Source organism: Variovorax sp. 278MFTsu5.1 (genome assembly GCF_048305045.1).
In the GTDB taxonomy this organism is placed as follows: Bacteria; Pseudomonadota; Gammaproteobacteria; order Burkholderiales; family Burkholderiaceae_C; genus Variovorax; species Variovorax guangxiensis.
This window is the reverse complement of sequence record NZ_CP157622.1, coordinates 4,988,515-5,045,385: the sequence shown is the minus strand read 5'-3', so window position 1 is coordinate 5,045,385 and position 56,871 is coordinate 4,988,515. Positions and strand designations below refer to the sequence as shown.

49 protein-coding genes (2 of these 49 cut by a window edge) are annotated in these 56,871 nt (G+C 68.9%); 35 read left to right on the top strand and 14 right to left on the bottom strand.

From position 1 onward, the window contains the following. The 17 genes from ABL844_RS23400 to ABL844_RS23320 all read left to right on the top strand — a co-directional run. Nucleotides 1–266, top strand: partial view of a LysR family transcriptional regulator gene (locus tag ABL844_RS23400; RefSeq protein ID WP_418129129.1) — the 3' end only. 649 nt of this gene lie to the left of the window's left edge; only the last 266 of its 915 coding nucleotides appear in the window; its start codon lies off the left edge, out of view; it ends in the stop codon at nt 264–266. A 171-nt stretch (nt 267–437) separates the two neighbouring features. After that, the gene (locus ABL844_RS23395; protein WP_418129128.1) at nt 438–1,217 is read left to right on the top strand and encodes a TSUP family transporter; all 780 of its coding nucleotides are present in this window, start codon (nt 438–440) and stop codon (nt 1,215–1,217) included. 187 nt (nt 1,218–1,404) lie between these two features. After that, nucleotides 1,405–3,021: a xanthine dehydrogenase small subunit gene (gene xdhA / locus ABL844_RS23390; protein ID WP_418129127.1), complete on the top strand. Its 1,617-nt coding sequence runs from the start codon at nt 1,405–1,407 to the stop codon at nt 3,019–3,021. A 2-nt stretch (nt 3,022–3,023) separates the two neighbouring features. Further along, complete coding sequence (xdhB, locus tag ABL844_RS23385; protein ID WP_418129126.1) at nt 3,024–5,474, top strand: xanthine dehydrogenase molybdopterin binding subunit; 2,451 nt, start codon at nt 3,024–3,026, stop codon at nt 5,472–5,474. A 162-nt stretch (nt 5,475–5,636) separates the two neighbouring features. Further along, nucleotides 5,637–6,629, top strand: coding sequence for a LysR family transcriptional regulator (locus ABL844_RS23380; protein WP_418129125.1), 993 nt, complete (start codon nt 5,637–5,639; stop codon nt 6,627–6,629). A gap of 75 nt (nt 6,630–6,704) precedes the next feature. Then, nucleotides 6,705–8,105, top strand: a complete 1,401-nt coding sequence (locus ABL844_RS23375) for an NCS2 family permease (RefSeq protein ID WP_418129124.1) — start codon at nt 6,705–6,707, stop codon at nt 8,103–8,105. A gap of 113 nt (nt 8,106–8,218) precedes the next feature. Beyond that, a complete protein-coding gene (locus tag ABL844_RS23370; RefSeq protein WP_418129123.1) occupies nt 8,219–9,757 on the top strand; it encodes an ABC transporter ATP-binding protein in 1,539 nt (512 codons plus the stop codon). Continuing rightward, nucleotides 9,744–10,892, top strand: coding sequence for an ABC transporter permease (locus ABL844_RS23365; RefSeq protein ID WP_418129122.1), 1,149 nt, complete (start codon nt 9,744–9,746; stop codon nt 10,890–10,892). The genes ABL844_RS23370 and ABL844_RS23365 overlap by 14 nt, the downstream gene beginning before the upstream one ends. A gap of 2 nt (nt 10,893–10,894) precedes the next feature. Next, entirely contained in the window at nt 10,895–11,815 is a 921-nt protein-coding gene (locus ABL844_RS23360) for an ABC transporter permease (RefSeq protein ID WP_126024319.1), read from the top strand. 49 nt (nt 11,816–11,864) lie between these two features. Next, on the top strand, nt 11,865–13,037 hold the full coding sequence (locus ABL844_RS23355; RefSeq protein WP_418129121.1) for a BMP family ABC transporter substrate-binding protein: 1,173 nt from the start codon (nt 11,865–11,867) through the stop codon (nt 13,035–13,037). Nucleotides 13,038–13,356: 319 nt separating this feature from the next. Continuing rightward, on the top strand, nt 13,357–17,394 hold the full coding sequence (locus ABL844_RS23350) for a TOMM system kinase/cyclase fusion protein (protein ID WP_418129119.1): 4,038 nt from the start codon (nt 13,357–13,359) through the stop codon (nt 17,392–17,394). An 18-nt stretch (nt 17,395–17,412) separates the two neighbouring features. Further along, a complete protein-coding gene (locus ABL844_RS23345) occupies nt 17,413–18,195 on the top strand; it encodes a BMA_0021/BMA_0022 family TOMM bacteriocin (RefSeq protein WP_418129118.1) in 783 nt (260 codons plus the stop codon). A gap of 100 nt (nt 18,196–18,295) precedes the next feature. Next, nucleotides 18,296–19,051, top strand: a complete 756-nt coding sequence (locus ABL844_RS23340; protein WP_418129117.1) for a class I SAM-dependent methyltransferase — start codon at nt 18,296–18,298, stop codon at nt 19,049–19,051. Next, nucleotides 19,044–21,191, top strand: a complete 2,148-nt coding sequence (locus ABL844_RS23335; protein ID WP_418129116.1) for a TOMM precursor leader peptide-binding protein — start codon at nt 19,044–19,046, stop codon at nt 21,189–21,191. The genes ABL844_RS23340 and ABL844_RS23335 overlap by 8 nt, the downstream gene beginning before the upstream one ends. A 22-nt stretch (nt 21,192–21,213) precedes the next feature. Next, nucleotides 21,214–22,164 (top strand): FHA domain-containing protein, encoded by a 951-nt coding sequence (locus ABL844_RS23330; protein WP_126024325.1) that lies wholly within the window; start codon nt 21,214–21,216, stop codon nt 22,162–22,164. Between the two features lie 107 nt (nt 22,165–22,271). Further along, nucleotides 22,272–22,931 (top strand): hypothetical protein, encoded by a 660-nt coding sequence (locus ABL844_RS23325; protein WP_240650771.1) that lies wholly within the window; start codon nt 22,272–22,274, stop codon nt 22,929–22,931. A gap of 174 nt (nt 22,932–23,105) precedes the next feature. Beyond that, nucleotides 23,106–23,441: a hypothetical protein gene (locus ABL844_RS23320; RefSeq protein ID WP_126024326.1), complete on the top strand. Its 336-nt coding sequence runs from the start codon at nt 23,106–23,108 to the stop codon at nt 23,439–23,441. A gap of 170 nt (nt 23,442–23,611) precedes the next feature. Here ABL844_RS23320 and ABL844_RS23315 read toward each other — a convergent pair whose 3' ends face one another. From ABL844_RS23315 to ABL844_RS23295, 5 genes are all read right to left on the bottom strand, one after another. Next, entirely contained in the window at nt 23,612–24,004 is a 393-nt protein-coding gene (locus ABL844_RS23315; protein WP_418129115.1) for a nuclear transport factor 2 family protein, read from the bottom strand. Nucleotides 24,005–24,108: 104 nt separating this feature from the next. After that, entirely contained in the window at nt 24,109–25,389 is a 1,281-nt protein-coding gene (locus ABL844_RS23310) for an NAD(P)/FAD-dependent oxidoreductase (protein WP_418129114.1), read from the bottom strand. Then, nucleotides 25,386–26,147 carry an amino acid ABC transporter ATP-binding protein gene (locus ABL844_RS23305; protein WP_418129112.1) on the bottom strand — a complete coding sequence of 254 codons (762 nt, stop codon included), beginning with the start codon at nt 26,145–26,147 and terminating at the stop codon, nt 25,386–25,388. Before ABL844_RS23305 ends, ABL844_RS23310 begins: the two co-directional genes overlap by 4 nt. Continuing rightward, nucleotides 26,144–26,815 carry an ectoine/hydroxyectoine ABC transporter permease subunit EhuD gene (ehuD, locus tag ABL844_RS23300; protein WP_184641535.1) on the bottom strand — a complete coding sequence of 224 codons (672 nt, stop codon included), beginning with the start codon at nt 26,813–26,815 and terminating at the stop codon, nt 26,144–26,146. Before ehuD ends, ABL844_RS23305 begins: the two co-directional genes overlap by 4 nt. A gap of 14 nt (nt 26,816–26,829) precedes the next feature. Continuing rightward, nucleotides 26,830–27,597 carry an ABC transporter substrate-binding protein gene (locus ABL844_RS23295; RefSeq protein WP_184641536.1) on the bottom strand — a complete coding sequence of 256 codons (768 nt, stop codon included), beginning with the start codon at nt 27,595–27,597 and terminating at the stop codon, nt 26,830–26,832. Here ABL844_RS23295 and ABL844_RS23290 point away from each other — a divergent pair. The 3 genes from ABL844_RS23290 (at nt 27,596) to ABL844_RS23280 (ending at nt 29,753) form a co-directional block, all read left to right on the top strand. Further along, nucleotides 27,596–27,754 (top strand): hypothetical protein, encoded by a 159-nt coding sequence (locus tag ABL844_RS23290; protein WP_418129111.1) that lies wholly within the window; start codon nt 27,596–27,598, stop codon nt 27,752–27,754. The two genes, ABL844_RS23295 and ABL844_RS23290, sit on opposite strands and share 2 nt — an antisense overlap. Nucleotides 27,755–27,801: 47 nt before the next feature. Beyond that, nucleotides 27,802–28,605 (top strand): IclR family transcriptional regulator, encoded by an 804-nt coding sequence (locus tag ABL844_RS23285; protein ID WP_126024332.1) that lies wholly within the window; start codon nt 27,802–27,804, stop codon nt 28,603–28,605. Between the two features lie 86 nt (nt 28,606–28,691). Beyond that, nucleotides 28,692–29,753 carry an adenosine deaminase gene (locus ABL844_RS23280; protein ID WP_418129109.1) on the top strand — a complete coding sequence of 354 codons (1,062 nt, stop codon included), beginning with the start codon at nt 28,692–28,694 and terminating at the stop codon, nt 29,751–29,753. Here ABL844_RS23280 and ABL844_RS23275 read toward each other — a convergent pair. Next, nucleotides 29,714–31,021, bottom strand: coding sequence for an MFS transporter (locus tag ABL844_RS23275; protein ID WP_418129107.1), 1,308 nt, complete (start codon nt 31,019–31,021; stop codon nt 29,714–29,716). The two genes, ABL844_RS23280 and ABL844_RS23275, sit on opposite strands and share 40 nt — an antisense overlap. Nucleotides 31,022–31,126: 105 nt before the next feature. On the opposite strand from ABL844_RS23275, the gene ABL844_RS23270 reads away from it, so the two are divergent. The 4 genes from ABL844_RS23270 (at nt 31,127) to ABL844_RS23255 (ending at nt 38,198) form a co-directional block, all read left to right on the top strand. After that, nucleotides 31,127–32,158 (top strand): LysR substrate-binding domain-containing protein, encoded by a 1,032-nt coding sequence (locus ABL844_RS23270; protein WP_418129105.1) that lies wholly within the window; start codon nt 31,127–31,129, stop codon nt 32,156–32,158. Further along, nucleotides 32,124–32,930 carry a helix-turn-helix domain-containing protein gene (locus tag ABL844_RS23265; RefSeq protein WP_184641542.1) on the top strand — a complete coding sequence of 269 codons (807 nt, stop codon included), beginning with the start codon at nt 32,124–32,126 and terminating at the stop codon, nt 32,928–32,930. Before ABL844_RS23270 ends, ABL844_RS23265 begins: the two co-directional genes overlap by 35 nt. Before the next feature lie 121 nt (nt 32,931–33,051). Then, entirely contained in the window at nt 33,052–35,589 is a 2,538-nt protein-coding gene (locus tag ABL844_RS23260; protein WP_418129103.1) for a penicillin acylase family protein, read from the top strand. A 152-nt stretch (nt 35,590–35,741) separates the two neighbouring features. Beyond that, complete coding sequence (locus ABL844_RS23255; protein ID WP_418121953.1) at nt 35,742–38,198, top strand: penicillin acylase family protein; 2,457 nt, start codon at nt 35,742–35,744, stop codon at nt 38,196–38,198. 22 nt (nt 38,199–38,220) lie between these two features. On the opposite strand, the gene ABL844_RS23250 is transcribed toward ABL844_RS23255, so the two are convergent. Further along, nucleotides 38,221–39,468 (bottom strand): MFS transporter, encoded by a 1,248-nt coding sequence (locus ABL844_RS23250; RefSeq protein ID WP_418121952.1) that lies wholly within the window; start codon nt 39,466–39,468, stop codon nt 38,221–38,223. A gap of 171 nt (nt 39,469–39,639) precedes the next feature. Between ABL844_RS23250 and ABL844_RS23245 the strand changes: the two genes are divergently transcribed. Together ABL844_RS23245 and ABL844_RS23240 are read left to right on the top strand one after the other, a co-directional pair. Further along, entirely contained in the window at nt 39,640–40,587 is a 948-nt protein-coding gene (locus ABL844_RS23245; protein WP_418121951.1) for a GlxA family transcriptional regulator, read from the top strand. Between the two features lie 109 nt (nt 40,588–40,696). Further along, nucleotides 40,697–41,557 (top strand): SDR family NAD(P)-dependent oxidoreductase, encoded by an 861-nt coding sequence (locus tag ABL844_RS23240; RefSeq protein WP_418129102.1) that lies wholly within the window; start codon nt 40,697–40,699, stop codon nt 41,555–41,557. 95 nt (nt 41,558–41,652) lie between these two features. On the opposite strand, the gene ABL844_RS23235 is transcribed toward ABL844_RS23240, so the two are convergent. Continuing rightward, nucleotides 41,653–41,907, bottom strand: coding sequence for a hypothetical protein (locus ABL844_RS23235; protein ID WP_418129100.1), 255 nt, complete (start codon nt 41,905–41,907; stop codon nt 41,653–41,655). 225 nt (nt 41,908–42,132) lie between these two features. Between ABL844_RS23235 and ABL844_RS23230 the strand changes: the two genes are divergently transcribed. Continuing rightward, nucleotides 42,133–43,233: a BMP family ABC transporter substrate-binding protein gene (locus ABL844_RS23230; protein WP_418129098.1), complete on the top strand. Its 1,101-nt coding sequence runs from the start codon at nt 42,133–42,135 to the stop codon at nt 43,231–43,233. Here ABL844_RS23230 and ABL844_RS23225 read toward each other — a convergent pair. Further along, nucleotides 43,230–44,111, bottom strand: a complete 882-nt coding sequence (locus ABL844_RS23225; protein ID WP_418129096.1) for a LysR substrate-binding domain-containing protein — start codon at nt 44,109–44,111, stop codon at nt 43,230–43,232. The two genes, ABL844_RS23230 and ABL844_RS23225, sit on opposite strands and share 4 nt — an antisense overlap. 105 nt (nt 44,112–44,216) lie before the next feature. Between ABL844_RS23225 and ABL844_RS23220 the strand changes: the two genes are divergently transcribed. The 6 genes from ABL844_RS23220 to ABL844_RS23195 all read left to right on the top strand — a co-directional run bounded on the left by ABL844_RS23220 (nt 44,217) and on the right by ABL844_RS23195 (nt 50,580). Continuing rightward, a complete protein-coding gene (locus ABL844_RS23220) occupies nt 44,217–44,822 on the top strand; it encodes a short chain dehydrogenase (RefSeq protein ID WP_418121946.1) in 606 nt (201 codons plus the stop codon). Next, nucleotides 44,819–45,802 carry a hypothetical protein gene (locus ABL844_RS23215; RefSeq protein WP_418129094.1) on the top strand — a complete coding sequence of 328 codons (984 nt, stop codon included), beginning with the start codon at nt 44,819–44,821 and terminating at the stop codon, nt 45,800–45,802. Before ABL844_RS23220 ends, ABL844_RS23215 begins: the two co-directional genes overlap by 4 nt. 97 nt (nt 45,803–45,899) lie before the next feature. Beyond that, on the top strand, nt 45,900–47,186 hold the full coding sequence (guaD, locus tag ABL844_RS23210) for a guanine deaminase (RefSeq protein ID WP_418129092.1): 1,287 nt from the start codon (nt 45,900–45,902) through the stop codon (nt 47,184–47,186). Between the two features lie 163 nt (nt 47,187–47,349). Continuing rightward, the gene (gene dcd / locus ABL844_RS23205) at nt 47,350–47,916 is read left to right on the top strand and encodes a dCTP deaminase (RefSeq protein WP_184641554.1); all 567 of its coding nucleotides are present in this window, start codon (nt 47,350–47,352) and stop codon (nt 47,914–47,916) included. Nucleotides 47,917–48,100: 184 nt separating this feature from the next. Continuing rightward, entirely contained in the window at nt 48,101–48,982 is an 882-nt protein-coding gene (locus ABL844_RS23200) for a neutral zinc metallopeptidase (protein WP_418129090.1), read from the top strand. Between the two features lie 131 nt (nt 48,983–49,113). Next, nucleotides 49,114–50,580: a DEAD/DEAH box helicase gene (locus ABL844_RS23195; protein ID WP_418129089.1), complete on the top strand. Its 1,467-nt coding sequence runs from the start codon at nt 49,114–49,116 to the stop codon at nt 50,578–50,580. Nucleotides 50,581–50,716: 136 nt separating this feature from the next. On the opposite strand, the gene ABL844_RS23190 is transcribed toward ABL844_RS23195, so the two are convergent. The 5 genes from ABL844_RS23190 to ABL844_RS23170 form a co-directional block, all read right to left on the bottom strand. Continuing rightward, on the bottom strand, nt 50,717–50,950 hold the full coding sequence (locus tag ABL844_RS23190) for a hypothetical protein (RefSeq protein WP_126024346.1): 234 nt from the start codon (nt 50,948–50,950) through the stop codon (nt 50,717–50,719). Nucleotides 50,951–51,091: 141 nt separating this feature from the next. Further along, a complete protein-coding gene (locus tag ABL844_RS23185) occupies nt 51,092–52,723 on the bottom strand; it encodes a rhodanese-related sulfurtransferase (RefSeq protein WP_418129088.1) in 1,632 nt (543 codons plus the stop codon). Next, nucleotides 52,720–53,334 carry a cysteine dioxygenase gene (locus ABL844_RS23180; protein WP_418129086.1) on the bottom strand — a complete coding sequence of 205 codons (615 nt, stop codon included), beginning with the start codon at nt 53,332–53,334 and terminating at the stop codon, nt 52,720–52,722. The genes ABL844_RS23185 and ABL844_RS23180 overlap by 4 nt, the downstream gene beginning before the upstream one ends. Then, nucleotides 53,331–54,311, bottom strand: coding sequence for an ABC transporter substrate-binding protein (locus ABL844_RS23175; protein WP_418129084.1), 981 nt, complete (start codon nt 54,309–54,311; stop codon nt 53,331–53,333). The genes ABL844_RS23180 and ABL844_RS23175 overlap by 4 nt, the downstream gene beginning before the upstream one ends. Continuing rightward, the gene (locus ABL844_RS23170) at nt 54,308–55,528 is read right to left on the bottom strand and encodes an acyl-CoA dehydrogenase family protein (protein ID WP_418129083.1); all 1,221 of its coding nucleotides are present in this window, start codon (nt 55,526–55,528) and stop codon (nt 54,308–54,310) included. The genes ABL844_RS23175 and ABL844_RS23170 overlap by 4 nt, the downstream gene beginning before the upstream one ends. A 111-nt stretch (nt 55,529–55,639) precedes the next feature. Between ABL844_RS23170 and ABL844_RS23165 the strand changes: the two genes are divergently transcribed. Continuing rightward, nucleotides 55,640–56,641: an ABC transporter substrate-binding protein gene (locus ABL844_RS23165; protein WP_418121938.1), complete on the top strand. Its 1,002-nt coding sequence runs from the start codon at nt 55,640–55,642 to the stop codon at nt 56,639–56,641. 38 nt (nt 56,642–56,679) lie between these two features. Then, nucleotides 56,680–56,871, top strand: partial view of an LLM class flavin-dependent oxidoreductase gene (locus tag ABL844_RS23160; RefSeq protein WP_184641561.1) — the start only. 936 nt of this gene lie beyond the right edge of the window; the window shows 192 of its 1,128 coding nt (coding positions 1–192); the start codon lies at nt 56,680–56,682; the stop codon falls past the right edge of the window.

Here is a 56,871-nt window from a genome sequence, read left to right as displayed (position 1 = left end):
TGCTGAACCTGGAAGACCGGCTGCGCCTGACAACGGAGCATTTCATGGTGCTGCCGGCCATCGTGCGCGCGACCGACCTCGCGGTGGTGATGCCGCGCAACATCGCGCGCGGCTTCGCGCAGGAGGGCGGCTACGCCATCGTGGAACCGCCGTTTCCGCTGCGCGACTTCACCGTGTCGCTGCACTGGAGCAAGCGCTTCGAGGCCGATCCGGGCAACCGCTGGCTCAGGCAGGTCATCACGGAGCTCTTCTCCGAGAAACCGTGAGCGGGCCCCGGATCGGGGGCGCGGTTATTCTTGGGCAGGCGCCTTTCCTTGCTGCCCGCGCCTTCAGTTGCCCCCCGATTGCCTCCGAATGTCCGTTCCGTCTCCCGCTTTCTTCCCCCACGCCTCCCGTTTCCGTTCCGCGCCTGCCGCCGCACTCTGAGCGAGCAGCCCGTGCAAGCGATTCTTTCCCAGGCCGGCCCCGTGCTGGTCTTCATGGCCTGCGTGGCCCTTGCCACCTACGCGCAGAACCTCACCGGCTTCGCGTTCAGCCTGATCCTGCTCGGGCTGGTGTCGGTGCTGCACGTCGCCAGCGTGAGCGACACGGCCAACGCAGCCACCGTGCTGAGCCTGATCAATGCCTGGACCTACTTCCGCGCCCGGCCCGGCGTGGTGCCCTGGCAGCTGATGAAGCCGGCGCTCAACGGCAGCACCGTGGGCGTGATCGTCGGCCTGATGCTGCTGACCTGGCTCAGCGGCGGCGCGGTCGACTGGCTGCGCGGGCTGCTGGGCGTGTCGATCCTGGGCTGCGCGGTGCTGCTGGTGCTGCAGGCGAAGCCGCTGCCGGTGGTGTCGGGGCGCGCGAGCTTCGCCGTCATCGGCGGGCTGTCGGGCGTGCTGGGCGGGCTCTTCTCCAGTTCGGGGCCGCCCATCGTGTTCCACATGTACCGCCAGCCGCTGGATCGCGAGCTGGTGCGCCGCGCGCTCTTGCTGATGTTCGCCTTCAACTCGCTGGTGCGGCTGGTGATCGTGGTGCCCACGGGGCACTTCTCGTGGCATTCGGCGCTGCTGGCCGGCTGCGCGATGCCGGTGGTCTACGGCGTGACGCGGCTGCATCACCGCCTGCCCAACAAGCTGCAGCCGCGCACGCTCAAGTGGCTGGTCGGCGGGCTGCTCGCGGTGGCGGGTTCGACGCTGGTGGCCACTGCCTGGGTGGCCATCGCGCAGCGCTGAACCTCGCCCGGGGCCATCCGAAAATCTCCCGGTGGCCCGGGAATTGCAACCCCCACGCAAGGGTTTCCCCGTACGTGGCATACCGGCCCCCACATACGCGTTATGGGCACCTGCGTATGCAAGACGCCGGACAAGCCGCTAACGTCCATGACTGACCCATGACGGGTCGCCCACGAGCCCCAAAAGCATGAGCACCGACAGCAGCAGCAAGATTCAACCGATCCGCTTCTTCCATCGCGGAAAGATCGTCGACGTCACCGGCGTCCATCCGACCCGTTCCGTGCTCGACTGGCTGCGCGAGGACGCCCGCTGCACCGGCACCAAGGAAGGCTGCAACGAAGGGGACTGCGGCGCCTGCACCGTCGTCATCGGCGAACTGGCCACCGACCCCCAGGCCCCCGGCACCGTAGATGGCCTGAGCCTGCAGACCGTCAACGCCTGCATCCAGTTCCTGCCCACGCTGCACGGCAAGGCCCTGTTCACTGTCGAAGACCTCAAGGCGCAGGCGCAGTGCCTGCCGAAGACGCAGACCGGCAGCAACGGCAAGCACCCGGTGCACACGCTGCACCCCGTGCAGCAGGCGATGGTCGACTGCCATGGCTCCCAGTGCGGCTTCTGCACGCCCGGCTTCGTGATGTCGCTGTGGGCCAGCTACGAGCACCACCAGGCTGGCGGCACCCAGCCCACGCGCCAGCAGCTGGCCGACGAGCTCTCGGGCAACCTGTGCCGCTGCACCGGCTACCGCCCCATCCTCGACGCAGGCCAGCGCATGTTCGACCTGCCCGCCGTGCGCCTCGACACCCAACCCGTGGTCGCCGCGCTCACCGCGCTGAAGAACGAGGGCTTCGACTACGCCGCGCCGCTGGGCGCGCGCATCGACCACTTCCACGCCCCGAAGACCCTGGCCCAGCTCGCCGCCCTGCGCGAGCAGAAGCCGCGCGCGCAGCTGCTGGCCGGCTCCACCGACGTTGGCCTGTGGGTCAACAAGCAGTTCCGCGACCTGGGCGACATCATCTACGTGGGCGACGTGGCCGAGCTGAAGACCATCGAGGACCGCAAGGACAACGGCGGCGAGCTCTACATCGGCGCCGGCGCCTCGCTCGAGTCCGCCTTCGCGGCGCTGGTGGAGCGCGTGCCCAGCCTGGCCGAGGTGTGGCTGCGCTTCGCCTCGCCGCCGATCCGGCATGCCGGCACCATGGGCGGCAACGTGGCCAACGGCTCGCCCATCGGCGATTCGCCGCCGGTGCTGATGTCGCTCGATGCGCAGATCGAACTGCGCCGAGGCGATGTGGTGCGCCGCATGCCGCTGCCCGATTTCTACCTGGACTACATGAAGAACCAGCTCCAGCCGGGCGAGTTCGTCCAGGGCCTGGCCGTTCCGCACGCCGCGATGCGCCGCCAGGTGCGCGCCTACAAGATCAGCAAGCGCTTCGACTGCGACATCTCGGCGCTGTGCGCGGGCTTCGCCATCGAGCTCGAGGCGGGCAGCGACACGGTGAAGGCCGTGCGCCTGGCCTTCGGCGGCATGGCCGCCGTGGTCAAGCGCGCGGCGAACGCCGAGGCCGCATTGGTCGGCAAGCCCTGGACGCAGGCCAGCGTCGCCACCGCCAGGCTCGCGCTGGCGCAGGACTTCAAGCCGCTGTCGGACATGCGCGCATCGGCCGACTACCGGCTGCTGGTGGCGCAGAACCTCATCCAGCGCCTCTGGCTCGAAACGCGCGCCGAGGACGCGCTGCCGATCGAGGAAACCAGCGTCTGGAGCGTGATGCCCCATGCCGTCAACGCGGCGGCGGAAGGAATCTGAACATGAACAAACCCATCGACGCCCGCCTGCTGCAGCCCGCCGAGGCCTTCGCCGACTACCTGGCCAACACCGCCGCGCGCATCGACGTGGGCGCAGAAGCGCTGGCGCACGAGCGCGGCATGCGCGTGGGCATCAGCCGCCCGCACGAGTCGGCCCACCTGCACGTGGCCGGCGAGGCCACCTACATCGACGACATTCCCGAGCTCGCCGGCACGCTGCACTGCGCGCTGGGGCTTTCACCGGCGGCCAACGGGCGCGTCACGGCGATCTCGCTGGACGCCATTCGCGCGATGCCGGGCGTGGTCGCGGTCATCACGGCCGACGACATTCCGGGCACCAACGACTGCGGCTCGATCATCCATGACGACCCGATCCTGCTGCCGGTGAGCGACGGCGGGGAGATCCGCTACCTCGGCCAGCCGGTGTTCGCGGTGATCGCCGAGACCCGCGAGGCCGCGCGCCGCGCCGCCGCGAAGGCCAAGGACGCGCTGACCATCGAGGCGCAGCCGCCGGTGCTCACGCCGCAGGCCGCGCACGAGCGCGGCCAGTACGTGGTGCCGCCGATGCACATCGTGCGCAGCGGCGGTGCCGCCAACGAGGGCGACGAGGCGGCCGTGCGGGCTGCCATCGCCGCGGCGCCGCACCGCCACAAGGCCACCTTCGACGTGGGCGGGCAGGAGCAGTTCTACCTGGAAGGCCAGATCAGCTACGCCATTCCGAAGGAAGGCGGCGCGCTGCACATCCACTGCTCCACGCAGCATCCGAGCGAGATGCAGCACCTGGTGGCGCATGCGCTGCACCTGCAGTCGAACGAGGTGCACGTCGAATGCCGACGCATGGGCGGCGGCTTCGGCGGCAAGGAATCGCAGTCGGCGCTCTTCGCCTGCGTGGCCGCCATCGCGGCGCGCCAGCTGCAGCGCCCGGTGAAGCTGCGGCTGGACCGCGACGACGACTTCATGGTCACGGGCCGCCGCCACTGCTTCTGGTACGAGTACGAAGTGGGCTACGACGGCGAGGGCCGCATCCTGGGCGCGGAGATCACCATGGTCTCGCGCGCCGGCCACTCGGCCGACCTCTCGGGTCCGGTGATGACCCGCGCGCTGTGCCACTTCGACAACGCCTACTGGCTGCCCAACGTGGCCATGCACGGCTTCTCGGGCAAGACCAACACGCAGAGCAACACGGCCTTCCGCGGCTTCGGCGGCCCGCAGGGCGCCATCGCCATCGAGAACATCCTGGACTCGGTGGCCCGCGAACTGAAGCGCGATCCGCTCGACGTGCGGCGCATCAACTTCTACGGCAAGGCCGAAAACAACGTCACGCCGTACCGCCAGACCGTGACCGACAACATCGTCCACGAACTCGTGGCCGAGCTGGAGGCCAGCAGCGACTACCGCGCGCGGCGCGAGGACATCGCCGCCTTCAACGCGAAGAGCCCGGTGCTCAAGCGCGGGCTGGCGCTGGCGCCGCTGAAGTTCGGCATCTCGTTCAACGTGAAGCACTTCAACCAGGCCGGCGCGCTGGTGCACGTGTACACCGACGGCTCGATCCTGGTGAACCATGGCGGCACCGAGATGGGGCAGGGCCTGAACACCAAGGTGGCCCAGGTGGTGGCGCACGAGCTGGGCGTGAGCTTCGAGCGCGTGCGCGTCACGGCCACCGACACGACCAAGGTGGCCAACACCTCGGCCACGGCCGCATCGACCGGCGCCGACCTGAACGGCAAGGCCGCGCAGGACGCGGCGCGCCAGATCCGCGAGCGCCTGGCCGAATGCGCGGCCGAGCGCCACGGCGGCAAGGCCTCCGAGGTGCGCTTCGCCAACGACACGGTCGAGGTCAACGGCCGCTCGCTGGCCTTCAGCACCGTGGTGGGCGAGGCGTACCTCGACCGCAGGCAGCTGTGGTCCGACGGCTTCTACGCCACGCCCGGCCTGAGCTGGGACAAGGACAAGATGCAGGGCCGCCCGTTCTACTACTACGCCTACGGCGCGGCGGTGAGCGAAGTGATCGTGGACACGCTCACCGGCGAGTGGAAGCTGCTGCGCGCCGACATCCTGCACGACGCGGGCAAGTCGCTGAACCCGGCGGTGGACATCGGCCAGGTCGAGGGCGCGTTCATCCAGGGCATGGGCTGGCTCACCACCGAGGAGCTGGTGTGGCATCCGCAGAGCGGCAAGCTCACCACGCACGCGCCCAGCACCTACAAGATCCCGACGGCCAACGACTGCCCGCCGGTGTTCAACGTGCGCCTGTTCGAGGGCCAGAACTTCGAGGACTCGATCCACCGCAGCAAGGCCGTGGGCGAGCCGCCGCTGCTGTTGCCGTTCTCGGTGTTCTTCGCGATCCGCGACGCGGTCTCGGCCGCGGGCGGCCACAGGGTCGATCCGCCGCTGAAGGCGCCGGCCACGAGCGAGTCGATCCTTCGCGCCATCACGGCTGTCCAGTCCGCATAGTCACTCGTAGACTTTGGCGCATGTCCAAGGTCCTCCCAATGCCACACGCCCCGATCCCATTCGCGAAACACCGCGGAACCGGCTTTGCCGGGCCGCTGGTGTTGCCCCCGGTAGGGGGTTGGCGAAGCGACACGAAGTGCGCGAAGACTGGGGGGGAGCCCCATGCGTGACCAGGCTCTTTTCGACAAGATCGATCTGCACCTCATCCGGGTGCTTCACACCGTGCTGACCGACCGCAGCGTCTCGCGGGCGGCCATCCGGCTGGGCATGTACCAGCCGGCGGTGTCGGCGGCGCTGAAGCGGCTGCGGGAGCTGTCGGGCGATCCGCTGCTGGTGCGCTCGGGCTCGGGCATGGTGCCGACCGACGCGGGGCTGCGCATGATCGAGCCTGCGGCCAGCATCCTGCGCGCGGCGGAGATGCTGTTCTCGGATGCGCGCGGCTTCGATCCGCAGTCGGCGGCCACCACCTTCCGCATCGCGGCCAGCGACTACATGGACCCGCTGTTCCTGCCCATGCTGGTGGCGCAGGTCAAGCGCGACGCGCCGCTGTGCCAGATCGAGATCCACGCGCTCACGCCCGACTCGGACTACCACGGGCACCTGGCGCTCGGCCAGGTCGACCTGGTGATCGGCAACTGGCTCAAGCCGCCGGAAGACCTGCACATGGCGCGGCTCTTCGGGGACGACGTGGTCTCGCTGGTCAACAAGGACCATCCGGCAGTGCGCCGCGGCTGGGACCTGGAAACCTGGCTTGCGGCCGAGCACATCGCCCCCACGCCCATGCACCCGGGCGGGCGCGGCATCATCGACCAGATGCTCGACGAGCTGGGCCGGCAGCGCAACATCACGGCGCGCTGCGCGCACTTCGGGCTCATTCCGGACATGGTCGCCTCCAGCCTGCTGGTGCTGACCACCGGCCGACAGTACTGCGAGCGCTTCGCTGCGCGGCTGCCGCTGAAGATCCTCGAATGCCCGGTGGCGCTGCCGCGCCTCATGTACTACCAGCTCTGGCACGAACGCACCCATTCGTCGAGCTCCGCGCGCTGGCTGCGCGAATGCATCAAGGAGGTGGCGGCGTCGCTGCGGCCTCCGGCTTCCGCCATACCAGGCGCCACGGCGCGCCCGCCCGCCGCACCTGAAACCTCGGACCCCTGAGAAAACCCCGTTCGCGCCGGCGTCGTGAGCGGGGGAACGATGAAACCGCCACTACAACAGCTGGAGACAAGCGAAATGAGTACGTTTGAACAGGCGCCGAAAGGCGCCGAGCCCCGCGCGCCGGGGCATGTCGAGTCCGCGCGCCCACGCGCGGCTGTGGGCAGCGCAAGCGGCTCGGGTCTGCTTGAACGCGTGTTCAAGCTCAGTGCGCACAACACCACCGTGCGCACGGAAGTCATCGCGGGGCTGACCACCTTCCTGACGATGGCCTACATCATCTTCGTGAACCCGTCGATCCTCGGCGACGCGGGCATGCCGAAGGGCGCGGTCTTCGTGGCCACCTGCTTGATCGCGGCGCTGGGCACGCTCATCATGGGCCTGTACGCCAACTACCCGATCGCCATGGCGCCGGGCATGGGCCTGAACGCCTACTTCGCCTACGTGGTGGTGCTGGGCATGGGCTACACGTGGCAGGTGGCGCTGGGCGCCGTCTTCATCTCGGGCTGCCTGTTCCTGATCGTCACGGTCACCGGGCTGCGGGAGCTCTTCATACAGGGCATACCGCAGTCGCTTCGAACTGCGATCACGGTGGGCATCGGCATGTTCCTGGCGCTCATCGCACTGAAGAGCGCCGGCGTGGTCGCCGCATCGCCCGCCACCTTCGTCACGCTGGGCGACCTGCACTCGGCGCCGGTGATTCTGGCGACGCTGGGCTTCCTCATCATCGTGGCGCTGGACAAGCTCAAGGTGCGCGGCGCGATCCTGATCGGGATCATCACGGTGACGGTGCTGTCCTTCTTCTTCGGCGGCAACAAGTTCCACGGCGTGTTCGACGCGCCGCCGTCCATCGCGCCCACCTTCATGCAGCTCGACATCCTGGGCGCCCTGAAGGGCGGCATCCTGAACGTGGTGCTGGTGTTCTTCCTGGTCGAGATGTTCGACGCCACCGGCACGCTGATGGGCGTGGCCAAGCGCGCCGGCCTGCTGGTGCCGGGCAAGATGGAGCGCATGAACAAGGCGCTGCTGGCCGACAGCGGCGCGATCTTCGCGGGCTCGCTGCTCGGCACCTCGAGCACCACGGCCTACGTGGAAAGCGCGGCCGGCGTGCAGGCGGGCGGACGCACCGGCCTCACGGCCGTGGTGGTGGCGGTGCTCTTCCTGGCCTGCCTGATGATCTCGCCGCTGGCGGGCTCGGTGCCGGCCTACGCCACCGCGCCGGCGCTGCTCTTCGTGGGCTGCCTGATGCTGCGCGACCTGGTCGAACTCGACTGGGAAGACACCACCGAAGTGATCCCGGCGGCGGTGACCGCGCTGGCGATGCCCTTCACCTACTCGATCGCCAACGGCCTGGCCTTCGGCTTCATCACCTACGCGGTGCTGAAGCTGTGCACCGGGCGGGCACGGGAAGTGCATGCGATGGTCTGGGTCATCGCAGCCGTGTTCCTCTTCAAGTTCGCCTACATCGGCGGGCACTGAAGCAGTGAGCTGAGCGAAGCGCCGTCGGGCGCCGATGGTCGCGGGGACGCCATTAGACTCATGGCCGTTCCCGCTTTGTTGCTGTTGAACGAGACAAATCCACGAAACCCGGCATGACAACCCCCAGACTCCAGCTCGCTCACATCACCAAGCGGTATCCCGCGGTGGTGGCCAACAGCGACATCTCCCTGAGCGTCGCGCCCGGCGAAATCCACGCCGTGCTCGGCGAGAACGGCGCCGGCAAGTCGACCCTGATGAAGATCATCTACGGCTCGGTGAAGCCCGACGAAGGCACGGTGATGTTCGACGGCCATGCCGTCAGCCTGCGCAACCCGCAGCAGGCGAGGGCGCTGGGCATCAGCATGGTGTTCCAGCACTTCAGCCTGTTCGACACGCTCACGGTTGCCGAGAACGTCTGGCTGGGCCTGGACAAGTCGCTGCAGCTGGCCGAGGTCACGCGCAGCATCGCCGCCAAGGCCAGCGAGTACGGCCTGGACATCGACCCCTCGCGCCCGGTGCACACGCTGTCGGTGGGCGAGATGCAGCGGGTGGAGATCATCCGCGCGCTGCTCACCAACCCCAGGCTGCTGATCCTCGACGAGCCGACCTCTGTGCTGACGCCGCAGGCGGTGATCAAGCTCTTCACGGTGCTGAAGAAACTGTCTTCCGAGGGCTGCAGCATCCTCTACATCAGCCACAAGCTGCACGAGATCCAGGAGCTGTGCAGCGCCTGCACCGTGCTGCGCGGCGGCAAGGTGACGGGGGTGTGCAATCCGCAGAACGAGAGCACGCAGTCGCTGTCGCGGCTGATGATCGGCAGCGAGCCGCCGCCGCTGCAGCACCGGCCGGTGCACGCGGGCGCGGTGGCGCTGCGCGTCGACGGGCTGTCGCTGGCGCGCGAGGACCAGTTCGGCGTCGATCTCGACGGCATTTCCTTCGAGGTGCGCGCGGGCGAGGTCGTCGGCATCGCGGGCGTCTCGGGCAACGGCCAGAAGGAACTGCTCTATGCGCTCTCGGGCGAGGACGTGCGCGCCGAGGCGCCGATGGTGCGCGTATTCGACAAGCCGGCAGGGCGGCTGCGCCCCCGGGCGCGACGCGCGCTGGGCCTGCACTTCGTGCCCGAGGAGCGGCTGGGCCGCGGCGCCGTGCCCACGCTGGGGCTCGCGCACAACCTGCTGCTCACGCGCGGCGAGGCGGTGGGCCGGGGCGGGTGGATCAGCACCGGCGCGCTGGAGCGCCAGGCCAAGGCCATCATCGAGCGTTTCAAGGTCAAGGCAGGAGGTCCGAAGGCGGCTGCGCGCTCGCTCTCGGGCGGCAACCTGCAGAAATTCATCGTCGGGCGCGAGATCGACGCGAACCCGAAGCTCTTCATCGTCTCGCAGCCGACCTGGGGGGTGGACGTGGGCGCGGCCGCGCTGATCCACGCCGAGATCCTCGCGCTGCGCGACGCGGGCTGCGCCGTGCTGGTCATCAGCGAGGAGCTCGACGAACTGTTCAATATCAGCGACCGGCTGCATGTGATTGCCAAGGGGCGGCTGTCGCCTTCCATCGACCGCGCGGCCGCCACGCTGCAGCAGATCGGCGAGTGGATGAGTGGCCTGTGGCAGGGCGAAGGCAATAAAACCTCGGAGGCGGCCCATGCTCAAGCTTGAACCGCGTCCGGAGCTGTCCCGCTTCTGGAGCTATGCCTCGCCGATCCTGGCGCTGCTGATCACCGTGCTCATCGGCGTCGCGCTCTTCGCCGCGCTGGGCAAGGACCCGGTCAAGGGCCTGCTGGTGTTCTTCTACGAGCCCATCAAGAACGGCTACGCCATCGGCGAACTGATGGTGAAGGCGACGCCGCTGCTCATCATCGCGCTGGGGCTGGCGGTGTGTTTCCGTTCCAACGTGTGGAACATCGGCGCCGAGGGGCAGTTCGTGTTCGGCGCCATCGCGGCGGGCGGCGTGGCGCTTTTGGCCGACAAGAACACGGGGCAGTGGATCGTCGTGGCCATCCTGCTGGCGGGCATCCTGGGCGGCATGGTGTGGGCGGGCATCGTCGCCTTCCTGCGCGACAGGTGCAACGCCAACGAGATCCTGGTGAGCCTGATGCTGGTCTACGTGGCCACGCTGCTGCTGGGCTACATGGTCTACGGGCCGTGGAAGGACCCGCACGGCTACAACTTCCCGCAGACCAAGACCTTCGAGGCGGTCACGCAGATTCCGCGCCTGTTCAAGGGCTCGCGCGTGAGCATCGGGCTGCTGATCGCGCTGGTGGGGGCGGGGGCGCTGTGGGTGTTCCTGTTCCGCACGCGCGCGGGCTTCGCGCAGCAGGTCGGCGGGCTGGCTCCGGCGGCCTCGCGCTACGCCGGCTTCTCCGCGCGGCGCGCAGTTTGGATCGCGCTGCTGACCTCGGGCGCGGCGGCCGGCCTTGCCGGCGCGCTCGAAGTGGCCGGGCCGCTCGGCCAGCTCACGCCCTACGTGCCGGCGGGCTACGGCTTCGCGGCCATCATCGTGGCCTTCGTCGGGCGGCTGCATCCGGTGGGCATGATCTTCTCGGCCATCCTGATGAGCATGTTCTACATCGGCGGCGAACTCGCGCAATCGCGCCTGGGGCTGCCGAAGTCGCTCACCGGCGTGTTCCAGGGGCTGCTGCTCTTCACGCTGCTGGCCTGCGACACGCTCATCGCCTACCGCATCCGGCGCAAGGCGGCCGCGAAGGCCGCCTCTTCCATGACCACCGCCTCGCTGCAGGCGAGCACGCCCATTACCGCACCCGTCGCGCGTGCCACCGAAGGGAGCAACTGACCATGGAAAGCTACGCACTCCTCTTGGGTTCCACGCTGAGCGCGGGCACCGTGCTCGCCATCGCTGCACTGGGCCTGCTCATCAACGAGAAGGCCGGCATCGTCAACCTCGGCGCCGAGGGCATGATGCTTTGCGCCGCCATCGCGGGCTTCGCGACGGTCGTCACCACGCACAACCCCTGGCTCGGCTTCCTGGCCGGCATGGCGGCGGGCGCCTTGCTCGCGGCCTTCTTCGGCGTGCTGGTGATCTGGCTCAACACCAACCAGTACGCGACCGGCCTCGCGCTGAGCCTGTTCGGCGTGGGCTTCTCGGCCTTCGCTGGCATCAGCTTCGTGCAGGCCAAGCTGCCGGAAAGCGCCTCGTACGCCATTCCGGTGCTGGGCGACATCCCGCTGGTCGGGCCGGCGCTGTTCCGCCATCACCCGATGGTGTATTTCGCGGTGGTGCTGACCTTCGGGCTGATCTGGTTCCTCTACCGCACGCGCGCGGGGCTGGTGCTGCGCTCGGTGGGCGAGTCGCCCGAGTCGGCGCATGCGCTGGGCTATCCGGTGCGCCGCATCCGCTTCATGGCGGTGATCGCGGGCGGCTCGCTGTGCGGGCTGGCGGGCGCGTATCTCTCGACGGTGTACACGCCGCTGTGGGTCGAGGGCATGGTGGCCGGCCGAGGCTGGATCGCGCTGGCGCTCACCACCTTCGCCACCTGGCGGCCGGTGCGCGTGCTGCTGGGCGCCTACCTGTTCGGCGGGGTGTCGATGCTGGGCTTCCACCTGCAAAGCAGCGGCGTGGACGTGCCGGCGCAGTTCCTCAGCATGCTGCAGTACATCGCGCCGATCGTGGTGCTGGCGCTGATCTCGCGCAACCCGGCTTTCATCCGCGCCAACATGCCGGCTTCCATCGGGAAACCGTTCTACCCCGGCTCATAATCGCTTTTTTCGTTTTCCCGCCAACCTGTCCTTTTGAGGATTTCCGACAATGAATGATCTGAACAAGCGCTCCCTGCTCAAGCTGGCCGCCCTCACGGCGGTCGCTTCGGCGGCCCTGATCGGCTGCGGCAAGAAAGAAGAAGCGGCGGCTCCTGCGGCTGCACCCGCGCCGGCCCCGGCACCCGCCGCGGCGGCTCCGGCCCCGGCAGCGCCGCTGAACATCGCATTCGCATACGTCGGACCGGTTGGCGACGGCGGCTGGACCTTCGCGCACGACAACGCCCGCAAGGCGCTCGAGAAGGAATTCGGCGACAAGATCAAGACCACCTTCGTCGAGAGCGTGCCGGAAGGCGCCGACGCCGAGCGCGTGTTCCGCGACATGGTCGGCCAGGGCAACAAGCTGATCTTCGGCACCACCTTCGGCTACATGGAGCCCATGCTGAAGGTCGCGGCCGACAGCAAGGACGTGAAGTTCGAGCACGCCACCGGCTACAAGACCTCCGACAACATGCGCACCTACGACAGCCGCACGTACGAAGGCGCGTACATGGCCGGCGTGATCGCCGGCGCCATGACCAAGAGCAACACGCTGGGCGTGGTCGGCTCGGTGCCGATCCCCGAAGTGCTGCGCAACATCAACAGCTTCACGCTGGGCGCCCAGTCGGTGAACCCGAAGATCACGACCAAGGTCGTGTGGGTGAACGAGTGGTTCAGCCCGCCGAAGGAAACCGAGGCCGCCACCGCCCTCATCAACGGCGGCGCCGACGTGCTGTTCCAGAACACCGACTCGCCGGCCGTGCTCAAGACCGCGCAGGAAAAGGGCAAGCGCGCCTTCGGCTGGGACTCCGACATGACCGCCTACGGTCCCAAGGCCCACCTGGCCTCGGCCACCATCAACTGGGCCCCGTACTACATCAAGGCCACTCAGGAAGCCCTGGACGGCAAGTGGACCACCGGCCAGGCCTGGTGGGGCGTCAAGGAAGGCGCGATCGACCTCGTGTCCATCGCCGAGGACGTGCCGGCCGAGACCAAGGCCAAGGTCGAGGAAGTGAAGAAGGGCCTGAAGGACGGCAGCTTCTCGATCTGGAAGGGCCCGATCCTCGGCCAGGACGGCAAGGAAGTGGTCGCCAAGGACGCGGTGGCCGACGACAAGTTCCTGTCGGGCGTGAACTTCTACGTCAAGGGCGTGGAAGGCAAGGTGCCCGGCGGCGACAAGAAGTAAAGCTCGCCCCCAGGCTGCGCGGACACTGCGTGCCCGCTGCGCCAACCCCCTACCGGGGGCAACACCTGCGGCCCGGCAAAGCCGGTTCCGCGGTGTTCGCGAAGGAGCCCGGGCTGCGCCGGGCGCTTCATATACACCGAAAAGTTCTAACGACCCGCACATGTTGCGGGTTTTCTTTTTTTAAGGGGTTACCTACCTGAAACCTCTCGGCCTCCGCTAAAGTAACAATTAGTGTCACTATTGCGTGCCGTCGCAGGGCGGAACGCAGTCCGAGGCAAGTCCCGGAGGACCATCCACGCTCCATCACGACGAGACTGAAATGCAGGACGCAGTCACCAATCCCACGCACGCGGCGTCGCAGCCGAATTTGCCCGAGCCGCTGGAGATTCCGGGTTACGAGTTGCTGGAGGAGCTGGGCGCCGGCGGCTACGGCATCGTCTATCGCGCATTGCAGCGAAGCACGGGCACCGTGGTCGCGATCAAGGTCGTGAAGCTGCAGGTGGGCAGCCAGCGCGTGGCGCGCTTCCATCGCGAGACGAAGCTGTGCGCCTCGCTGCACCATCCGCATATCGTGCAGCTGCTCGACAAGGGCGAGCAGGGGCCCTGCGTCTACGGCGTCTTCGAGTACGTGCCCGGAGAAACGCTCACAAGCCTGATCCGGCGCAAGGGCGCGCTCACGGCCACCGAGACCGGCCACCTGATGGCCGAGGTGCTCGACGCACTCGACTGCGCGCACAGCGCGGGCATCGTGCACCGCGACCTGAAGCCCGACAACGTGATGGTCACGTTCACCGGCGCCGTTCCGCACGCGAAGGTGCTGGACTTCGGCATCGGCACCGTCATTCCCTCGAACCGCGGCGACGAGTTCCCCACGCTCACGATGACCGACGAGGCCCTGGGCACGCCGGCCTACAGCGCGCCCGAGCAGCTGCGCGGCGAGCCGCCGGGCGTGAAGTCCGACCTGTACGCGTGGGGCCTGATGTTCATCGAGTGCCTCACCGGTGCGCCCGCCATCCGCGGCGCCTCGGCGGCGGAGATTCTTCACCAGCAGCTCAGCCCACAGGAAGTGCCGCTGCCCGCAGAGATCGCCAGCCACCCGGTCGCCTCCGTGCTGCGCCAGGCGCTGCGCAAGAAGGCGGCCGACCGCAGCGATTCCGCCGCCACCTTGCTGGCCGAACTCGGACGCCTGCGGCTGGACGACCTCGTCGGCGTGCTGCGTTCGGCCAAGCAGGCGCAGGACGAAGCGCTCGCGCAGACCGTGATCACCACGCGCGGTTTCTCCGAGAAGCGCCAGCTCACCGTGCTGTGCTGCAGCGTCTCGGTGTGGCCCGACGCGGCCGACGACGAGAGCGCCGACGAGGCCCTGCCTTCCGACATCGAGAACCTGGAGCTGCTGCAGCGCAACGAACTGGCCCTGTTCTCCGAGACCGCCACGCGCCGCGGCGGCCTGCTGGCGGGCACGCTGGGCGACCGGATGATCGTGCTCTTCGGCTATCCGCACGCCAGCGACACCGACGCGCGGCAGGCCGGCCGCACGGCCATGGAACTCATCGCCCTGAGCCGCCAGCGCTCCGCCGCCATCGAGCAGGAGCACGGCGTGCACCTCGGCATCCGCATGGGCATGCACACCGGCATGGCGATCGTCGCGGCCGGCGAGATCCCCTCGGGCCATGCCGTCAACGTCGCGGTGCGGCTCGAAGGCGTGGCCGACACCGGCACGCTGCTGGCGAGCGAGAGCAGCTACCGCCTGCTGAGCCGTCACGCGAGCTTCGACAAGGCCGGCACGGTGACGCTGCCGGGCCAGTCCGGCGGCATCCAGACCTACCGCCTCGGCGGCGAGCAGCAGGTGCTGGCCTCCGACGGCTTCGCCGAGCAGGCGCTGCACAAGGCCTGCATCGGCCGCGAGGCCGAGCTGCAGCAGCTGCGCTCGGCATGGACCCGGACCCGCGAAGGGCAGGGCGGCGCGGTTTGGATTCGCGGCGAGCCGGGCATCGGCAAGTCGTGCCTGGCCGACGTGCTGCGCGACCAGGTGGCCAAGGAAGGCCTGCAGACCGTCGTCGCGCAGTGCCAGCCCGAGAACCAGAACAACGCGCTGACGCCGTTCCTCGCGCTCCTGCGCCAGCGGCTCGACGCCATGCCCGACGCCGCCTCGCCCGAGGCGCGCCGCGAGCGCCTGCGCGAGGCCCTGCAGGCCGCAGGCTGCGATGGCGAGGCCGTGCTGCCGATCTTCTGCGCGTGGCTGTCGCTGCCGCTGGGCGACCGCACGCCGAGCCAGATGTCGCCGCCGATGCAGAAGGCGCTGCTGCTGCAGTCGATCGCGCAGTGGCTGCTGCACATGGCCGAGACCTCGCCGTTGCTGCTGCTTCTGGAGGACGTCCACTGGGCCGACCCCACGACCATCGAGTTCGTCGAGCAGCTCATCGCCCAGCTGCCGCAGCGGCGCGTGCTGCTGGTGCTCACCGCGCGCCCCGAATGGGTGAAGCCCGAGGCCATGCAGGCCGAGTGCATCGAGGTGCGCCGGCTCGAAGATGTGCAGGCCGCCGAGCTGGCGCGGCAGGCGCTGGCGCCGCGCGTCGTCGCGCCGCAGGTGATCGACAACGTGGTGCAGCGCACCGACGGCGTGCCGCTGTTCATCCAGGAAATGGCGCGCATGATGCTCGACGCCTACCTGGTCGAGAAGGATCACGTCTGGGTCTTCAAGGACACGGCGCAGCCGGCGGCGATTCCGGTCACGCTGCGGGACTCTCTGGTGAGCCGCTTCGACCGGCTCGGCGCCGTCAAGGGCCTGCTGCAGCTCGCCGCCACCATCGGGCGCCAGTTCGAGGCCGAACTGCTGTGCGCCTGCTCGGGCAAGAGCGCCGAGGCGATGGACAAGGATATGTCCGTGCTGCTCGATGCGGGCCTCGTCGCCCCGGCAGGTCAACCGGGCAGCTTCATCTTCCGCCACGCGCTGATCCGCGATACCGCCTACGAGAGCATGCTGGTCGCGCAGCGCCGGCAGCTGCACCGCAACGTCGCGCAGACGCTGATGGACAGCCAGCCGCAATACGTGGCGAACGAACCCGGCAACGTGGCCCAGCACTGGGCTGATGCGGGCGAGTACGCGCAGGCGGTGGCGCTGGCGGTGCGCCAGCTGCGCATCACGCAGCACCGCTCGCTCAACGACGAAACGATTTCCTACGCGCAACACATCGACGGCTGGATGGCGCACCTGGAAGGCGAGGCGCAGCGCGAGGCGCGGCTGGACGTGAACAGCTACGTCACGCAGGCCATGATGAACAAGTACGGCTGGGCGCATGCGCAGGTGGTCGACCGCATCGCGCTGTCGCAGGAACTGCTGTCCGACGAGGTGCCGCGCGAGAAGCAGGTGCAGCATCTCTGGACGCTGATCACCTTCCACCACGTGGCGAGCAACCGCGCCGAGGTGCAGCAGCTGAGCAACCGCCTGCTCGACCAGGCCGTGCAGCAGCAGGACCAGGGCGTGTTCGTCGCGGCGCAGACCTACCTCGGCCTCGCGCACTACTCCGACGGCGACTTCGAGCGCGCCGAGCAGTCGCTCACCGACGCCGTCGAGCGCTACAACCCCGAGGCCCACGCGCACCATGCGGCTGACTTCGGCTTCGACACCCGCGTGTGGGCGACCACCGGCCGCGCGCTGGTGCGCTGGTTCGCGGGCCACGACGCCGCCGCGCGCGCCGACGCCACCAATGCCGTGCGCTGGGCACGCGAGATGTCGCACATCCCGTCGCTGAGCATGGCGCTGCTCTACCAGAGCCTGGGCCACCAGGGCCGCAACGACAAGGCGCGCGCGCTGGTGAGCACCGGCGAGCTGCTGGGCATCACGCAGCGCTACGGCCTGCCGGCGTTCCAGGGCTACGCCGAGATCATCCGCTGCTGGGCCACCGGCGACGTCGACAACATCGCGGCGGCCGATGCCTGGATACAGGCGCTGTGGGCCATGGGCTGCCGCTACTGCCAGACCTACTACCGCGCCTTCGCCGCCGACACGCTGGCCGCCAACGGCCGCTGGGACGAGGCGCTGGAGCGCATCGACGAATGCCTGCGCATGACCGACGAGCTCAAGGAAGGGCTCTACCGCTCGGAGCTGCACCTGCAGAAGGCCCGCTACCTGCAGGCCGCCGGCGGCGACCGCGAGACGGTGGCCGCGTGCTTCGCGAAGGCCGCCGAGGTGGCGCGCGAGGGCGCCAAGCACAGAACCGAATACGAGGCCCTGGCGGCGATGCAGGCATTGGCGGATTCCGCCTCGCCGGACATTGCCGAGCGCCTGAAGAATCTGGCCGGGCTGCGGCCGGAGTTGCCCGCGCGCGCGCCGACGCACGCGCCGATTTCCTCTTGAACCAAGGATGAAGTAATCATGACTTTCCAAGTCCAAAGCGGTGATCCGCTGCTCGAGTTCCGCCTGGCCTACCTGCGCGCCATCGCCCGTTCGTGGCAGGACGACGCCTACCGCCGCGAACTGCTCGACCAGCAGGACATCCAGCCGATGCTGCACCGCGACTTCGGCTTGCCGACGGCCTGGCCGCAGCTGGATGTGTCGCTGTTCCAGAGCCCCGATCCGGCCCAGCGCGCCGAATGGAAGCCGATGCTGACTTCCGGCTGGGTCGGCCCCGACGACTCCTTCGTCATCGTGCTGCCGCAGGCTCCGGCCTCGAACGCCACCGAAGCCCTGGCCGCCTACTACCAGCTGTTCCCGAACTTCATGGGTTCTTCGGCTGCCTTCGAGATTCCTCCCGGCATCGTGGGCGGCGCGCTGCCCACCGGCCTGGGCATTCCCGGCGGCAACGAGGGCTCGCTGCTGGCCTTCGGCGGCGTGGTGCTGCGCGCGATCGCCATCGCATGGCAGTCGCCCGAGCTGCAGTACGAGCTGACCCGCGACCCCGAGACCGACAAGGCGAACGTGCTGAGCCAATGGCTGGGCTACAACAACCCGTTCAACTTCAAGATCCTGTTCACCACCAACTCGGCCTTCATCTGGGACGCGACGAAGTGCGAATGGAACCAGAAGAACGCCGACGGCACCGCGATCAAGAACGCCATCCGCCTGAACTACCCGACGGCACCGGTGGAAGAGAACATGCGCGCCATCGCGCTGACCTCGTACAACAACACGGGCGACCCCTATCCCTTCACCTGCTGAGTCCGCGACGGGGCAGGAGCCGGCCGCAAGCGCGCCCGCGCTGCAGGGCGCCACGGCCACGCTCCTGCTGACGCTGGCTGCGCGCGCCAATTCCGGCGCCGTGGCCGATGCGTCGGTGTTCTCCGATCCCGAGGCAAGGCGCATTGCCGCGTCGCTGCCTTTCGACATCTCGGCCTATGCGGCCGACCCGGCCTTCGTGCGCAGCATCGTGCTGCGCGCAGCGCTCTTCGACCGCTTCGCGGCCGGTTTTCTTTCGGATCATCCCGACGCCCTGTGCATCACGCTGGGCGCGGGGCTGTGCACGCGCCGCAGCCGGCTCGGCGCCTTGGTGGCGCGCTCGCGCTGGCTCCACATCGACCTGCCCGATGCCATCGGGCTGCGGGCGCAACACGTACCGCACGCCGACGAAGGCGAGGGCGCCGACATTGCCTGCTCCGTGCTCGACGAGCGCTGGCTCGACACCGCCGGCCTGCCGGGCGACCGGCCGGTGCTCGTGATGCTGGAGGGCGTGTGCCCCTACCTGCCGCAGTCTCCGCTGGAGACCGTGCTGCGCAGCCTTGCCGATCGCTTCGCGCAAGGCACGGCACCCTGCGTCGTCGTGCTCGACCACGTGCATCCGGTGCTCGCGGCCCAGTCGATGGCCGTGGGCGGCATGCGGCTGCCGGTGGTTTCGGGCTTCGAGAACGCCGCGCAGATCGCGCGCCTGCATCCGTCGATGCGGGTGCTCTCGGAAGACCACATCTACGGGCAGTTCTCGGAGAAGCATCGGCTCTTCGAAGCGGCATTCCGGGCCACGACCGGCGCATCGCCCTACGGCGTGGTGCGCCTCGAACTGGGGCGCCACGGCGATGAATAGCGCCGTGACGCCCGATTTCTTCTCCGACGTCTTCCGCTGGCACGACAGGTTCCTGCCGCCGGTGGTGCTTCAAGACCGCTTGCTGCTGGCCAGCGAGAACGACCTGCTGGTGCTGGGCTCGCCCGGCGTCATGGCCCTGGAGCGGGTGCTTCGCGAAGGCGTCAGCCTCGCCGCCTATTGCCGTACCGGGGAAGCCGCCGCGCAGCTCGCGCAGATGCTCCATGCGCTGGAGACGCTGGCGCGCCAGGGGCTGGTCCGGCCTGTCGCGAAGGGCGACACCGATTCCTGGCTGGTTCCCGATTATTCGGCGGTGCCCGTGCGCACCGCCCTGTCCGGCGATGTGGACGCGGTCGCGCTGTCGAAGGCCGTCGGCGGCGATGTGCCCGGCCACTGGGCACGGTCGCTGCCCGCCGGCACCGGCCTCACCCTGGTCTTCTGCGACGACTATCTCGACCCCCGGCTTGCCGTCATCGACGCGCAGCAGCGTGCCGCGGGCCGCCCCTGGCTGCTGGTCAAGCCGACCGGCGAGCAGGCCATGGCCGGCCCGGTCTTCAGGTCTTCCGGCCCGTGCTGGCACTGCCTCGCGCATCGCTGGCTCCGGAACCGCCCGGCACGTGCCTGGTGGCAATCGCGCCACGGAAACGAAGAAAGCGGCGCGCCGGTGCGTGCCGGCGAAGGGCTCGTCGCCGAGCGCCTCGGCCAGCTGCTCCCGGTCGCGCTCGACATCGTGGCGCAGGCGGATGGCGCCCGGGTGCGGACGCTGGATTCGCCGCAGCCTCATTTCGTCGCCGTCCGCCCGCAATGCCCGCATTGCGGAACGCCGAATCTTGTGGCGCGCCGGCAGCGCGAGCGCGTCGTGCTGGCGCCCGGCCTGCCCACCGCGAGCCACGACGGCGGCTGGCGCACCGTGCCGGCCTCGGTCACCGTGCAGCGGCTGATGCGCCATGTCAGCCCGCTCACCGGCGCGGTCGCGCGCATCGTGCCGCTGAACGCCGAGGCCGAGGGCGCGCTGACGGTCTACCGCAGCGAGATCTTCAGGACGCCGCCGGCCGGCGACGACGAACTGCCCGGCGTGCTGACCCAGGTGTGCCTGGGCAAGGGTATGTCGATGGAGCAGTCCCGCGCCAGCGCGCTTTGCGAGGCGGCCGAGCGGCATTCGGCCTTCTTCCAGGGCGACGAGGCCTGGGTGATCGCGCCCGCGGCCGACCTGGACGCGCCCTGCATCGAGCCGCAGGCGCTGGCGCTCTTCAGCGACCGGCAGCGCGAACGCTTCCACACGCACAAGCCGCCGCACGCCGTGGCCACCTCCGCCGCGCCGCAGGAAGCAGCGTCATGGTGGACGCCCGCCTGGTCGCTGACCGCCGACGAGCCCCGCTACCTGCCGCTGGCCTTCTGCTTCGCCAATGCACCGGCGCAGAGCCAGTTCCACGTGGGCTGGACCTCCAACGGCTGCGCGGCGGGGAATACGCGCGAGGAAGCCATCCTCCAGGGCTTTCTCGAACTGGTGGAGCGCGACGCCGCCGCCATCTGGTGGTACGGCCGGCACCGCAGGCCGGCGGTCGGGCTCGACAGCCTGTCTGCGGAGATCCTCCAGCGCATCGAGCGCACCTGCGGCCCGCGCTGGGAGCGCTGGGTGCTCGACATCACGCACGATTTCGGCATTCCGGTCGTCGTCGCCGTCGGTCGCCATCTGGACACGGGCGCCTGGGCCGTCGGCTTCGGGTGCAGCCCCGACCGGGCGCTGGCATGCGAGCGGGCGCTCACGGAGATGAGCCAGCTGATCGCGGCCGGCAAGAGCTTCGCGGTGCCGGCCGCCGAATCCGGGGAGGAGGGGGCGCCGGCCTTTCTCCTGCCCGCAGGCGCCGCGCCGGTTGCGGCGGCCCCCGCCGCCCGGTCCGACATCGCCGGGGAGATCCGTCGCTGCGTCGGCATCGCCGCCTCGCTCGGGCTGGAAACCATCGTCCTGGACCACACCCGCCCCGATCTCCCCCTGTGCACGGTGAAGGTGGTGGTGCCGGGCCTGTGCCACATCTGGCCGGAGCTTGGCAATCCGCGCCTGTACGGCGTGCCGGTCGCCCTCGGATGGCGCGACACTTCCCTGCGCGAAGGCGACCTGAATCCGCAGGCGCTGTACGTGTGAGATCGCGTAGGAGAATGCGGCGATGGCCATCTTCAGGAACAAGCTCGACCGGCGTGCCACCGTGCTGCGGCCGGTACATGCATTCGGCCGGCGCGCCTCGGTCTGCCAGACGGTGCTGCAGGCGCCCGACGTGTCCCAGGTCCACGCGATGGTGCGCTGGAGCCGGCAGGCGTGGGAAATCGCCGACCAGAGCCGCAACGGCACCACGCTGAACGGCCAGCGCCTGCCCAGCGGCCGCTGGACCGCGCTGCCGGCCGGCGCCGAGGTCCGCATGGGCATCGGCGACGAGTCGGTCTGGACCGTGGAAGACCTCTCGCCGCCGGCCACCTGCCTCTTTCCGTCCGGCGTCGACGAAGCCGGCGGCATCGTGGAGCTGAACCTGCGCGAGAACCTGCTGCCGGACGAGCACGAGCCCGAGGCGAACGTGTATTTCCAGGACGGCAAGTGGATGCTGGAGCACATCGACGGCATCGAGCTGCTGAGCGACGGCGCCACGGTGCGCACCTCGTCCGGCACCTGGGAGTTCGTGCTGTGCGACGACCTGGACCTCACCTCCGAGACGCCCATATCGACGCCCATGCCGGTGCCGATGTCGGCCGGCGTGGCCCTGCACTTCGAGGTCAGCCAGAACGAGGAGCACACCAGCCTGAACCTGGTGGCGCAGGGCAGGTCGGTGCCGCTGGGCGAGCGCATTCACCACTACACGCTGGTCACGCTGGCGCGCCTGCGCCAGAAGGACGCGCAGCGCGGCATCGCGCCGCAGAGCCAGGGCTGGGTCGGGCTCGACGAGCTGTCGCGCATGCTGGGGGTGGAGCCTTCCTACGTGAACATCCAGATCTTCCGCGCCAAGCACCAGATCCTGAACGCGCTGCCGGCGCACCTGGCCGAGCCGCCCTTGGTCGAGCGTCGGCGCGGTACCGTGCGCCTGGGCAACTACCCCTTCGAAATTCGTGGCGGAGCGCAACCTCTGTAATCGTCTGTAATTCAAATCACCCCCTGCGCTCCCTAGAGTGAGGTCCAGCACGGTGCCATCGTGGCCCGTACTGCCGCCCACCACTCTGTTTCATTCGGGAAGTCGTCATGGGAATGATCTATTCCGTCACGGTCAACAACCATGCAAGCCACTCGGCCTACTTCATGGTGTTCCAGAACGACCCGACGCAACTGGCGCCGAATGCGCTGTCGCTGGCCTGGTTCGCCAGGTTCTCCAACCCGGGGCCGACCTCCCGCGTCAAGTTCCAGTGGAGCGTCGATGTGGGCTTCGCCTGGGCCGAAACGGGCGAGCTGCAGCCCGGCGTGCAGTTCACCCCCACCGAAACCTACGAGCCGAGCGGTGCCAACAACAAGATCACGCTCGACTGCAATCGCACCTACCGGTTCGTGAATCCCTCGCAGGGGCCTGAGCAGTCGCGCCTCTATCTGGCCCAGTCGACGGCCATTCCGGCCAGGTCGGCCGCCGCCGTGGGCGTGACCATGGGCGGCAGCACCGTGTACGCGGTGCAGGCGCGCACCGGCCAGAACCTGACCTTCTCGCCGCATCCGAAGTACTTCATCGCCTACGGCGACTTCGAGGAAGGCGACGTGATCGACGTCGGCGCGATCGGCAACCCGCTGGAGCTGGCGTACCCGCCCGGCGTCTATGCACTGACCACCACGCTGAACGCGGACGGAAGCTGGGACCAGCCGGAGAGCCTGGCGCTTTCGAACGCAAGCCGCCTGCGCATGCTCGCGGCGGCATGAAGAACTCCAAGCCTGTCACACGCCTTGTGGCTTCGTTGAGGACGACGACCATGAAGAAAAGAAGCACCCGCCACCCTGTCCACCCAGCCACCCCCGGCACGGTGCCGGCGGCGGCCATCGAATTCCAGGAGTCCGGCCATGCACATGCGGCAAGCAACAGTTGAGAGAGTGGCCATGCGGCGCGTGTGCCTGGTGCCCCGGGGCGGCCACCTGGAGGATCCGCAGGTCGACTGCCTGCCGATGGAGGAGGAGGTCTGGGAGCGCGGCTACACGCTGGTGATCGACGAGGTCAAGCGAGGTCTCCTGCAGGACTTCTGGAGGAACTACTACGGCGCCTCCGCCGAGATGGCGATGTCGGGCAACCGGCTGATGGAACTACGCAAGGACATCATGGCGATCACGCCCGACTGCCTGGGCGAGCCGGCCGTGTTCCAGTTCCTGGTGCAGCTGACCCGCATGTGCGTGCGTGCCTACAGCCAGCAGGGCACGCTGCAGGTAGTGGCGGAATAAAGTTCTCCCCCAGGCTGCGCGCACTTCGTGGAGGAATAGGTTCTCCCCCAGGCTGCGCGCACTTCGTGTCGCTTCGCCAACCCCCTTCCGGGGGCGACACCTGCGGCCCGGCGGAGCCGGTTCCGCGGTGTCCCGCGAATGGGGCGGGGTGAGGCGTGCAGCCGGGGCGGTCAGGAGGCGGGCGCTTGCAGCTGGGCGCCCATCTTCTGGTGGATCAGGTTCACGGCTTTCAGCGGGCGCAGCATCACCTTGAACTCGGTGATCTTCCCTTCGTCGTTCCACTTCATCATGTCGACGCCGTTGATCTGGATGCCGTCGAGTTCCAGCGCGAATTCGAGCACGGCGTCGCGCTCCGATTTCAGCTCCCGCACGTAGCGGAAGCTCTCGTTGAAGAAGACCTGGAATGCCGCCGCCAGGTATTTCTGCGTGATGCGCTTGCCCACCTGGGGCGTGTGCACCACCGGTGAATGGAATACCGCCGCGCCGTCGAGCAGGGCGTCGAGCCCTGCGACATCGCGTTCCTTGACGAGCCGGTGCCAGGTGGCGAGGGTGTCGATCGGCATGAGTCTCCTGGGGCTGTTGTGGTCGATGCCCGCCATTTGACGCATGCGCGGCAGCCATGGCAAGGCGCCGCGCGCACCTAGGCGACTCTGCCGCGACCCGTGCTTCAGGCCAGCCGGTCCAGCAGGCTGTACCACGCCACGCCGCCCGCGATATAGAAGCGTTGCAGGCCATGCAGCGGTATCGGCCGGATCGGCGACACCGGGTACGGAAAATCCGCCCCCGCGTCCAGCATCCGCGCCGCCACGTGCCGGCCCATGCTCGTGGCCAGCGCGATGCCCCGGCCGTTGTAGCCCAGCGCGATCGTCATGCCCGGCGCCGGCGTGTGCACGTGCGGCATGAAGTCGCGCGTGACGGCGATGCGGCCGGCCCAGCGGTACTCGTAGCGCAGCCGCCCGAGCTGCGGGAACAGCAGCTCCAGCGAGCGCTCCAGGTGCGCGAAATCGGCGGGACCGGCCGGATCGGCGAAATGGCCGCGCCCGCCCATCAGCAGGCGGCCCTGCGCGTCCTTGCGGAAATAGAGCAGCAGGCGCTGCGAGGTCGAAGCGGTTTCGCCGCGCGGCAGGATGGCGTCGGCCGCCGCGCCCTTCAGCGGCTCGGTGGCCACGATGAAGCTGTTGGCCGCCAGCACCGTGCGCTTCAGCCCCGGCCACAGCGCGCCGGTGTAGCCGTTGGTCGCGATGAGCGCCTGCCCGGCGGTGACGCTCGCGCCCGTAGCCGTGCTCGCATGCCAGTGCGAACCGCGACGCTCCAGCGCCGTGACCTCGGTGCCGCCGTGCACCGCCGCGCCCAGGCCCTGGGCGGCACGCACCAGCCCGCGCGTGTAGGCCAGCGGCTGGATGCCGCCGGCGCGGCCGTCGAGCCATCCGCCGGCGAAGGTGTCGGTGCCCAGCCGCGCCGCGACGGCTGCTCGGTCCAGCGTTTCCGTCTTCGCGCCGCGCCTGGCCCACTGCGCGGCGCGCGCGTGCAGGCCGGCCACGTCCTTCTCCGAATAGGAAAGCTGCAGCCAGCCGTTGCGCACCGGCTGGCAGTCGATGCCGTGGCGCGCGATCAGTTCGAACACCAAGTCGGCCGAGCGCGACACGGCGTCGATCAGCGGCTCGGCACGCTCGGCGCCGAAGATCCGCACGAGTTCGTCGGGGTCGTGCTTCAGCGTCGGGTTCACCTGTCCGCCGTTGCGCCCAGAGGCGCCCCAGCCGGGCTCGTGCGCTTCCAGCACGCAGACCTGTGCGCCGGCCTCGGCCAGGTGCAGCGCGGCCGAGAGGCCCGTGAAGCCGCCACCGACGATCAGCACGTCGGCCCTGCGCGACTCGGCCAGCGGCGGCGTCGGCGGTGCCGGCGGCGCAGTGGCGGCCCAAAGGGAGGGTGGCAGTGTGCCAGCGCTCATCCGCGCACCTCCGCGGACGCCGCGGCGCCGGAAGGATGCAGCACGCGGCGCAGGAAGTCCTGCGTGCGCGCATGGCGCGGCGCGCCCAGCACCTGCGCGGACGGGCCTTCCTCCACGATGCTGCCGCTGTGCAGGAAGCACACGCGGTCGGCTACCTCGCGGGCAAAACCCATCTCGTGCGTGACCACGATCATCGTCATGCCCTCGTCGGCCAGCGCGCGCATCACGCCGAGCACGTCGCCGACCAGCTCGGGGTCGAGCGCCGACGTGGGCTCGTCGAACAGCATGGCCTCGGGCTTCATCGCGAGCGCGCGGGCGATCGCCACGCGCTGCTGCTGCCCGCCCGAGAGCTGCGCGGGCCAGGCCTGCGCCTTCTCGGCCAGCCCGACCTTGGCCAGCAGCGCCATCGCTTCCTCGCGTGCCTGCGCCGCGCCCTGGCGCAGCACGTAGACGGGGCCTTCCATTACGTTCTCCAGCACCGTGCGGTGCGGGAACAGGTTGAAGCGCTGGAACACCATGCCCATGCGGCTGCGCAGCCGGTGGATGTTCGGCGCGTTGCGGTCCACGCGCTCGCCGAAGGCGCGGATCTCGCCGCCCTCGTACGACTCCAGCGCGTTGATGCAGCGAAGCACCGTCGACTTGCCCGAGCCCGACGGGCCGATCAGGCACACCACCTCGCCCTTGTCCACGTGCAGGCTCACGCCCTGCAGCACGCGGTGCGCGCCGAAGCGCTTCTCGAGTCCCTCGACGTGGATCATGGCTGCTTCCTCCCGGCGGCGAAGCGCTTCTCGAGCCGGCGCAGGCCGTACACCAGCGGCAGGCTCATCAGCAGGTAGAGCAGGGCGACCAGCGTGTAGACCGTCATGTTCTGGAAGGTCGACGAGGCAATGAGCTGGCCCGCGCGCGTCATCTCGGCCACGGTGATGGTCGAGACCAGCGAGGAGTCCTTCAGCATCATCACCAGCGTGTTGCCGTAGGGCGGCAGCGCGATGCGGAAGGCCTGCGGCAATATCACCCGCCGCATGATCAGCGCCGAGCGCATGCCCATGGCCTGCGCCGCCTCACGCTGGCCCGGGTCGACCGCCTCGATGCCCGCGCGGAAGTTCTCAGCCTGGTAGGCCGAGTAGGCGATGCCCAGCCCGATCACGCCGGCCTGGAAGGCCGTGAGCTGCACGCCGAAATCCGGCAGCACGAAGTAGATGTAGAAGAGCTGCACGATGATCGGCAGACCGCGGATCACGTTGATCACCGCAGTAGCCGCCATCGACAACGGGCGCACCGGCGAGAGCTTCATCAGCGCGAGTCCGAGGCCGAGCACGCTGCTCAGCAGGAACGAGAGCACGGTCACCTGCACGGTGACCACGGCACCCTGCAGGAGGATCGGCAGGAAGTCCTGCGCGTGCTGGAGGAAGGAGGGAGCAGCCATGAGTCAGAGCGCCCTCAGATGCCCCATTTCTGGACGATCTTGGCGAGCGTGCCGTCGGCCTTGATCGCCGCGATCGCCTTGTTGATGCGCGCCAGCGTCTCCGCGTCCCCCTTGCGCACCACCAGGCACACGTCGCCCACGTTCACTGGCTTGTAGCTGTCGACCAGCTTCACGCCGGGAAAGGTGTTCTGGCGGATCTGGTAGGCCATGATGGGCTGGTCGCCGAGGCCCGCCTTGATGCGCCCGAGCGAGAGGTCGCGCGTCATGTCGGCCACCGAGTCGTAGCTGCGCACTTCCTTGAAGATGCCCTTCTTGTTCAGCATGTCGAGGAACACCGTGCCGACCTGCGCGCCCACCACCTCGCCCTTGAGCTCGTCGAGCGAGACGTACGCGCGGGTGTCGTCGGCCTTGACGATCAGGCCCTCGCCGTAGGAGTACACCGGGTCGCTGAAGTCGACCACCTCCTGGCGCGCCGGCGTCTTCAGCATGGCGGCCGAGACGATGTCGATCTTGCGCGCGGTGAGCGAGGGGATCAGCGCCGAGAACACCGTCTGCTGCACGTTCACGCCGAAGCCTCCGGCCTTGCCCACGGCGGTGACGGTGTCGACCATCATTCCCTGGATGCTGTTGGTCTTCACGTCGAGGAAGGTGAAGGGCACGCCGGTGGCGGTGGCGCCCACGTTGTAGGTGGGCGCGGCGCCCTGCGCGGCGGCCAGCGAGGCGGCGCCGGCGATGCAAAGACCCAGGGCCAGGCGATGAAGGCGGCGAACGATGCGATTCATGGAAGCACTCCTCGAAGCAAGGGAAGTTGAAGAAAGAGACAAGAAAAAAGAGGCAGCGAAGGAAAGTGATGCGGGGCAGCGCGATGCAACATGCATGCCAATAATCGATTCTTTTGAATCTATAAACAATAAATACAAACCACTAGTCGAATCATAAATATCGATATTCGATATTTAGGATGGATGTGGCTATACTCCAACGCCATGGACGCCACCCCCGACACAGCCCCCGAAGACAGCCAGAGCCTGCTTTTCAACCAGTCGCTGGAGAAGGGCCTGGCCGTGCTGCGCGCCTTCAGCGCCCGGCGCCGCACCATGACGCTGGCCGACGTGGCCGAGGCCACCGACATCACCAAGAGCTCGGCCCAGCGCATGGTCTTCACGCTCGAGAAGCTGGGCTACGTGCGCAAGCACCCGAAGACGCGGCGCTACCAGCTCACGCCGCGCGTCATGGAGATCGGCTTCAACTACCTCGCGGCCCATTCGCTGATCGACGTGGCCAACCCGTTCCTGTCGGAGCTCACCAAGGTGACGACAGAGACCTCCTGCCTCACCGAACCCGACGGGCTGGACATGGTCTATGTGGCGCGCTTCGTCAGCGCGCAGTTCGTGCCGGTGCACATGCCCATCGGGAGCCGCATTCCCATGTATTGCACGGCTTCGGGGCGTGCCTTTCTCAGCGCGCTGCCCGAGGATGAGGCGCGCGCGCTCATCGAAGCCTCCGACCGCGTGGCGCACACCATGCACACCCGCACCGGCGTGGACGAGATCCTGGAAGAGCTTCGCCAGGCGCGCCAGCAGGGCTTCGCCACCAATGCCGAGGAGCTCTTCCTCGGCGACATGACCATCGCCGCGCCCGTGCTGGGCGCGCAGGGGCGGCCGGTGGCCTCGGTGCACGTGGTGGCGCCCACCAGCCGCTGGACGCTGGAGGAGGCGGTGCGCAAGCTGGCGCCCACGCTGCTGCTGTGCGCACGCTCGCTCACCAGTTCGGCACGCAGCATCGACTGAGACCTATACGGTTTCGGACATCGCGCCGGCAGGTGGCTGCCCTTATGCTGTGCGGGATCACAACGCAGCAGCAGTTCGCACCCACCATGACCGATTTCCGCCCCACCTACGACAAGAGCTTCGACCGCATCGCCGCCGACCGCCTGCCCGCGCTGCTGCGCGCCATGCCCAAGGCGGAGCTGCACATGCACATCGAAGGCTCGCTCGAACCCGAACTCATCTTCGCGCTCGCGCAGCGCAACGGCGTGTCCATTCCCTACGCCAGCGTCGAGGAACTGCGCAAGGCCTACGCCTTCACCAACCTGCAGAGCTTCCTCGACATCTACTACGCCGGCGCCAGCGTGCTGCTCAAGGAGCAGGACTTCTACGACATGGCCTGGGCCTACCTGGAACGCGCCGCGGCCGACAACGTGGTGCACACCGAAATGTTCTTTGACCCGCAGACGCACACCGCGCGCGGCGTGCCGATGGAAACCGTGGTCAGCGGCCTGCACCGCGCCTGCGTCGATGCGCGCTCGAAGCTGGGCGTGAGCGCCGCGCTCATCCTGTGCTTCCTGCGGCACCTGAGCGAGGAAGACGCCTTCGAGACGCTGGAGCAGGCGCTGCCCTATCGCGACAAGTTCATCGGCGTGGGGCTCGATTCGAGCGAAGTGGGCCATCCGCCCGAGAAGTTCGCCCGCGTGTTCGCGCGCTGCCGCGAGCTGGGCTTCCACCTCGTCGCCCACGCGGGAGAAGAGGGCCCGCCCGAATACGTCTGGAGCGCGCTCGACGTGCTGAAGGTCGAACGCGTCGACCACGGCGTGCAGAGCACCAGGGACCCGGAATTGATGAAGCGCCTGGCGAAGGACCGCATTCCGCTGACCGTCTGCCCGCTGTCGAACCTCAAGCTCTGCGTGTTCCCCGACCTGTCGAAGCACAACCTCGGCGCGCTGCTCGACGCGGGGCTGGTGGCCACCGTCAACTCGGACGATCCGGCCTACTTCGGCGGCTACATGAACCAGAACTTCACCGAGACCTTCGCTGCCACCGGCCTGAACGCGCAGCAGGCCTGGCAGCTCGCGGCGAACAGCTTCGAAGGCAGCTTCATCGACGCGGCTGCCAGGCGCGCCTACGTCGAGCGGCTCAACGCCGTCTTCGCGAGCTTCTGATCGGCGGCGGGCCGCACCACCAGCAGCGGCATCGCCACCAGCGCACAGGCGCTGGCTGCCAGCCACACCATCGGCCAGCCCTGCAGCGCCAGCAGGTGCGGAATGGAGAAGGGCGTGACGAAGCAGACCAGGAACACGCTGGTGTTCGCCATGCCCAGCGCGGTGCCGGCACGCGATGCGCCGGCCAGCGTGGCGAGCTCGGTGTAGGCCACGCCGTGCCATGCCGACACGCACACGCCGCTCACGCCAAGCAGCACGACCAGCGCGATGCGCAGCGCCGCCGAGTCGGCCGCATGCGCGCCCGATGCCAGCGCCAGCACGGCGAGGCCCGCGAACAGGAGAACCGTGAGCCCGCTGCAGGCGCGCAGGTAGGCCGGCCGGTTCCTGTTGCGGTCGGTCCAGCGGCCGCTCCACACGCGCATGACCATCGCGCCGACCTGCACGAACACCATCGTCGCGGTGATGGTCGCCAGGCCCGCATGGCCGAAGTCGTGCAGGAACACCGTGCCGAAGGAGAGCACCGCGAACTGCGGCGCGCAAAGAATGCCGATGCCGGCCACGATGCGCCACACGCGCGCGTCGCGCAGCGGTCCGCTCTTCGGCGCGGCGGCTGAAGCCGGCACGGCCTTGTCGCCGGCCGCCGCGATGGGCGGCTCGTGCACCCACGCCCAACTCATGGCAGCGCTCAGCGCGCACAGCAGCGCGAGCAGGCCATAGAGCGCCGCGAAGCCGAAGTGCAGCGCGACGTAAGGCAGCACCAGCGCGCCGATGCCGCCGCCCATCGGCACGGCCGTCTGGCGGATGCTCATCGCGAGGCCGCGCTCGCTGGCGTCGAACCAGGTCATCACCGCGCGGCCGCTGGCGCCGTTGACACTGCCGCCGAGCAGCCCCACCAGCAGCAGCCCGCTGCCGAGCCAGCCCAGCCCGGGGATGTGCCCCGCGGCCGGCGCGGCCCACAGCGCCATCGCGACCAGCGCGAGCGCCGTGCTGCCCAGGCCCGCCAGCAGGACGGGCCGGTCGCCCCAGCGGTCGGTCAGCAGGCCCCAGGGCAGCTCGCTCACCGCGATGCCCAGGCCCATGAGGCCGAGCACCAGCCCGAGGGTGGCGTTGTCGAGCTGGTAGCCGGTGCGCATCAGCACGGCGGTCATCGGGATGCCGCTGAAGGCCACCGAGAAGGCGGCGTTGGCAGCCACGCCTGCCGCCAGCACCTTCCAGCGATGGCGCGGCGTGAATGAAGAGGGGATGGGGGAAAAGGGCGAATGGGTCATCTTGCCGGGCAGTGTCCGCCTCGGCGAAGGTTTTGAAAATCAGAAAATAATTGGCGAATCGTCCTGAAAAACAGGATGATCGCCACGAAACCCGAAGGAACCGCAATGAGCCAGGTGATGTTCGATCTAGACGTGCTGCGCACTTTCTCCACCGGCATCGCGCTCGGCAGCTTCGCCCGTGCGGCCGACAAGCTGGGGCGCTCTACCTCCGCCGTGAGCGCGCAGCTGAAGAAGCTCGAATCGCAGGCTGGCACCGTGCTGTTCCGCAAGGCGGGCAGGGGACTGGAGCTCACCGATGCCGGCGAGACGCTGCTGGCCTATGCCCACCGCATGCTCGAACTCAACGACGAAGCCAGCGCCGCGATGCGCGGCGTCGACCTGCAGGGCTCGGTGCGGCTGGGCCTTCAGGAAGACTTCGGCGAGACGCTGCTGCCGGCCGTGCTGGGCCGCTTCGCACGCGCGCATCCCAAGGTGCGCATCGAGGCCTGCGTGGCGCGCAGCGGCGAACTGCGCGAGCGGCTCGAACTCGGCCAGCTCGACCTCGCGCTGGCCTGGGATGCGGGCGAGCAGCCGCTGTCGCCGTATGCCGAGCGCGTCGCGCGGCTGCCCCTGCTGTGGATCGGGCCGCGCACGCCCGAGCGGGTCGAGGCGCCCTGGTGGACGCAGCGCGAGCAGCAACACGGCGCGGGCGCACGCCAGCCCGAGAGCAAGGAGCCGCTGCCGCTCATCATGCTCGACGCACCCTGTCCGCTGCGCGAGATCGTCATCACCGCGCTCGACAAGGCGGGCGTGCCTTGGCGGCGCGCCTTCGGCAGTGCCAGCCTCGCCGCGCTGTGGGCGGCGGCATCGGCCGGGCTGGGCCTGACGGTGCGCACGCCATTCGGCCTGCCGTCGCACGTGCGGGCCATCGACCGCTCCACGCTGGCGCTACCCGCGCTGCCGTACATATCGCTCGTGCTCTATCGTGCGCAGGCCCTGCCGGAGGCGCCCGCGAGCCGCCTTGCCGGGCTGCTGCTGGAGGCCGTTCGCCAGCACGTGCAGCCGGCCGGGTTGCCGATGCGTGAGAATCCGCCGCTGGAGACAAGAACAAAAGTGATACGGCATGGCAACGCAAAACTTCCTGCACCTGTGGGATGACAGGTTCCTCTACATCACACCGGCCATCCAGTCGGGCCTGACGGCCCGCTCGTCGGCCACGCTGCTGGCGTCGGTCAGCGGGCATCCCTTCACGCTGGAGGCGGTCGACGGCACCCGCGTGCACTGCACCGCCGCGCTGGTCGCGCCGCACGTGTCGCGGCGGCTCGACGTCGACGGCTGCGGGCTGCTCTCGCTCAACCTCGACCCCGCTTCCAGCGCCTACCGCATGCTCGCGCGCCGCATGGGCGGCCATGGCATCCAGCCCATCGACGCGCGGCGCTTCGGCGCGCTGCGCGACGACTTCGGGCCGGCGCAATGCGGCGCCTTGTCCAACGAGCGGCTGCAGTCGCTCAGCGCGAAGATGGTCGAGGCCATCACCGAGAGCCCCGAGCTGCAGGCGCCGCTCGATCCACGCATCGACCGCGTGCTGCAGGCCATCCGCGCGCATGCAGGGCAGATCGCGCTGCGCGATCTCGCGGCCGTGGCCTGCCTGTCGCCCGACCGGCTCACGCACCTGTTCGCCGAGCAGGTGGGCGTGTCGGTCAAGCGCTATGCGCTGTGGACCAAGGTGCGCCGCACGGTGCAGCAGTTCACCGGGCAGCGTTCGCTCACCGACGTTGCACTGGTCAGCGGCTTCACCGATGCGGCGCACATGAGCCGCACCTTCCAGCGCTACTTCGGCCTGCCGCCTTCGTTCCTGGCCAGCCAGGTGCGCGTGACGGCCGATGAGCATGCCTCGCACGCGTGGGGCCAGAACGCGCCGCTGCACTGACGCGATCGGCCGCAGGGGCCATCGCATGCAATGCAGCGGCTGCGTACAAGCCGCGAGCCGTGAGGCTGCCTAAGCTCCGGGACGCTCCGCCAAGAGAGCATCAGCATCAACTGGAGACCTCATGAGACTTTCGATCCGTCGCGGCGTCGTGCCGCCGTCGTTGCTCGCGCTCGCCGCCGCCGCTGCGCTCACCGCCTGTGGAGGCGGTGGTGGAGGAGGCAACGGCTTCGTGTTCTTCCCGTCCTCGCCATCCACGCCGACGAATCCGCCGGCCGAGGCCACCTACAAGGCCGAGATCCGCCGCACGTCGATGGGCGTGCCGCACATCAAGGCCGACAGCTGGCCCGGAGTGGGCTTTGGCTACGGCTACGCGCAGGCCGAGGACGACCTTTGCACCATGGCCGACTCGTTCCTCACCTACCGCGGCGAGCGCTCGCAGTATTTCGGCGCCGACGCGAAGCTGGTGGCCAGCAGCACCATCGGCCTGCCGAAGAACATCGACTCCGACTTCTTCCACCGGCATGTCATCTCGGCCGACGTGCTGCAGAAGATGATCGACGCCCAGCCCGACAACCTGAAGAAGCTCGTCGTCGGCTTCGCCGCCGGCTACAACCGCTACGTGCGCGAGGTGAAGGCCGGCGGCACGGCCCATGCGGCCTGCCGCAACGAGGCATGGGTGCAGCCCATCACCACCGACGACATCTATCGCCGCATGTACGCGGCCAACCTTGCGGGCGGCTACAGCAACTTTCTCGCGAACATCGCCAACGCGACGGCGCCTGCCGTGGTGGCGCCCACCAAGGTGTCGGCGCACCGCCCCGCCCAGAAGAAGGCGGCGGTACAGATGGCGGCGCTGAAGATCGACGGGCCCGAACTGCAGGTCGGCGGCCATGAAGGCGTCGGCAGCAACATGATCGGCTTCGGCACTGCCGCCACCGGCGATTCGAGCCCGCTGCTCTTCGGCAACCCGCACTGGTACTGGCGCGGACCCGACCGCTTCTACCAGGCGCAACTCACCATCCCGGGCGAACTGAACATCAGCGGCACCTCGTTCCTCGGCATTCCGGTGATCCTCATCGGCTTCAACGACAACATCGCGTGGAGCCACACCGTGTCGACTGCGCGGCGTTTCGGCTTCTTCGAACTTAAGCTGGCAGCGGGCGACACGACCAGCTATATGCGCGACGGCGCCGCGGTGAAGATGCAGCCCTCCACGATCACCGTGAAGGTGAAGGGCACCGACGGCGCGATGACGCAGGTCACGCGCACGCTCTACAAGAGCGAATACGGCCCGATGGTCAACCTGGCCCCGATGAACTCGGCACTGGCCTGGAGCCAGACCACCGCGTTCGCGATGCGCGACATCAACGGCGAGAACTTCCGCACCTTCCGCAACTGGCTGCGCTGGAACCAGGCGAAGTCGCTCGACGAGTTCATCGCTATCCAGCGCGAAGAAACCGCGATTCCGTGGGTCAATACCGTCGCCGTGGGCCGTGGCAGCGCCAAGGCCTGGTACGCCGACATCGGCGCGGTGCCCAACGTGTCGCCCGCGCAGGTCACCGACTGCACCACCCCGGCGGGCGCGTCGATGCAGGCCGCGCTGCCGCGCGTGCCGATCTTCGACGGCTCGCGCAGCGCCTGCGACTGGCAGACCGATGCCGACTCGGCGCAGAAGGGCGCCATCGCCGCATCGCGCATGCCCATCCTGCTGCGCGACGACTACGTGGCGAACATGAACGACAGCTACTGGCTCGCCAACCCGAAGGCGCCGATGACCGGCTTCCCGCCCATCATGGGCCCGGCCGGCTCCGACCCCGTGAGTTTCCGCACCCGCATGGGCAACGTGCTGGCGCAGGGACGCATCGACGGCTCCGACAGCTACGGCGCGAAGGGCGCGACGCCCGACACCGTCAAGCGCATGGTGCTCAATAGCCGCGTGCTCACGGCGGAGCTGTTCAAGGCCGACGTGCTGCCGATCGTGTGCGACGGCACGCCCATCGCGGTGACCAAGGACCCGCTGACCACCGAGGCCATCGGCCCGAGCGTGGATGTGGGCGCTGCATGTACCGCGCTCACGGCATGGGACGGCACGGGCGTGACCGGCGCGAAGGGGGCGCACCTGTGGGACGAGTTCTGGAATCGCGCTTCGCAGATTCCCGCAGCTTCGCTCTACACCGTGCCCTTCGATCCGGCAGACCCGATCCATACGCCGCGCGGCCTCAACAGTGCCGCCAGTACCCAGCTTCGCGAGGCCTTCGGAGCCGCGGTGGCACGCGTGCAGGCCAGCGGCTACGCGGTGGACGCACCCCGTGGTGACTACCTGTTCGCCACGCGCGGCGGCAAGAAGATCCCGCTGTACGGCGGCTGCGGCGGGCCGGGCTACTTCACCATCGCCTGCTCGGAGAACCGGCTCGACAAGGGCGGCTACGCCATGGACGGCAACCCGAACGGCAACAGCTACATGCAGGTCGTGCGATTCCCCGACGGCGGCGTGGAAGCCCACACCTTCCTGACCTTCTCGCTCTCGGACGACCCGGCCTCGGCGCACAACGGCGACTACACGCGCGCCTACAGCGAGGGCAAGTGGCTCAAGGTGCCTTTCTCCGAACCGGAGATCAAGGCCGACGCGAACTACACCAGCAAGTCGGTCGCCGAGTGATCGGCGCCCGGCAATCCTGTCGGGCAGTGAAAAAATGAAAAAAGCGCGTGCGGGGCGCGCCGTCTGCCGCTGGCCGTAAGATCGGCGGCGAACGCGCCACGCACGCTCAGGGCTTACGCAGCTGCGCTCCTCATCCAACAGGAACACACTGCATGCGCCCAAAACTCAGAGGCGGCCTCAGGCCGCTTTTTCTCTTGCCGGTTGCCATGGCCCTTGCGGCCTGTTCAGGCATTTCGAGCCGGTCTTCGACTTCTCATTTCGATGCCTCGGCACGCTCTGCGGGCTACCAGGCCGAGATCCGCCGCACCGCCATGGGCGTGCCGCACATCAAGGCCGGCGACTGGGCCGGCGCGGGCTATGGCTACGGCTACGCACAGGCCCAGGACAACCTTTGCACCATGGCCGACGGCTTTCTCACCTACCGCGGCGAGCGCTCCGAGTTCTTCGGGGCGCAGGCGAAGCCGCCAGCCAGCAGCACCACCGGCAAGCCCGCGAACATCGATTCGGACTTCTTCCATCGCCACGTGATCACGGACGAAGTGATCGACGCCATGGACCGCGCGCAGCCCGCGGCCATCCGGGGCATGGTCGAAGGCTTCGCCGCCGGCTACAACCGATACGTGCGCGACCTGAAGAGCGGCGCCGTGGACAAGGGCAATGCCCACGCGGCCTGCCGCAACGAAGCGTGGGTGCGGCCGGTGAGCGCCACAGACATCTTCCGCCGCATGTACGCCACCAACCTCGCGGCGGGCTACAGCAACTTTCTCTCGAACATCGCGAACGCGGCACCGCCCGGCGCCGGGGTGTCGTCGCCCGGGACGAGCGACGCGCAGCCTATGGCGCTCCAGGTCGGCGGCGCGGCGGGCGTGGGCAGCAACATGATCGGCTTCGGCACGGCCGCCACCGGCGATTCGAGCCCGCTGCTCTTCGGCAACCCGCACTGGTACTGGCGCGGGCCTGACCGCTTCTATCAGGCGCAGCTCACCATTCCGGGGCAGCTCGACGCGAGCGGCACCTCCTTCCTCGGCGTGCCGGTGCTGCTGATCGGCTTCAACAACGACATCGCGTGGAGCCACACCGTGTCGGCGGCGCGGCGCTTCGGCCTCTACCAGCTCGCGCTCGTGCCCGGCGACGCCACCAGCTATCTGCGCGACGGCAAGCCCGTGAGGATGCAGGCCCGTGCCATCACCGTGAAGGTGAAGCGGGCCTCGGGCCGTGTCGAGCCGGTGACGCGCACGCTCTACGCCTCGGAATACGGCCCGCTCGTGAACCTGGGCGCAATCAATCCGGCGCTGGCCTGGAACCGGTCCGCTGCCTTCGCCATCCGCGACATCAACGCCGACAACTTCCGCACCTTCCGCACCTGGCTGCGCTGGGCGCAGGCGAAGTCGCTCGACGAGCTCATGGCCATCCAGCGCGAAGAAGCTTCGATCCCCTGGGTCAACACCGTGGCCGTGGGCCGGGGCAGCGCCCAGGTCTGGTACGGCGACATCGGCGCAGTGCCCAACGTTTCGCCCGAGCAGGTGGCCAACTGCACCACGCCGGCCGGCAAGGCGATGGCGGCCGTGCTGCCGCGCGTGCCCGTGTTCGACGGCTCGCGCAGTGCCTGCGACTGGCAGACCGATGCCGATTCGGTGCAGAAGGGTGCCATTGGCGCCTCGCGCATGCCGAACCTGTTGCGCGACGACTATGTGGCGAACATGAACGACAGCTACTGGCTCGCCAACCCGAAGGCACCGCTCACGGGCTACCCGGCCATCTTCGGACCGACCGGCAGCGACGCGCAGAGCTTCCGCACGCGGCTCGGTCACCTCATCGCGCAGGGCACGGCCAAGGGCGCGACGGTCCAAGCAGTCGAGCGTGCGACGCTCGACAGCCGCGCCTACACCGCCGAGCTGTTCAAGGCCCCCGCGCTGGAGATGGTGTGCGGCGTGCCCCGCATCGAGGTGAAGGGTGACGCGCAGACCGGCGAGTCGTTCTCGCCGCCGCGGGGCGTCGACACCGGTCCCGCCTGCGAGGTGCTGAAGGCATGGAACAACACCGGCGTGGCCTCGGCGCGCGGTGCTCACGTATGGGACGAGTTCTGGGCGCGCGCCGTGCGCCTGCCTGCCGACAAGCTCTATGCCGTGCCCTTCAGCGCGAACGACCCCATCGGCACGCCACGCGGCCTCAAGGCCTCGGCAGCCGACGACCTGCGCCAGGCCTTCGGCGCGGCCGTGCTGCGCGTGCAGGCCAGCGGCTACGCGCTCGACGCGCCGCGCGGCGAAGCTCTTTTCGTGACGCGCAACGGCCGCAAGGTGCCGCTGTCCGGCGGTTGCGATACCCAGGGCTATTTCACCGTCATGTGCTCGGAGAACCCGCTCGACAAGGGCGGCTACACCATGGACGGCGACCCCAACGGCAACAGCTACATGCAGATCGTGCGGTTCCCCGCCGGCGGCGTCGAGGCCCACACCTTGCTGAGCTTCTCGCTGTCGGACGACCCGGCCTCGGCGCACAATGCCGACTACACGCGGGCCTACAGCGCCGGACAGTGGCTGCGCCTGCCGTTCTCCGAATCGGAGATCAAGGCCGATGCTGCCTACAGCAGCGTGACCATCCGCGAGTGAGGCAGAGGGGCGAAGTAGCGCTTCAGCGCCGCTTCACCAGCCAGTTCCACGCGGCACCCGCAGCCATCAGCACGCAGGTGCCGAGGAACACGGCGCGCATGCCGATGTGCCCGCCCACGAAGCCGCCGAGCAGCGGCCCCGCCACCTGGCCCGTGTACTGCGCCGAAGTCGAGTAGCCCAGCATGTTGCCGGCCACGCGCTCGGGCACGTTGTGGCGGATCACGCTCGCGATGCACGGCAGCAGCCCGCCGAGCGAAAGCCCCATCAGGAAGCGCAGCACCACCAGCTGCCAGCCCGAGCTGACGAAAGCCTGCGGCACCAGCAGCAGCGCCGACACCGCGAGGCAGCCGACGATCACGTTCCAGTGACCCACGCGATCGGCCAGCTTGCCCAGCCGCGAGGCCGAGAGGATGCTGCCCAGCGCAGCCGCCGACATCACGAGGCCGGCCATCATCGTCACGCGGTTCGGGTCTTCCACCAGCGTGGCGACGTAGACGGTGATGATCGGCTCGATCGACATGTTCGCCAGCATCAGCAGCATGCCGGTGAAGAGCATCGCGACCAGGGGGCGCTTGTCGGGCACGGCGGCCCAGCCGGTCTGCTCGGCAGCACTGCCGCCATCCTGCTTGCGTGCGGCAGGTGCCTTGCGCTCCTCGCGAATGAGGAAGGCTGTCGCGAGAAAGGCCACGAAGATGATCGCGCCCGCCGCGAAAAAGGTGGCGCGGATGCCGATGAGCGGCGGCAGCGCGCCACCGACCAGCGGCCCCACCAGGTTACCCGCCATGATCGCCGATGACATCGTGCCCAGCGCCCAGCCGGTGCGGTCCTTGGGCGTCTGGGTGGCCACCAGCACCATCGAGCCCGAGGCGTAGCCGCCCAGCAGCCCCGCCAGCAGCCGCAGCCCCACCAGCTGCCACACATTGCCCGCGACGCCGATCAGCGCCATTGCCACCGCCATGCCCAGGCTCGCGCGGATCAGCATCGGCTTGCGCCCGTAGCGGTCGGCCAGCCGGCCCCACAGCGGCGCCACCAGCGCGGCGCTCAGGAAGGTGGCGCCGTACGCCGCGCCCGACCACTGGACGATGGCCGCGTGGTCCTTTACGCCAAGCTGCTCGACGTACAGCGGCAGGAAGGGCAGCAGCAGCGTCATCGCGATGATGGTCGTGAAGGAGCCGAACATGCAGACGGCGAGGTTGCGCTGCCAGTGGAGATTGGCGCCCTGCTCGGCTGAAGGGGCGGTCGTTGTTGCGGTTGTCGTCGGTTGCGTCATGGGGAACACCCATTGTGGGACGACGCATGCGCGATGGCGCTTGCCGATTGGCGGCGGCGGCCATCGTAGCGCGGCAAGGCATGCCGCGAGTCCCTGATGCCTGCGCGGTTGGACCAGGTCGCTTAGTCTCGCGTCCTGCATCGTTCGTAAACCTCCTTTCAGGACATCGCCATGAAACGCATCGGCGTGCTCGTCTTCCCCGGCTTCCAGATCCTCGACCTCGCCGCCATCGCCGCGTTCGAGCTTGCGAACATTCACGCCGGCAAGCCGGTCTACCAGGTCGAGCTCCTGTCGGAGGAGGGAGGCCTCGTGGCCAGTTCGTCGGGCGTGAGCACGGACAGCAGGCGCTTCGGCACGGCGAGGTACGACACGCTCGTGCTGAGCGGCGCGCTCTTCATCGCGCCCACCTCCGACAAGATGTGCCGCTTCCTGCGCGCCGGGCTGCGCAATGCGCGCCGCGTGGCCAGCATCTGCACCGGCGCCTTCGGGCTGGCCGACGCGGGGCTGCTCGACGGCCGCAAGGCGACCACGCACTGGTCCTTCGCGGGCGAACTGCAGAAGCGCCATCCCGCGGTGAAGGTGCAGCCCGACCGCATCTTCATCAACGACGGGCCGGTGTGGACGTCGGCCGGCATGACCGCGGGCATCGACCTCGTGCTGGCATTGGTGGAGGAAGACCTCGGCGTGGAAGCGGCGCGCTTCGCGGCGCGCAAGCTGGTCGTCTACCACCGGCGCGCGGGCGGGCAGTCGCAGTACTCCGCGCTGCTGGAGCTGGAGCCCAAGTCCGACCGCATCCAGAAGGCGCTGGTGCATGCGCGGGCCAACCTGCGCGATACGCTGTCGGTGGAGGAACTGGCCGAGGTCGCGCACCTGAGCCCGCGCCAGTTCAGCCGTGCCTTCAAGGCGGAGACAGGCCAGTCGCCCGCGCATGCGGTGGAGAACCTGCGCGTGGAGGCGGCGCGTGCGCTGATCGACGAAGGCAGCCTCGCGCTCGGCGTGGTCGCGCGCGAAACGGGCTTCGGCGACCCCGAGCGCATGCGTCGCGCCTTCCTGCGCACGCTGGGGCAGCCGCCACAGAGCGTGCGACGCGTGGCGCGCCGGGAGGCGGCCGTGGCCTGAGCGGCAGGATGTCCTGAAAGGTGGCTTATATGACATTTACGCCATAGCCTTGCAGGAGGAGACTTTCCCCACCGCCGCACACATCGATGCGGCGAAAAAGGAAAGCTCCATGACCGCAACTACTACTACTACTACTACTGCTGCTGCTTCGGCAAATTCCCCCAAGGGCACGGCCCTCGTCACCGGCGCGTCGTCCGGCATCGGCGCCGTGTACGCGGACCGTCTCGCGCGGCGCGGCTTCGACCTGATCCTCGTGGCGCGCAACCGCGAACGCCTCGAGGCGCTGGCCGCGAAGCTGGTGCGCGAAACCGGCCGCAAGATCGAGGTTCTTCCCGCCGACCTGATGAGCCGCAAGGACCTCGCGCCAGTCGAGGCCGCGCTGCGCACCCGCAGCGACATCACCATGCTGGTGAACAACGCCGGCGTCGGCGCCGCCGCGCCGCTGCTGGCCTCCGACGTCGACAAGATGGAAGAGATGATCGCGCTCAACGTGAGCGTGCTCACGCGGCTCACCTATGCGGCCGTGCCCGGCTTCGTGGAACGCGGCGAAGGCACGCTGGTGAACATCGCCTCCATCGTCGCGATCTCGCCGGAGACGCTCAACGGCGTGTACGGCGGCAGCAAGGCCTTCGTCCTCGCGTTGAGCCAGTCGCTGCAGCACGAGCTCAAGCACAAGGGCGTGCGTGTGCAGGCCGTGCTGCCAGGCGCGACGGCTACCGAGTTCTGGGGCATCGCAGGCGTGCCGATGGAACACCTGCCCAAGGAGATCGTCATGACCGCGCAAGACATGGTCGACGCCGCACTCGCGGGGCTCGACCAGGGCGAGCAGGTCACGATCCCCGCGCTGCCCGATCTGGCCGAATGGGAGGCTTTCGATGCGGCGCGGCGTGCGATGTCGGGCCGGTTGTCCAGCACCGCTCCCGCGGCGCGCTACCGCGTCAGCGCCGGCCCCGCCTCGTCATCGGTGTAAGGCTTGCTGAGGGGGTTGCCCACTCCACGCGCCTGACCTCGCAGCATCTGCTGAGCAGAGCGGCCGCACCTGTCGGGTCAACCGGGTCTTCCAGTTCAGATGCGGTGGGTTCGGCGCGCGTAGATCGCCGCCAGAACCAGCCCCGTGGCCGCCGCGCCGAACCAGGCGACGGCGGGACTGCGCAACACGCTCTGCAGGCGCGCGCGCCGGCCCGGTTCGGCACGCATGCCGCGCGCCGCGTGTTCCTTGGGCGTGAGCGGCCGCATCGTGTTCGGGTTTTCTTCGCCTTCGAGCACGGCCTGGGAAACGTCGAGCGGGGTCAGCGAGTCGTTGACGGTGGATGCGGTCATGGTTGCAGGCCTTCCTTTCTTTCTCTTCTCGGTAGTGAATCGATCAATGCTTCAAGGCTCGCGCATCCCGGCGAATCGGGTTTGAGGCGAACAACCGACATTGAAGTAGGTCAACGCCCCGGCCGCATCGCGGACGGCGACGCCGTTTAGAATCCCGCCCCTCGTGATCGGGCGTCCCGGCCGGTTGCGGGGTTTTGCATCTCCGGGGCCATGTAGAGGAACACCATGTACAAAAACCTCGCGGGCCGCGCCGTTCTGGCGCTGGCGGCCGCCGGCTTTTTATCTCCCGTTTTTTCACAACCACAGCAGGCCCAGGCGCCGCTGAAGATCGGTTTCGTCTACGTCACGCCCGTCACCGACGCGGGCTGGGTGCGCCAGCACGAGGAAGGCCGCAAGGCCGTCGACGCGGCGCTCGGGGCGAAGGTCAAGACCACCTACGTCGAGAACGTGGCCGAGGGTGCCGATGCGGAGCGCGTGATCCGCGACCTCGCACAGCAGGGCAATAAGCTCATCTTCACGCCGAGCTTCGGCTACATGGAGCCGACGATGAAGGTCGCGAGGGACTTCCCCGACGTGAAGTTCGAATCGATCACCGGCTACAAGACCGCGCCCAACGTGGCGACCGCCAATGCGCGCTATTACGAGGGGCGCTATCTCGCGGGCATCGCGGCCGGGCGCATGACGAAGACCCACATCGCGGGCTACGTCGCGGGCTTTCCGATTCCGGAAGTGCTGCAGGGCATCAACGCGTTCACGCTGGGCATGCGCTCGGTGAACCCCTCGGCGCAGGTGCGAGTGGTGTGGCTGAACGAATGGTTCGATCCGCCGAAGGAGCGCGACGCCGCCATGGCGCTGTTCAACCAGAACGCCGACGTGATCGCCTTCCATACCGGCTCCACCGCCGTGATGGCGGCGGCGCAGGAGCGCGGCAAGCTGGCCATCGCCTATCACTCCGACATGCGCAAGATCGCGCCCGACGCGCAGGTCGTCGCGGTCACGCACCAGTGGGGCGGCTACTACACGCAGCGCGCGAAGGCGGTGCTCGACGGCAGCTGGAAGAGCGGCAATCTCTGGGGCGGTGTGAAGGAAGGAATGATCCGCGTTGGCGACTTCGGCACGAAGGTACCCAAGGCCGTGCAGGACGAGGTGCTGGCGCGGCAGAAGGACATCGCCGCCGGCAAGCTGCAGCCCTTCCGCGCCGCTGTGGCCGATGTACGCGACAACGAGGGGCACACCGTGATCGCCAAGGGCACCCAGCTGAGCGACGAGCAGATCCTGACGATGAACTGGCTGGTGGAAGGCGTGCAGGGGCGCGTGGCGCGCTAACCCAGCCGCTCCACCACGAAGTCCACGAATGTCCGCAGCTTGGCGCTCGGCCGCGCCTCCGGCAGCCGCACGATCTGCACCTGCCGCGTGGGCAGCTCCCAGTCGGGCAGCAGCTGCACCACCTGACCCGAGGCGAGCGCGGGGCCCAGCAGCGCATCGGCCTGCACGATCACGCCTACGCCGGCCATGGCTGCGGCCAGCAGTGCCTGGCCGTTGTTGGTGTTGAGGGGGCCGCGCACCGGCACGTGCACCGTCTGTCCGTTGCGCGTGAAGCGCCATGAATGGTTCGGCCCCCAGGCCGCGAAACCCAGCAGGGGGAAGGCTTCCAGTTCGGACGGATGTTTCGGCTGCCCGTGGCGCGCCACCCATGCCGGGCTGGCCACCGCGTACATGCGCGCCAGGGCGAGCGGCCTTGCGATGAGCCGTTCGTCGACGGCCGCGCCCGAGCGGATGCCGCAGTCGAAGCCTTCCTCGGCCAGGTCGACCACGCGGTCGTTGAGGCTCAGCTCCACCTTCACCTGCGGATGGGCGGCGATGTACTCGCCGATCACCGGCGTGAGGCGGTGTGCGCCATAGGCCACGGGCGCGGTGACGCGCAGCACGCCTTGTGGCATGGCGCGCAGCGACTCGGCCACGCCGTCGGCCGTGTGCACGCTGGCCAGCACGTCGCGGCACCGCTCCAGATATGCGGCGCCGATCTCGGTGAGCGAATGGCGGCGCGTGGTGCGCTCCAGCAGACGGGCTCCCAGCTGCTCTTCGAGCGCGCGGATGTGCTTGCCGACCATCACGGCCGAGAGATCGAGCGCCTCGGCCGCGGCGGCAAAGCTGCCTGCGTCCACTGTTGCGACAAAGACTTCGATGGCGCGCAACTTGTCCATATTGCGAACTCCTGATTCCGAATGACTTAACTGGAAGCCAATTTATCAAACGGATGGTTCGCAAAACAATGACCGCTTGTTTGATTCACTTTGGCGAGGTTTTCCATGAAGGTTCTTGTTGTGGGCGCGACGGGCGCGATTGGCAGTGCGGTGGCACAGGCGCTGGCAGGACGGGGGCACGAGGTGATTCGCGCGGGGCGCACGCGCGGCGATCACCAGGTCGACATCACCAGCGACGCGAGCGTCGAGGCGCTGTATGCAGCGGTCGGCCGTGTCGATGCGATCGTCTCGACGGCGGGCGGGCTCTTCTTCGGGCCGCTGTTCGAGATGACGCCGGCGGACTTCAATGTAGGCCTGCAGGACAAGCTGCTGGGGCAGGTGCGGCTCGCGCTGCTCGGCCAGCATGTGCTGCGCGACGGCGGCTCGATCACGCTGACCACGGGCGTCGCGGCCGACGATCCGGTTCGCGGCGGAGGCAATGCGGCTGCCGTCAATGCCGGGGTCGAGGGCTTCGTGAAGGGCGCGGCGGTCGAACTGGCGCGCGGGCTGCGCATCAACGCGGTGAGCCCGACGCTGCTGACTGAATCGATGGAGGCGTATGGCGCGCTCTTTCCGGGCGTCGAAACCGTATCAGCCGCGCGCGTGGCGCTGGCCTATGTGCGCAGCGTCGAAGGTCCGCTGACGGGACGCGTCTTCCGCGTGTGGCAATGAAGAGCGTGCATCCACGGCTTGCAGGCGCGCTGCTGGCGCTCGCGGCGACGGCGGCCATCGCCGTCCCTCCCGTGGTGCAGGCGCTGCCCGAGGACTGGTATCCGGAGAGCGTGGCCATCGGGCCCGACGGCGCGTTCTATGTCGGCAGCTGGCGGCAGGGCGCTGTCGCCCGGCTGAAGCCGGGCTCGGCGCCGAAGGCCGAGGTGCTGGTCAAGCCCGGCACCAACGGGCTCGCGAACGGGCAGGGCGTGCTGGTCGACGCGAAGCGCCGCGCGCTGTGGGTCTGCTCCGGCAACATCGGCTTCACCACCGTGCCGTCGACGCCGAGCGCGCTCAAGCGCTATGACCTTGCCACCGGCGCGCCGCGCGCGAGCTACACCATGCCCGACGGCGGCTACTGCAACGACCTCGCGCAGGACGCGCGCGGCAATCTCTACGTGACCGACTCCTACCACCCGCGCGTGCTGAAGCTCGCACCGGGCGCTGCCTCGCTGGTTACGTGGAAGGAGGATCCCGCGCTGGCCGGCTCGGGCCCCTACAAGGGCCTGAACGGCATCGCCATCGACGGCGGGCGCGACGTCTACGTGAGCCTTGTGGCGGCGGCGCCTTACGTGCTGCGCATCGGTCTAGTCGCGGACGGCAAGGCCGGCGAGGTGACGCGCGTCGAGGCGCCGCGCGAGTTGAAGAATGTGGACGCGATCCGCGCGTGGAAGCCCGGGCGGCTCGTGCTGTTCGAGAGCAATGCCTTCGGCGAAGGCCCCTACGGCGGGCAGATCACTGTGGCGCGCGTCGAAGGCGCGAGGCTCGGCCTGCGGACGGTGGTTGCGGGGCTCAACGATCCCTCGTCCGGCGCGGTGTGGGGCGACCGCGTCTACTTCATCGAGTCGAAGTACTCGCTGCTCACCAGGCGCAAGGAGGGCGACGGACCGGTGCCGACCGGCGTGCCCTTCGACATCCAGTCGCGCGCGCTGCCGCATTAGGTAGGTGCCGCACCGCGGCGAGTGCGCTGCGCATATAGCACTCATATGCGCATGGAAATTGCGGCTGGGCGGGGGTGGATTACCCTCCGCACCCACGATGAAAAAAGCCTACCGCGCCTCCCTCCTGCGATTCGACGCCTCCGGCAAGCCCGTTTTCGACGCGGACGGCCTGCTGGTCGTCGCACCCGATGCCGCCGGCCGCCAGCGCGTGCTCGATGCCGGCAGCCATGCCGACGTCGCGGCCCGCCATCCCGGCGCACATACGACCCACCTGCCAGGGCGCATCCTCGCGCCGGGATTCGTGGACATGCACATCCACTATCCGCAGACCGACATCATCGGCTCGCCGGCGCCGGGCCTGCTGCCCTGGCTCGAGAACTACACCTTTCCCGCGGAGAGCAAGTTCGCCGATCCTGCGCATTCGAACGAAGTGGCGCAGTTCTTCCTCGACGAGCTGCTGCGCAATGGCGTGACCACCTCGCTGACCTTCGCGACGTCGCACGTCGCCTCGGTCGACGCGCTCTTCGAAGGCGCGCAGCGCCGCGGCATGCGCCTGATCACCGGCAAGGTGCTGCAGGACCGCCACTCGCCCGACGGCGTGCGCGACGAGACCGAGCAGAGCCTCGTCGACACCGAGGCGCTGATTCGCAAGTGGCACAAGGTCGATCGGCTGGGCTACGCCATCACGCCGCGCTTCGCGCCCGCGAGCACCGACGCCCAGATGCGCGGCGCGGGCGAGCTCGCCGCGAGATACGCCGACACCTGGATCCAGTCGCACGTGGCCGAGAACCGCGACGAGGTGAGCTGGGTGCGCGAGCTGTACCCCAAGGCGCGCTCGTACCTCGACGTGTATGCAGGCTTCGGCCTGATGCGCGAGCGGGCCGTGTACGCCCACTGCATCTACCTCGACGAGGCCGACCGCGCCCTGCTGCGCGAGACCAAGACGGCTGCGGCCGTGAGTCCGACCAGCAACCTGTTCCTGGGCAGCGGCTTCTTCGACTTCGGCGCGGCCGACCGCGTCGGCTACCCCTACGGCCTGGCCAGCGACGTGGGCGGCGGCACCAGCTTCAGCCCGTTCCACACCATGATGGCCGCCTACTACGTCGGCCGGGAGGGCCAGACCAAGGCCGGCCTGAGCATCGCCCCATCGGAACTCTGGTGGCGCCACACCGGCGGCGCCGCGCGCGCCCTGGGGCTCGACGGCGTGGTGGGCAACCTGCAGCCGGGCTGCGAGGCCGACTTCCTGGTGCTGAACCCGGCGGCCACGCCGCTGCTGGCACGCAAGACGAAGCAGGCGAGCTCGCTGGAGGAAATGCTCTTCGCGATGATCGTGCTGGGCGACGACCGGCTGGTCGAGCGCACGGTGATCTCCCAGGCTGGCTGAGCCTGCAGAGGGCGAATCCGCCCATGCCACAATCGCCGACCCAGCGGGCGCGGCGACACCTTTCCAGGAACCCCGCGGAGCCGGCTTTGCCGGGCCGCTGGTGTTGCCCCTTGAGGGGGTTGGCGTAGCGACACGAAGTGCGCGAAGACTGGGGTGTTTTTCAATGTCTATCAAGAGCGACAAATGGATCCGGCGCATGGCCGAGCAGCACGGCATGATCGAGCCTTTCGAGCCCGGCCAGGTGCGCGAGGCCTCGGGCCACAAGATCATCAGCTACGGCACCTCGAGCTACGGCTACGACATCCGGTGCGCGCCTGAATTCAAGATCTTCACCAACATCCACAGCACGGTGGTCGACCCGAAGAACTTCGACGAGAAGAGCTTCGTGGACATGCACGGCGACTACTGCATCATCCCGCCCAACAGCTTCGCGCTGGCACGCACCGTCGAATACTTCCGCATCCCGCGCAACGTGCTGACCATCTGCCTGGGCAAGAGCACCTATGCGCGCTGCGGCATCATCGTCAACGTGACCCCCTTCGAGCCCGAATGGGAAGGCTACGTGACGCTCGAATTCAGCAACACCACGCCGCTGCCCGCCAAGATCTACGCGGGCGAGGGCTGCGCGCAGGTGCTGTTCTTCGAGAGCGACGAGGTCTGCGAAACCAGCTACAAGGACCGCGGCGGCAAGTACCAGGGCCAGCGTGGCGTGACCCTGCCGAAGACCTGACCACCCACAGGCGCGCGCACTTCGCGTTGCTGCGCCAGCCCCGTGCGAGGGCGCGATGCCTGCGGCCCGGCAGAGCCGGTTCCGCGACATCCTTGGCATACCCGCTTACAGAGGGTGAGGTTCTTCCGAAGTACCATCCTGCGAGCCGGCAACTCCTCCTCCAACGGCCGGCAAGGAGCGCGCGATGAGATGGGAAGGCAACGAACAATCGGACAACGTCGAGGACCGCCGCGGTGAAGGTGGCGGGGGCGGTGGCGGCTTCATCGGGGGCCGCGGCATCGGCATCGGGACCATTGCGGTCGCGCTGATCGCCGGCTGGGTCTTCGGCATCAACCCGCTCACGGTGCTGAGCCTGCTCAGCGGCGGTGGCGGTCCGGCGCAGGTACAGCAGCAGCAGGGACCGGCGCCCAAGCCTCCCTCGAACGACCGCGAGGCGGCCTTCGTCTCCACCGTTCTCAAGAACACCGAAGTGGTGTGGACCGACATCTTCCGCCAGAACGGCGGCACCTACCATCCGCCGCGGCTCGTGCTGTTCCGCAACGCGACGCCCACGGCCTGCGGCACCGGGCAGTCGGCCATGGGACCGTTCTACTGCCCGGGCGACCAGAAGGTCTACATCGACCTGGGCTTCTACGACACGCTCAAGAACCAGCTCGGCGCGCCGGGCGAGTTCGCGCAGGCCTACGTCATCGCGCACGAGGTCGGCCACCATGTGCAGGACGAGCTCGGCATCACAGCCAAGGTCGACGGCATGCGCAACCGCCTGAGCCAGACGCAGAACAACGCGATGAGCGTTCGCGTCGAGTTGCAGGCCGACTGCTTCGCGGGCGTGTGGGCCCACCATTCGCAGGAGTCGAAGAAGTGGCTGGACCCGGGCGACATCGAGGCGGCCATGAATGCCGCGCAGAAGATCGGCGACGACGCATTGCAGCGCTCCGCGGGCCGCGCGGTGGTGCCCGACAGCTTCACCCACGGCTCCAGCGCCCAGCGCCAGCGCTGGTTCGGCACCGGCTACCAGAGCGGCGACATCAAGGCCTGCGATACCTTCAATGCGCGCAGCCTTTGAGCCTCGTTGGTCGGGAGTGCTCGTGGAGGCTGACTCGGACGCTATGAAATAAATAGCAATTCGGCCATCGCGGGCGTTGTCATCGCGCGGTCACTGCCGTTTTTTGCGGCAGTGCGACAATAGAGGGCTCAATGACAAGCTCCTTCTCCAATCTAATGCTGGCTGAACCGCTGGCGCGCGCCGTGGCCGAAATGGGCTACGAGACCATGACTCCGATCCAGGCACAGGCCATTCCGGTCGTGCTCTCGGGCCAGGACGTGATGGGCGCGGCCCAGACCGGCACCGGCAAGACGGCGGCTTTCTCGCTCCCGCTGCTGCAGCGCATGCTCAAGCATGAGAACGCCTCGACCTCGCCCGCGCGGCATCCGGTCCGGGCCCTTGTGCTGCTGCCCACGCGCGAGCTGGCCGACCAGGTTGCGCAGCAGATCAAGCTGTATGCCAAGTACACCAACCTGCGCAGCACGGTGGTGTTCGGCGGCATCGACATGAAGCCGCAGACGCTGGAACTGAAGAAGGGCGTCGAAGTGCTGGTGGCCACGCCGGGCCGCCTGCTCGATCACATCGAAGCCAAGAACGCGGTGCTCAACCAGGTCGAATACGTGGTGCTCGACGAGGCCGACCGCATGCTCGACATCGGCTTTCTGCCCGACCTGCAGCGCATCCTGAGCTACCTGCCCAAGCAGCGCACCACGCTGCTGTTCTCCGCTACCTTCTCGCCCGAGATCAAGCGGCTGGCCGGCAGCTACCTGCAGAACCCGGTCACCATCGAAGTCGCCCGGCCGAACGAGACGGCCTCGACTGTCGAGCAGCATTTCTACAGCGTGAGCGACGACGACAAGCGCCGTGCGCTCAGGCAGATCGTGCGCCAGCGCGGTATCACCCAGGCCTTCGTGTTCGTCAACAGCAAGCTGGGCTGCGCGCGGCTCGCGCGCTCGCTGGAGCGCGACGGCCTTCGCACCTCGGCCCTGCACGGCGACAAGAGCCAGGACGAGCGCCTGAAGTCGCTCGCGGCTTTCAAGGCCGGCGAGGTCGACCTGCTGGTGTGCACCGACGTCGCGGCCCGCGGCCTCGACATCAAGGACGTGCCCGCCGTCTTCAACTTCGACATTCCGTTCAACGCAGAAGACTACGTGCACCGCATCGGCCGCACCGGCCGCGCCGGCGCCTCGGGCCTGGCAGTGAGCTTCGCCAGCGGCGGCAACGATGCCCGCCTGGTGGCCGACATCGAGAAGCTGATCAAGAAGAAGATCGAGCTCGAACCCGTCGAATTCGAGGAGGACCGCCCGCGCGGCCGCATCAACGACGGACGCCGCCACTGGCGCGAAGAAGGCGAAGCGGGCGATGCACGCGACGTGCTCGACCAGCCTCGCGAACGCCGCGACGCCGACGCCCGTCGTGGCGGCGGCGGACGCCCGCATCGCGCACCCGCGGCGCCGCGCGACCCGTTCTTCGACAAGCCCTACGAGCCCGGCCAGCCCGACGCGACGCCGGCATGGGAAGCCGCCGCCAAGGCCTCGACGCCCGGACGCGGCATCTCCAGCAACATCAAGTCCAAGCGCAAGGTCCCAGCCCTGTTCAAGAGCGCCGAGCCGAGCTGATCGCCCGACAGGGCACTGGCACTCCCCTTTTTCTGATTCGAGAACACCGAGGAACCGGCCTTGCCGGGCCTCAGGTATCGCCCCCCGTTAGCGGGCGCAGCGACACGAAGTGCGCGCAGCCTGGGGGTGAGCCTGGTCACCTCCAGCCGCGATGCCAGCCGTATTGCGGGTGGTGCCAGCCCCAGCCATAGCGCGGGTGATATGCCCAAACGAAGCCGACGCCCGGCGATACATACGTAGGCGCCACGTAGGCCACGCCAGGAGGCGCCGCGTACACGGGGGCAGGGGCGGCCGGCGCGACCACGCAGCCGGTGAGCGTGGCCGCCAGCACGGCGGTGGCGGACACTGCAAGAAGAGATGGGAATCTCATGGCGAAGCTCCTGGAACGAGTTGTTGTCGGTGTGAACCTCCAACGTCGTCCAGTACCGCCGGATGACGGCCTTTACCCGGGCGACACACTGTGACCGGCGTGTCTCTTTCCTTTCAGAACGCTTTCGCGCTTGCCAGGTCTTCAGATCGCCTTGAAATGGTGCGTTCCATCGCGACCCAACTGCGCGACAAGGCCGTACTCCCAATCCAGGTAAGCCTGCATCGCCTCGGCTGGCGCATCGGTGCCTTCATAGGGGCGGCGATAACGGTCGGTGCGCGCGGTCGCGAGGCGGATTTCGCCGCTCTCCTGGCCGAGGCCCGCGGCGAACCATGCCACATTGCCGCCGGCCAGTACCAGCACCTGCACATCGCGCTGGCCGCGAGCATCGAGCAGCGCGCGCAGGTCGGCCGCGGCATAGCGGGCGAGCAGGCTGCTGCCGCAGGTCAGCACGTAGCGCGACGAGGGCGGGATGGCCGTGTCGAGCGCCTGCGGCAACTGCGCGCGGATCGCATACCAGGCGCCCGGAATGTGGCGCTTCACGTAGTTGGCGCTGGTGGTCACGTCGATCACCGCGGTGCCCGGCTGCTTCAGCAGCGCAGCCAGCTCGGCCGGTGCGATCTCGCTCACCGCGACGGCAACCGGGGGGTATGCGCTCGCGGGAGTAGTCGTCTCGCTGAAGTCGGCCGCTGCCGGCACCGTATCGAGCACATAGACCTCCCACCCCATCTGCGCCAGCCATGACGCACTCATCGATGCGCGCACGCCGTCGTCGTCCGCCAGTACGATGCGCGCGCCGCGCACCGGCACCTGGTGATCGGTTTCCTGCACCAGCTGCCCGCCGGGCGCGCTGGCGAAGCCGGGCAGGTGGCCCGCCGCGTATTCCCCGGGCGTGCGCACGTCGAAGCGGTAGACGGTGCGTCCGGGAGCCTCCAGCGTGTGCAGCGCGTCCAGCGCGATGCGGTGCACGCCCGCCTTGTCGGCCACGCGTCGCGCATCGGCCTGCGCCTGCGCGCGATGGGCTTCGGACACGGCCGCCGGGGCCTGCCTGTCCGCGCCGTGGTCGAGCACCTGTCCGGCCAGCTTCCAGCCGATGGTGCCGTTGCGCAGCGCCGCCACGGGGTTCGGGATGCCCGCATTCACCAGCGACTGCGTGCCGATGATGCTGCGGGTGCGGCCCGCGCAGTTCACGATCACCCGTGTCGCCGGATCGGGCGCCAGCTCGCGCACGCGCAGCACCAGCTCCGCGCCCGGCACGCTCGTGGCCGAGGGAATGCTCATCGTCTGGTATTCATCGAAGCGGCGCGCGTCGAGCACCACCACGTCGGCCTTCGCGTCGATCAGCGCCTTCACCTCGGGCGCCGAGAGCGACGGCGTGTGCCGCTCGTGCTCGACCAGCTCGCCGAAGGACTTGCTCGGCACGTTCACGTCGCGGAACAGTTCGCCGCCGGCCTTGCGCCAGCCTTCGAGGCCGCCGTCGAGCAGGTGCACGTTGGTGTAGCCCAGGGCGGCGAGGGTGCGCGCGGCCTGCGGCGCGAGGTCGGTGCCGGCGTGTTCGCCGTACAGCACGATGAGCGTGTCGCGCCGCGGAATGCGCCGCCAGGTCTCGATCTCGATGCGCGACAGCGGCAGGTTGGCTGCCCACAGCGGGTGCTCCTGCGCGAACGGGTCTTCCTCGCGCACGTCGAGCAGCGCGGTCTCGTCGCGGGCGATGAGCCGCTCGCGCACGGCGGCGTAGGAAAGAACGGGAAAGCTGTTGGCGGTGGTCGTCGTCATGCGTCTGTAGCGGCTCTGAGTTCTGCGCTGCGGTCCCACAGGTTGGGCAGCAGCGTGTTGGAGTAACCGGAGACGAAGGGCTTGCGGCCGCCCTCCGGCGGGTAAGTATGCCGCCGCACGGCGCCGATGTTCGCGCCGTACACGTGGATGCTGATCGAGACCCGGTCGGCGTGCGCGTTGTGCACGCGGTGCAGGTCGCCGACGGTGGGCGACACCGCCTCCACCTGGCCGGGGTCGAGCCGCACCGCCTCGCCATGCGGGCGCGCGTTCCCGTCGCTGTCCAGCGCATAGCCCTGGCTGTACTCCGAGCCGCGCAGCATGCCGATCAGCCCCCACACCGTGTGGTCGTGCACGGGCGTGGCCTGCCCCGGTCCCCACACGAAGCTCACGACCGAGAAGCGCTCGGTGCTGTCGGCGTGCAGCAGGAACTGCCGGTAGTACACGGGGTCGGGTTGTGCGAAGGCTTCCGGCAGCCAGTCGTCGCGCGACACCAGCTTGCGCAGCAGTTCGCCGCCTTCCGAAAGAATGCGCGGCTCGTCGGGCGCGCCATCGAGCAGCGTGCCGAAGGCGCCGACGAATTCGCGAAGTGGGGTCAGGGAGTTTGTCGTCATGCGGGGCGTTTCCAGACCCCAGTGTCGGTGATTGCGCGCACGTCTACCCGCACCGGCAGGATGCCGTCCCGCGCCGAGCGGTCGGCCACCGTCTGCAGCGCGGCGATGTCGGCCTCGCTCACCGGCCGTCCCGCCACCGAGGCCCGCGCGGTGATGATGCGCGACGACTCGATGGGCAGCCGCGTGAGCTGGCTGTAGGCCTGGGCATATGCCTCGGGATTGGCCAGCGCCCAGTCGCCCGCGCGCGCGAGCCGGTCGAGGAACTGCACGATGGCCGCGCGCTTGGCAGGGTCGGCCAGCGAAGACTCGGTGGCCGTGATGAAGCCCAGCGCGGTGTTGATGCCGCGCCCGTCGCGCAGGATGCGCCCGCCCTGCTGCAGGGCGATGGTGTAGTAGGGGTCGAAGATGGCCCAGGCGTCGATCTGCTTCGAGGCGAAGGCGGCCGCCGCGTCGGTGGGCAGCACGAACTTCACCGTCACCTCCTCGCGCTTCACGCCGGCTTCTTCGAGCGCGCCGTAGAGCTGGTACTGCGAGATGCTGCCGCGCGCGGAAGACACGATCACCGTCTTGCCGCGCAGGTCCGCAACGCTGCGCAGCGGCGAATCGGGCTGCACCACGATGCCCAGCGATTCGGCCTTGCCGACGCGCGTGGCGACGATCTTCAGCGGCGTCTTGCCCACGGCTGCGGCAAGCACGGGCAGGTCGCCGGCCATGGCGGTGTCCACCGCCGAGCTGCGCTGCGCCTCGAAGAGCGGCGCGGCGCCCTGGAAGTTGGCCCAGCGGTAGGCAAAGGGGGCGCCGTCGAGCGCGCGCGAGGCCTCGAACAGCGAGCGCAGGCCACCGGCCTGGTCGCCGAGCACCAACGCGGTCTGGGGCTGCGCAAAGGCGCGCAGCGAGCCGGCAGCGGTCAGCGACAGCGCGGCGCCTTGCTTGAGCCAGCCACGCCGTGATGACCTGGAGAAGAGTGCAGACGTCATGCCGTAGCCCCCGAAGACAACAGCGCGCGCTTGCCCGCCGCCACCAGAATCGCGTCGTTCTGCGGCGTGTGGATGCGGCTGCACAGCACGTCGCGGTAGTGCCGCTCCAGCGGGTTGCGCCGCGAGAGGCCGTGGTTGCCGCTCAGCTGCAGCGCGAGCTCGACCACGCGGATCACCGTGTACTTGAGCAGGCCGCTGTCGGCTGCCGGCTGCGCATGGCCGCCATCGACCGCAGCGGTGGCGTCGGCTAGCAGCACGCGGTTGGTGCGCAGCAGCGCCTCGATCTCGCCGACGTGCTCCTGCACGCGCGGCAGACTGGCCAGCGGCGCGCCGAGGCTGCCAGGCGCGCGCCGGTTCAGGAAGTCGACCAGCCAGTCGCGTGCGGCTTGCGCCACCGCGTCGTAGAGGCTGCCGAGCAGCACGGTCATCCACGCCTGCTGCGTGGCGTGGGCGTCGATATCGGTCTGGCTGCCCGCGTCGGGCGCCCAGTCGGCCGGCGCGCGCAGGTCCACCGCATGGTCGGCGTCGATCGCGACGTTCTCGAAGACGACTTCGTGGCTGCCCGAGGCGCGCAGGCCCAGGTGGTCCCAGCTCGCGATCACGCGCACGCCGGGCGCGTTGCGCGGCACCAGAAACACGCCGGTGCGCGGCTGCGCCTCGTCCGTGCGCGCCCACACGGCGAGCCAGCTCAGGCCTTCGATGCCGGTGGTATAGAGCTTGTGGCCGTCGATCTGCCAGCCGTCACCGTCGCGACGTGCGACCGTGCCGGGCAGGCCGCCGCGCGCGGGCGAGCCCAGCGCCGGCTCCACGCGCAGCGCGTTGATGAGTGCGCCGTTCTCCACCGCGTCGCGCACCACGCGCTCGCGCAGGTGCGCGGGCCAGCGGCTGTCCGGGCGCGTCAGCGCATGGTGCTGCAGGTAGGTCATCGTGAGGATCAGCGCCGTGGCCGGCTCGCCGCGCGCCACCGCCGAGATCACGCGCCGGGCCGTCGCCAGCGTGGCGCCGCCGCCGCCGTGCTCGGCGGGCGCGACCAGGCCGATCAGGCCGCGCGCCTGCAGCGCCGCGAAGTTCTCGCGAGGGAAGGCGCCGCTCAGGTCGTGGTCGGCGGCGGTGGCTGCGAACTGGGCCGTGAGTCGGGCCAGCACGGAAGCATCGACGGTGGCGGGGGAGGGGTGTTCGGGCGCGGCGCTGGCGCGGCGCAAGGGAAGTGCACTCATGGTTTCCGCACGGTAGCGGCCCGCCCGCCGCGCGAAAACGACGCATCCCGCATATGCAAACTCGTTTTTCTGCGTTCGTTTCCGCGAGGCGTCTGGTTACGGTCCGGCTGCATGAAATCAGACTTTCTTCCGGACCGTCGCCGGCTGCTGCAGACCGCCGCGGCGCTCGCCGCCACCGGCTCTGGCAGCTGGGCGCAAGCCGCTGCGCCATCACGCGATCTCTCTGGCGTCACGTTGCGCGTGGGCACCTACAAGGGCCTGTGGCGGCCGCTGCTCACCGCCTCCGGCCAGGCCGGCACGCCGTACAAGATCGACTGGCGCGAGCTCAACAACGGCGTGCTGCACATCGAGGCCATCAACGGCGACGCGCTCGACCTCGGCTCGGGCAGCGAGATTCCGCCGGTGTTCGCGGCGCGGCAGAAATCCAGCGTGAAGCTGGTGGCCGTGACGCACGAGGACCTGAACAACCAGGCCACCTTGGCGCGCAAGGACGCGCCGATCCGCAGCATCGCCGACTTCAAGGGCAAGCGCGTGGGCTACGTGCGCGCCACCACTTCGCACTACTACCTCGCCAAGCAGCTGGCCGAGGCGGGCCTCACGTTCAACGACATCCAGGCCGTGAGCCTCACGCCTTCGGACGGCCTCTCGGCCTTCGCGCGCGGCGACCTCGATGCCTGGGCCATCTACGGCTACAACGGCCAGCTCGCGCGTACCCAGTACGGGGCGCGGGTCATCAAGACCGGCGTGGGCTATCTCTCGGGCAACTTCCCGATCTACGCCAATCCGCGCGCGCTCGACGACCAGCTTCGCCGCGCCGCGCTGGCCGACCTGCTGCAGCGGCTGCAGCGTTCGTTCGCGTGGATCAACGGCAATTTCCTCGCCTACGCCCGCGCCCAGTCGGCCGAGACGCGCGTGCCCGTGGGCGACATCGTCGAGCTGTTCAACCGCCGCAGCGGCGACTACAGCCTGGGCCCGGTCAGCGACGCGGTGGTGCGCAGCCACCAGGACGTGGCCGACACCTTCCTGAAGATCGGCGTGCTCGACGGCCCGGCCGACGTGAAGCCCCTGTGGGACCGCAGCTTCGAGAGCGTGCTGCGCCTGCCCGCCGCCTGACAACCACCTCCCATGAACATTCAAACAAGGACAGCACCATGAGCCAGCAGCCACAGCAACAAGACGGCCTCGTCGAATTCATCGGCATGATCCAGGGCCAGAAAGTCTCGGAGATCCACCCGGCCAAGGGCCCCTCGCTCGACCGCGACTACGTGCGCGCCTTCGCGCAGGCCCACGAGGCGGCGGGCTTCGACCGCGTGCTCGTGCCGCACCACTCGACCAGCCCCGAC

Excerpts from the sequence above, each read along its gene's own strand:
- xdhA (WP_418129127.1), top strand. The coding sequence starts at position 1,405 with ATGAGCACCGACAGCAGCAGCAAGATTCAACCGATCCGCTTCTTCCAT.
- xdhB (WP_418129126.1), top strand. The coding sequence starts at position 3,024 with ATGAACAAACCCATCGACGCCCGCCTGCTGCAGCCCGCCGAGGCCTTC.
- ABL844_RS23380 (WP_418129125.1), top strand. The coding sequence starts at position 5,637 with ATGCGTGACCAGGCTCTTTTCGACAAGATCGATCTGCACCTCATCCGG.
- ABL844_RS23375 (WP_418129124.1), top strand. The coding sequence starts at position 6,705 with ATGAGTACGTTTGAACAGGCGCCGAAAGGCGCCGAGCCCCGCGCGCCG.
- ABL844_RS23370 (WP_418129123.1), top strand. The coding sequence starts at position 8,219 with ATGACAACCCCCAGACTCCAGCTCGCTCACATCACCAAGCGGTATCCC.
- ABL844_RS23365 (WP_418129122.1), top strand. The coding sequence starts at position 9,744 with ATGCTCAAGCTTGAACCGCGTCCGGAGCTGTCCCGCTTCTGGAGCTAT.
- ABL844_RS23360 (WP_126024319.1), top strand. The coding sequence starts at position 10,895 with ATGGAAAGCTACGCACTCCTCTTGGGTTCCACGCTGAGCGCGGGCACC.
- ABL844_RS23355 (WP_418129121.1), top strand. The coding sequence starts at position 11,865 with ATGAATGATCTGAACAAGCGCTCCCTGCTCAAGCTGGCCGCCCTCACG.
- ABL844_RS23350 (WP_418129119.1), top strand. The coding sequence starts at position 13,357 with ATGCAGGACGCAGTCACCAATCCCACGCACGCGGCGTCGCAGCCGAAT.
- ABL844_RS23345 (WP_418129118.1), top strand. The coding sequence starts at position 17,413 with ATGACTTTCCAAGTCCAAAGCGGTGATCCGCTGCTCGAGTTCCGCCTG.
- ABL844_RS23335 (WP_418129116.1), top strand. The coding sequence starts at position 19,044 with ATGAATAGCGCCGTGACGCCCGATTTCTTCTCCGACGTCTTCCGCTGG.
- ABL844_RS23330 (WP_126024325.1), top strand. The coding sequence starts at position 21,214 with ATGGCCATCTTCAGGAACAAGCTCGACCGGCGTGCCACCGTGCTGCGG.
- ABL844_RS23325 (WP_240650771.1), top strand. The coding sequence starts at position 22,272 with ATGGGAATGATCTATTCCGTCACGGTCAACAACCATGCAAGCCACTCG.
- ABL844_RS23320 (WP_126024326.1), top strand. The coding sequence starts at position 23,106 with ATGCGGCGCGTGTGCCTGGTGCCCCGGGGCGGCCACCTGGAGGATCCG.
- ABL844_RS23315 (WP_418129115.1), bottom strand. The coding sequence starts at position 24,004 with ATGCCGATCGACACCCTCGCCACCTGGCACCGGCTCGTCAAGGAACGC.
- ABL844_RS23310 (WP_418129114.1), bottom strand. The coding sequence starts at position 25,389 with ATGAGCGCTGGCACACTGCCACCCTCCCTTTGGGCCGCCACTGCGCCG.
- ABL844_RS23305 (WP_418129112.1), bottom strand. The coding sequence starts at position 26,147 with ATGATCCACGTCGAGGGACTCGAGAAGCGCTTCGGCGCGCACCGCGTG.
- ehuD (WP_184641535.1), bottom strand. The coding sequence starts at position 26,815 with ATGGCTGCTCCCTCCTTCCTCCAGCACGCGCAGGACTTCCTGCCGATC.
- ABL844_RS23290 (WP_418129111.1), top strand. The coding sequence starts at position 27,596 with ATGGAAGCACTCCTCGAAGCAAGGGAAGTTGAAGAAAGAGACAAGAAA.
- ABL844_RS23295 (WP_184641536.1), bottom strand. The coding sequence starts at position 27,597 with ATGAATCGCATCGTTCGCCGCCTTCATCGCCTGGCCCTGGGTCTTTGC.
- ABL844_RS23285 (WP_126024332.1), top strand. The coding sequence starts at position 27,802 with ATGGACGCCACCCCCGACACAGCCCCCGAAGACAGCCAGAGCCTGCTT.
- ABL844_RS23280 (WP_418129109.1), top strand. The coding sequence starts at position 28,692 with ATGACCGATTTCCGCCCCACCTACGACAAGAGCTTCGACCGCATCGCC.
- ABL844_RS23275 (WP_418129107.1), bottom strand. The coding sequence starts at position 31,021 with ATGACCCATTCGCCCTTTTCCCCCATCCCCTCTTCATTCACGCCGCGC.
- ABL844_RS23270 (WP_418129105.1), top strand. The coding sequence starts at position 31,127 with ATGAGCCAGGTGATGTTCGATCTAGACGTGCTGCGCACTTTCTCCACC.
- ABL844_RS23265 (WP_184641542.1), top strand. The coding sequence starts at position 32,124 with ATGGCAACGCAAAACTTCCTGCACCTGTGGGATGACAGGTTCCTCTAC.
- ABL844_RS23260 (WP_418129103.1), top strand. The coding sequence starts at position 33,052 with ATGAGACTTTCGATCCGTCGCGGCGTCGTGCCGCCGTCGTTGCTCGCG.
- ABL844_RS23255 (WP_418121953.1), top strand. The coding sequence starts at position 35,742 with ATGCGCCCAAAACTCAGAGGCGGCCTCAGGCCGCTTTTTCTCTTGCCG.
- ABL844_RS23250 (WP_418121952.1), bottom strand. The coding sequence starts at position 39,468 with ATGACGCAACCGACGACAACCGCAACAACGACCGCCCCTTCAGCCGAG.
- ABL844_RS23245 (WP_418121951.1), top strand. The coding sequence starts at position 39,640 with ATGAAACGCATCGGCGTGCTCGTCTTCCCCGGCTTCCAGATCCTCGAC.
- ABL844_RS23240 (WP_418129102.1), top strand. The coding sequence starts at position 40,697 with ATGACCGCAACTACTACTACTACTACTACTGCTGCTGCTTCGGCAAAT.
- ABL844_RS23235 (WP_418129100.1), bottom strand. The coding sequence starts at position 41,907 with ATGACCGCATCCACCGTCAACGACTCGCTGACCCCGCTCGACGTTTCC.
- ABL844_RS23230 (WP_418129098.1), top strand. The coding sequence starts at position 42,133 with ATGTACAAAAACCTCGCGGGCCGCGCCGTTCTGGCGCTGGCGGCCGCC.
- ABL844_RS23225 (WP_418129096.1), bottom strand. The coding sequence starts at position 44,111 with ATGGACAAGTTGCGCGCCATCGAAGTCTTTGTCGCAACAGTGGACGCA.
- ABL844_RS23220 (WP_418121946.1), top strand. The coding sequence starts at position 44,217 with ATGAAGGTTCTTGTTGTGGGCGCGACGGGCGCGATTGGCAGTGCGGTG.
- ABL844_RS23215 (WP_418129094.1), top strand. The coding sequence starts at position 44,819 with ATGAAGAGCGTGCATCCACGGCTTGCAGGCGCGCTGCTGGCGCTCGCG.
- guaD (WP_418129092.1), top strand. The coding sequence starts at position 45,900 with ATGAAAAAAGCCTACCGCGCCTCCCTCCTGCGATTCGACGCCTCCGGC.
- dcd (WP_184641554.1), top strand. The coding sequence starts at position 47,350 with ATGTCTATCAAGAGCGACAAATGGATCCGGCGCATGGCCGAGCAGCAC.
- ABL844_RS23200 (WP_418129090.1), top strand. The coding sequence starts at position 48,101 with ATGAGATGGGAAGGCAACGAACAATCGGACAACGTCGAGGACCGCCGC.
- ABL844_RS23195 (WP_418129089.1), top strand. The coding sequence starts at position 49,114 with ATGACAAGCTCCTTCTCCAATCTAATGCTGGCTGAACCGCTGGCGCGC.
- ABL844_RS23190 (WP_126024346.1), bottom strand. The coding sequence starts at position 50,950 with ATGAGATTCCCATCTCTTCTTGCAGTGTCCGCCACCGCCGTGCTGGCG.
- ABL844_RS23185 (WP_418129088.1), bottom strand. The coding sequence starts at position 52,723 with ATGACGACGACCACCGCCAACAGCTTTCCCGTTCTTTCCTACGCCGCC.
- ABL844_RS23180 (WP_418129086.1), bottom strand. The coding sequence starts at position 53,334 with ATGACGACAAACTCCCTGACCCCACTTCGCGAATTCGTCGGCGCCTTC.
- ABL844_RS23175 (WP_418129084.1), bottom strand. The coding sequence starts at position 54,311 with ATGACGTCTGCACTCTTCTCCAGGTCATCACGGCGTGGCTGGCTCAAG.
- ABL844_RS23170 (WP_418129083.1), bottom strand. The coding sequence starts at position 55,528 with ATGAGTGCACTTCCCTTGCGCCGCGCCAGCGCCGCGCCCGAACACCCC.
- ABL844_RS23165 (WP_418121938.1), top strand. The coding sequence starts at position 55,640 with ATGAAATCAGACTTTCTTCCGGACCGTCGCCGGCTGCTGCAGACCGCC.